The organism is Aliikangiella sp. G2MR2-5, assembly GCF_015687155.1.
GTDB lineage: Bacteria > Pseudomonadota > Gammaproteobacteria > Enterobacterales > Kangiellaceae > Aliikangiella.
In genome coordinates this window covers 173,015-230,685 of sequence record NZ_JADPQF010000007.1, presented here as the reverse complement: position 1 = coordinate 230,685, position 57,671 = coordinate 173,015, and the positions used below count along the sequence as shown (strand labels likewise).

The 57,671-nt window shown below is 41.2% G+C and carries 47 protein-coding genes (2 of these 47 running past the window's edge); 30 read left to right on the top strand and 17 right to left on the bottom strand.

Translation table 11 applies throughout. From position 1 onward, the window contains the following. The 3 genes from IYN84_RS19150 to IYN84_RS19140 form a co-directional block, all read right to left on the bottom strand. Positions 1–1,183 carry the 5' end (the start) of a DUF6701 domain-containing protein gene (locus IYN84_RS19150; protein WP_196140877.1) on the bottom strand. It extends 2,645 nt beyond the left edge of the window, so 1,183 of the gene's 3,828 nt are visible here — the first part of the coding sequence; the start codon lies at positions 1,181–1,183; its stop codon lies off the left edge, out of view. Between the two features lie 159 nt (positions 1,184–1,342). After that, a complete protein-coding gene (locus tag IYN84_RS19145; protein ID WP_196140876.1) occupies positions 1,343–2,179 on the bottom strand; it encodes an HDOD domain-containing protein in 837 nt (278 codons plus the stop codon). 15 nt (positions 2,180–2,194) lie between these two features. Then, positions 2,195–3,022, bottom strand: coding sequence for a folate-binding protein YgfZ (locus tag IYN84_RS19140; protein WP_196140875.1), 828 nt, complete (start codon positions 3,020–3,022; stop codon positions 2,195–2,197). A gap of 188 nt (positions 3,023–3,210) precedes the next feature. Between IYN84_RS19140 and IYN84_RS19135 the strand changes: the two genes are divergently transcribed. After that, the gene (locus tag IYN84_RS19135) at positions 3,211–3,471 is read left to right on the top strand and encodes a succinate dehydrogenase assembly factor 2 (RefSeq protein ID WP_196140874.1); all 261 of its coding nucleotides are present in this window, start codon (positions 3,211–3,213) and stop codon (positions 3,469–3,471) included. Between the two features lie 40 nt (positions 3,472–3,511). Next, complete coding sequence (locus IYN84_RS19130) at positions 3,512–3,952, top strand: hypothetical protein (RefSeq protein WP_196140873.1); 441 nt, start codon at positions 3,512–3,514, stop codon at positions 3,950–3,952. A 34-nt stretch (positions 3,953–3,986) separates the two neighbouring features. Here IYN84_RS19130 and nadB read toward each other — a convergent pair whose 3' ends face one another. Further along, the gene (gene nadB, locus IYN84_RS19125; RefSeq protein WP_196140872.1) at positions 3,987–5,591 is read right to left on the bottom strand and encodes an L-aspartate oxidase; all 1,605 of its coding nucleotides are present in this window, start codon (positions 5,589–5,591) and stop codon (positions 3,987–3,989) included. 464 nt (positions 5,592–6,055) lie between these two features. Here nadB and rpoE point away from each other — a divergent pair, with 464 nt between their 5' ends. The 3 genes from rpoE (at position 6,056) to IYN84_RS19110 (ending at position 8,240) form a co-directional block, all read left to right on the top strand. Then, on the top strand, positions 6,056–6,637 hold the full coding sequence (gene rpoE, locus IYN84_RS19120; protein WP_196140871.1) for an RNA polymerase sigma factor RpoE: 582 nt from the start codon (positions 6,056–6,058) through the stop codon (positions 6,635–6,637). Between the two features lie 311 nt (positions 6,638–6,948). Further along, on the top strand, positions 6,949–7,683 hold the full coding sequence (locus IYN84_RS19115; RefSeq protein WP_196140870.1) for a sigma-E factor negative regulatory protein: 735 nt from the start codon (positions 6,949–6,951) through the stop codon (positions 7,681–7,683). 68 nt (positions 7,684–7,751) lie between these two features. After that, a complete protein-coding gene (locus IYN84_RS19110) occupies positions 7,752–8,240 on the top strand; it encodes a SoxR reducing system RseC family protein (protein WP_196140869.1) in 489 nt (162 codons plus the stop codon). A gap of 53 nt (positions 8,241–8,293) precedes the next feature. Here IYN84_RS19110 and IYN84_RS19105 read toward each other — a convergent pair whose 3' ends face one another. Continuing rightward, positions 8,294–8,518, bottom strand: coding sequence for a hypothetical protein (locus IYN84_RS19105; protein WP_196140868.1), 225 nt, complete (start codon positions 8,516–8,518; stop codon positions 8,294–8,296). A 516-nt stretch (positions 8,519–9,034) separates the two neighbouring features. Between IYN84_RS19105 and IYN84_RS19100 the strand changes: the two genes are divergently transcribed. Both IYN84_RS19100 and IYN84_RS19095 read left to right on the top strand, forming a co-directional pair. Next, on the top strand, positions 9,035–10,687 hold the full coding sequence (locus tag IYN84_RS19100) for a lipopolysaccharide assembly protein LapB (RefSeq protein WP_196140867.1): 1,653 nt from the start codon (positions 9,035–9,037) through the stop codon (positions 10,685–10,687). 196 nt (positions 10,688–10,883) lie between these two features. Then, positions 10,884–12,791 carry a DUF885 family protein gene (locus tag IYN84_RS19095; protein WP_196140866.1) on the top strand — a complete coding sequence of 636 codons (1,908 nt, stop codon included), beginning with the start codon at positions 10,884–10,886 and terminating at the stop codon, positions 12,789–12,791. A gap of 57 nt (positions 12,792–12,848) precedes the next feature. On the opposite strand, the gene IYN84_RS19090 is transcribed toward IYN84_RS19095, so the two are convergent. Beyond that, positions 12,849–14,204, bottom strand: a complete 1,356-nt coding sequence (locus IYN84_RS19090; protein ID WP_196140865.1) for a GGDEF domain-containing protein — start codon at positions 14,202–14,204, stop codon at positions 12,849–12,851. A 137-nt stretch (positions 14,205–14,341) separates the two neighbouring features. Here IYN84_RS19090 and IYN84_RS21760 point away from each other — a divergent pair, with 137 nt between their 5' ends. Beyond that, positions 14,342–14,584, top strand: coding sequence for a hypothetical protein (locus IYN84_RS21760; RefSeq protein WP_371734999.1), 243 nt, complete (start codon positions 14,342–14,344; stop codon positions 14,582–14,584). Positions 14,585–14,658: 74 nt separating this feature from the next. Here the strand turns inward: IYN84_RS21760 and IYN84_RS19080 are convergent, their stop codons facing one another. The 3 genes from IYN84_RS19080 to IYN84_RS19070 all read right to left on the bottom strand — a co-directional run bounded on the left by IYN84_RS19080 (position 14,659) and on the right by IYN84_RS19070 (position 21,418). Continuing rightward, positions 14,659–16,743 (bottom strand): OPT family oligopeptide transporter, encoded by a 2,085-nt coding sequence (locus IYN84_RS19080; protein WP_196140864.1) that lies wholly within the window; start codon positions 16,741–16,743, stop codon positions 14,659–14,661. A gap of 188 nt (positions 16,744–16,931) precedes the next feature. Then, a complete protein-coding gene (locus IYN84_RS19075) occupies positions 16,932–19,088 on the bottom strand; it encodes a pilin (RefSeq protein WP_196140863.1) in 2,157 nt (718 codons plus the stop codon). Between the two features lie 212 nt (positions 19,089–19,300). Continuing rightward, complete coding sequence (locus tag IYN84_RS19070; RefSeq protein ID WP_196140862.1) at positions 19,301–21,418, bottom strand: VIT and VWA domain-containing protein; 2,118 nt, start codon at positions 21,416–21,418, stop codon at positions 19,301–19,303. A 270-nt stretch (positions 21,419–21,688) separates the two neighbouring features. Here IYN84_RS19070 and IYN84_RS19065 point away from each other — a divergent pair, with 270 nt between their 5' ends. Continuing rightward, on the top strand, positions 21,689–22,123 hold the full coding sequence (locus IYN84_RS19065) for a hypothetical protein (protein ID WP_196140861.1): 435 nt from the start codon (positions 21,689–21,691) through the stop codon (positions 22,121–22,123). A 31-nt stretch (positions 22,124–22,154) separates the two neighbouring features. Here IYN84_RS19065 and IYN84_RS19060 read toward each other — a convergent pair whose 3' ends face one another. Continuing rightward, positions 22,155–22,901, bottom strand: a complete 747-nt coding sequence (locus IYN84_RS19060) for a DUF3667 domain-containing protein (RefSeq protein WP_196140860.1) — start codon at positions 22,899–22,901, stop codon at positions 22,155–22,157. Positions 22,902–23,363: 462 nt separating this feature from the next. Here IYN84_RS19060 and IYN84_RS19055 point away from each other — a divergent pair, with 462 nt between their 5' ends. Beyond that, positions 23,364–25,115, top strand: coding sequence for a bifunctional diguanylate cyclase/phosphodiesterase (locus IYN84_RS19055; RefSeq protein WP_196140859.1), 1,752 nt, complete (start codon positions 23,364–23,366; stop codon positions 25,113–25,115). Positions 25,116–25,429: 314 nt separating this feature from the next. Further along, a complete protein-coding gene (locus IYN84_RS19050) occupies positions 25,430–25,696 on the top strand; it encodes a hypothetical protein (RefSeq protein WP_196140858.1) in 267 nt (88 codons plus the stop codon). A 374-nt stretch (positions 25,697–26,070) separates the two neighbouring features. Here the strand turns inward: IYN84_RS19050 and IYN84_RS19045 are convergent, their stop codons facing one another. Together IYN84_RS19045 and IYN84_RS19040 are read right to left on the bottom strand one after the other, a co-directional pair. Next, entirely contained in the window at positions 26,071–26,856 is a 786-nt protein-coding gene (locus IYN84_RS19045; protein WP_196140857.1) for a hypothetical protein, read from the bottom strand. Positions 26,857–26,871: 15 nt separating this feature from the next. Continuing rightward, the gene (locus IYN84_RS19040; protein WP_210330724.1) at positions 26,872–27,312 is read right to left on the bottom strand and encodes a DUF2846 domain-containing protein; all 441 of its coding nucleotides are present in this window, start codon (positions 27,310–27,312) and stop codon (positions 26,872–26,874) included. A gap of 190 nt (positions 27,313–27,502) precedes the next feature. Here IYN84_RS19040 and IYN84_RS19035 point away from each other — a divergent pair, with 190 nt between their 5' ends. Further along, positions 27,503–28,330 (top strand): SDR family oxidoreductase, encoded by an 828-nt coding sequence (locus tag IYN84_RS19035; protein ID WP_196140855.1) that lies wholly within the window; start codon positions 27,503–27,505, stop codon positions 28,328–28,330. Between the two features lie 58 nt (positions 28,331–28,388). On the opposite strand, the gene IYN84_RS19030 is transcribed toward IYN84_RS19035, so the two are convergent. Next, positions 28,389–28,847 carry a hypothetical protein gene (locus IYN84_RS19030; RefSeq protein ID WP_196140854.1) on the bottom strand — a complete coding sequence of 153 codons (459 nt, stop codon included), beginning with the start codon at positions 28,845–28,847 and terminating at the stop codon, positions 28,389–28,391. Between the two features lie 506 nt (positions 28,848–29,353). Here IYN84_RS19030 and IYN84_RS19025 point away from each other — a divergent pair. After that, complete coding sequence (locus tag IYN84_RS19025; protein WP_196140853.1) at positions 29,354–29,908, top strand: hypothetical protein; 555 nt, start codon at positions 29,354–29,356, stop codon at positions 29,906–29,908. A gap of 47 nt (positions 29,909–29,955) precedes the next feature. On the opposite strand, the gene IYN84_RS19020 is transcribed toward IYN84_RS19025, so the two are convergent. Continuing rightward, positions 29,956–31,962, bottom strand: a complete 2,007-nt coding sequence (locus tag IYN84_RS19020; RefSeq protein WP_210330722.1) for a tetratricopeptide repeat protein — start codon at positions 31,960–31,962, stop codon at positions 29,956–29,958. A 1,055-nt stretch (positions 31,963–33,017) separates the two neighbouring features. Between IYN84_RS19020 and IYN84_RS19015 the strand changes: the two genes are divergently transcribed. From IYN84_RS19015 to IYN84_RS18945, 15 genes are all read left to right on the top strand, one after another. Further along, entirely contained in the window at positions 33,018–37,892 is a 4,875-nt protein-coding gene (locus IYN84_RS19015) for a Calx-beta domain-containing protein (protein ID WP_196140851.1), read from the top strand. A gap of 128 nt (positions 37,893–38,020) precedes the next feature. Then, entirely contained in the window at positions 38,021–38,473 is a 453-nt protein-coding gene (locus IYN84_RS19010) for a hypothetical protein (RefSeq protein ID WP_196140850.1), read from the top strand. 490 nt (positions 38,474–38,963) lie between these two features. Beyond that, positions 38,964–39,458, top strand: a complete 495-nt coding sequence (locus tag IYN84_RS19005) for a hypothetical protein (protein ID WP_196140849.1) — start codon at positions 38,964–38,966, stop codon at positions 39,456–39,458. A 309-nt stretch (positions 39,459–39,767) separates the two neighbouring features. Beyond that, positions 39,768–40,370, top strand: a complete 603-nt coding sequence (locus IYN84_RS19000; protein ID WP_196140848.1) for a hypothetical protein — start codon at positions 39,768–39,770, stop codon at positions 40,368–40,370. Positions 40,371–40,373: 3 nt separating this feature from the next. Beyond that, a complete protein-coding gene (locus tag IYN84_RS18995; protein ID WP_196140847.1) occupies positions 40,374–41,261 on the top strand; it encodes a hypothetical protein in 888 nt (295 codons plus the stop codon). A 78-nt stretch (positions 41,262–41,339) separates the two neighbouring features. Next, positions 41,340–42,416: an alpha/beta hydrolase gene (locus IYN84_RS18990; RefSeq protein ID WP_196140846.1), complete on the top strand. Its 1,077-nt coding sequence runs from the start codon at positions 41,340–41,342 to the stop codon at positions 42,414–42,416. Between the two features lie 8 nt (positions 42,417–42,424). Then, entirely contained in the window at positions 42,425–43,474 is a 1,050-nt protein-coding gene (locus IYN84_RS18985) for a hypothetical protein (protein ID WP_196140845.1), read from the top strand. 332 nt (positions 43,475–43,806) lie between these two features. Next, the gene (locus IYN84_RS18980) at positions 43,807–45,567 is read left to right on the top strand and encodes a hypothetical protein (protein ID WP_210330720.1); all 1,761 of its coding nucleotides are present in this window, start codon (positions 43,807–43,809) and stop codon (positions 45,565–45,567) included. A 93-nt stretch (positions 45,568–45,660) separates the two neighbouring features. After that, complete coding sequence (locus tag IYN84_RS18975; protein WP_196140843.1) at positions 45,661–46,005, top strand: hypothetical protein; 345 nt, start codon at positions 45,661–45,663, stop codon at positions 46,003–46,005. Between the two features lie 9 nt (positions 46,006–46,014). Beyond that, entirely contained in the window at positions 46,015–47,085 is a 1,071-nt protein-coding gene (locus IYN84_RS18970; RefSeq protein WP_196140842.1) for a hypothetical protein, read from the top strand. A gap of 365 nt (positions 47,086–47,450) precedes the next feature. Beyond that, positions 47,451–47,834 carry an HIT family protein gene (locus IYN84_RS18965; protein ID WP_196140895.1) on the top strand — a complete coding sequence of 128 codons (384 nt, stop codon included), beginning with the start codon at positions 47,451–47,453 and terminating at the stop codon, positions 47,832–47,834. After that, a complete protein-coding gene (locus IYN84_RS18960; RefSeq protein WP_196140841.1) occupies positions 47,835–49,148 on the top strand; it encodes a DUF3883 domain-containing protein in 1,314 nt (437 codons plus the stop codon). A gap of 285 nt (positions 49,149–49,433) precedes the next feature. Continuing rightward, entirely contained in the window at positions 49,434–51,044 is a 1,611-nt protein-coding gene (locus tag IYN84_RS18955) for a P-loop ATPase, Sll1717 family (protein WP_210330708.1), read from the top strand. A 95-nt stretch (positions 51,045–51,139) separates the two neighbouring features. Next, positions 51,140–51,514, top strand: coding sequence for a molecular chaperone DnaJ (locus tag IYN84_RS21025; RefSeq protein WP_210330706.1), 375 nt, complete (start codon positions 51,140–51,142; stop codon positions 51,512–51,514). An 82-nt stretch (positions 51,515–51,596) separates the two neighbouring features. After that, entirely contained in the window at positions 51,597–52,568 is a 972-nt protein-coding gene (locus IYN84_RS18945) for a hypothetical protein (protein ID WP_196140840.1), read from the top strand. 106 nt (positions 52,569–52,674) lie between these two features. On the opposite strand, the gene IYN84_RS18940 is transcribed toward IYN84_RS18945, so the two are convergent. Continuing rightward, entirely contained in the window at positions 52,675–52,887 is a 213-nt protein-coding gene (locus tag IYN84_RS18940; RefSeq protein WP_196140839.1) for a hypothetical protein, read from the bottom strand. A 235-nt stretch (positions 52,888–53,122) separates the two neighbouring features. Here IYN84_RS18940 and IYN84_RS18935 point away from each other — a divergent pair, with 235 nt between their 5' ends. Both IYN84_RS18935 and IYN84_RS18930 read left to right on the top strand, forming a co-directional pair. Continuing rightward, the gene (locus IYN84_RS18935; RefSeq protein ID WP_196140838.1) at positions 53,123–54,049 is read left to right on the top strand and encodes a PD40 domain-containing protein; all 927 of its coding nucleotides are present in this window, start codon (positions 53,123–53,125) and stop codon (positions 54,047–54,049) included. Positions 54,050–54,183: 134 nt separating this feature from the next. Further along, the gene (locus IYN84_RS18930) at positions 54,184–55,779 is read left to right on the top strand and encodes an acyl-CoA thioester hydrolase/BAAT C-terminal domain-containing protein (RefSeq protein ID WP_196140837.1); all 1,596 of its coding nucleotides are present in this window, start codon (positions 54,184–54,186) and stop codon (positions 55,777–55,779) included. 254 nt (positions 55,780–56,033) lie between these two features. On the opposite strand, the gene IYN84_RS18925 is transcribed toward IYN84_RS18930, so the two are convergent. Together IYN84_RS18925 and IYN84_RS18920 are read right to left on the bottom strand one after the other, a co-directional pair. Beyond that, on the bottom strand, positions 56,034–56,756 hold the full coding sequence (locus IYN84_RS18925) for a 1-acylglycerol-3-phosphate O-acyltransferase (RefSeq protein WP_196140836.1): 723 nt from the start codon (positions 56,754–56,756) through the stop codon (positions 56,034–56,036). Positions 56,757–56,895: 139 nt separating this feature from the next. Further along, positions 56,896–57,671, bottom strand: the 3' portion of a protein-coding gene (locus tag IYN84_RS18920; protein ID WP_196140835.1) for a serine hydrolase domain-containing protein. The gene runs 547 nt beyond the window's last position; 776 of the gene's 1,323 nt are visible here — the last part of the coding sequence; the start codon falls outside the window, past its right edge — the gene reads right to left on this strand; its stop codon occupies positions 56,896–56,898.

Sequence of the window (57,671 nt, the reverse complement as noted above, 5' to 3'; positions counted from 1 at the left end):
TTGCACTGATACTGAGAATACTATCAAAAACAATGAGCTCATCAGTTAGTCCTTGCCAATCTTGTGCGGCATCGAAATCACCGCCAACAATATCCTGATCCTGTCCCAGAATAAGTCCGCCGCTAGCAATGTCCAGAAGGTTGTTTCCGTTATCATGAGTACGACAGCCCTGCAAAGTCTTGTCTATGTAGAGGCAAGTCGTGCTCTCCGACTGGTCTCTGGTCCAGACCAGATGGTGCCAGTTTCCATCAGTAAATCCGGATGTTAAAGGAAGTTGAGTATTGATATTAAAGGTTGCTTCTCTTAAAGTTGGCCAAAAAATGCTATCTGAATTAAAGTACATGGTCGCTTCATTGTGTTGAATATCCGACTGTGCAGCAGATAGCAGAGTTTGACTCCCGGTGTGCGTTGTCGAAACCCAGGCGGAAATTGAAAAGTCGCCCAATCCATTCATCCCACCGTTGTTCAGGCTAATGTAGTCGTTTATCCCATCTGCGCTAAAATCGGCGGCATTGCAAATAAGGCCTGAAACCGGAGTGGTGGAAAATGCGATACCATGATTGCTGCCAATATTGTCAAGTACTTCGCCGCTTGTGCCATTCCAGCTGGTTTCATCCAGACGCCACTCTGCATGAGCATTCGTTGGCATCGCGGCCTCGGTTACAATAACATCATCAATATGCCAGTAATCCCAGTCAAAGCCGCTTCCCTGAAGGAAACGGAAGCGGAGTTGAAGGTTTGAGTAAAGCCCTGAAACCGGAATTGCGTAGGTTGGATTATAGATTTCGCCCGGTGTTCCACTTCCGTAGAAAGTATCGATAAGGGTCCAGCTACCGGACTGATCCAGATATTCAAAAACCAGATCTTCACCTGAATCCGGATTTTCGCTGAATGAATCGTCACCGCGTCTTATCCATACTTGTATTTCTGCTAATGGAACTGCTGCATTAAAAGCGCTGCTGGTTAAGGTAACAGTATCCCAACGGAGCCTGACAGAGTTGCTGCCGCTATTGGCTGTTTCAGTGCCAATACTTGCATCGCCGGTGGAAACGCTAACACTCCATTGGGAAAGGCCTGACTCAAAATCGTCTTCAAAAAGTATGTCTCCTGGCGCTGCAGATGCCCATCTAAATGACAACATGGCGATAATAACCAGTATTAGATAGGTTGAAATACGAAGCATTCTTTTCCCAAAATATGAAATTTCTTTAGTGTATTGATAAAAATATAGTCAAAACAACAAGTTATTTCTATATTATTGTTATTTGGAATGGATATAAGTCGTCCCCCAAGTATTAATACACTAAGTGCCCGGGGGAGTTATTCAGAGTGCTTGGAAAACTTACGATAGAGCCTGTTTAGCTTCTTCCAGTTCTTCCGCAAGCTGGTCGACATGATGAACATCGACTTCATGAGAAAGCCCCAGCTTTTTAAAGGCAGGTACCGAAGAAGTATCCAGGTCAGCATAGGGATTATTATCTTCAGGATATGACTGTAATTTGGCTACGGTTACCACATCAACATAATCTGCTTCAGGGTGTTCATCGCGGGTAAAGTCGGTACAACCAAGAGGAACTGCTCTGAGTTCTTCCGGGAAATCCCAGGCTTTAAGAATTGCCCTGCCGACTTTTCCATGAAGCCGATTAATGATCTTATCCAACACCGCTTCATGTTCCAAAATTGCAGGGTTTTCCTCTGCTAAAGTGAGAATAGGCAGGATTCCTATTTCATGAACTAAACCTGCAAGGGTTGCCTGGTCCGGCTTAAGTCGAGTGAAGTTACTGGCCAAGACATGACAAATAGAAGCAACTTCAACAGAATGCTCCCACGATGCTCTTAGTCGTTGGTCCACTGCATCATGTGTAGCTTGAAACATTTGCTCCATTGCCAAACCGGTTGCAAGGTTTCTAACGAAGGTAATACCCATTCTGGTTATTGCGAGTTGCAGGTTGTCAACGATTACCGCACCGCGCATGAGTGGGCTATTGGCTACTTTAATAATTCGAGCTGCTAAAGCTGCGTCCTGGCCGATAACTTCTGCCAGTGCATTCGAAGTTACCTCCGGATCTTCAACCGCTTCTCTGATTTTCAGAGCGACTTCTGGAAGAGTTGGCAAAGTCAGACGGTCATTGGTAATGGCGTCGATTAGTTCTGCGAGGAATTCTTTTTCTAAGCTCATTATCTTCTTTATTTATTAATGTTCCGATAAAGTAAGTATAGGCGTATTTTCCTGTTGCAAGTGAAAAAAGTTGGCATTTTTTAAGTTATCTTTAATTAGAGCCAACGCCAGAGTTTTGCCTTGGGAATTACTCACATGGCAGATAAGCTCGCCTGCACGCGAAGCTTCTGCATCTAGCTTGGTTCCTGGATCTGCAATGAATGGTTTATCTGCACTTAACTTGACCAGGTGAGATTTCAGATTCCCTTTATATTGCATCCGTGCAATCACTTCCTGACCGGTATAGCAGCCTTTTTTAAAATCAACCGCTTCTAACGCTGGTAAGTCGAGATTATGTGGCAAAAACTGGCCAGAAGCGGAGAATGTCATCCAGGGGATTTTTCTGTCTGCAAGCAGGAATAGCCATTCATTTGTTGACTTCAGGGGACCTTCTAATGGCTGCCCCTGCTCAATTATCTTGATTGAAAATTGTTTTTCGAAGCCCCTAACTTTTCGATATTGGGGATCTTCTTCCGCCGGCTTGCCAGAGAGTCCAATTAACTGTTTTTGCTGAGAAATATCATCAATGGTTACTTTGTAGAAAACCGCATATCTCTTCAAAGTTCCTATTGTATTTTCGATATTGTCTTTCGGAAGAATTAACCAGAAATCTTCAGTATTTCTAGTAACCCAAAAAAGTGCCAGGCAGCGTCCTTGAGGATTGCAAAGCGCTGAGAGCTGAAGAGTGAATTGATCAGTGTTATCAGGACTCGTGGTCAGTTGTCCTTGCAGAAGCTTTCCTGCATCCTCACCGCGGACAGAAATTAGTCCAAATTCATCCAAAAGATAGTGTTGATTGTTCATTGTATTTTTCACCTGTTTGGGTGGTGACATAAATCTGATTGTTGCCAGCTATTTTACCTTAAGCGGAAAAGTAACCAAAACTTCTTATTCAATTAAAAGGTGCTGGCCTGAAAGTAATGATCGACTTTTCCTTTGCCTGCGGGGTTGATATGATCAGCGTATTGTTTACTTAAGGCTTATTTCTGGTTATGAGCGAACCTTCTTTAAAAAATAAGTTAGCCTGGCAGTGTCGCAGGGGAATGTTGGAGCTGGATGTTATTTTGATTCCTTTTCTGGAGCAGCATTTTGATTCTTTATCGGAAAATGAACAAAAGATCTTCTCTCTTTTACTGGAAGAGGCTGACCCTGATCTTTATACATGGCTGATGGGATATGGTGACTGCGAAAAAGAAGAAATTGCTTCTCTTATAAAGCATATCAAAAAGGTTATGCAGGTGGGACGCGATTGATTAGCTTGCACTTACCCTCAACGGTTCACTAAAAAGACTTATGAAAGTTGCCGCCAGATTTCCTATTAAGGAGTCTTTTGAATTAAAGTATTTCCTGTTGGCTTTTCATCTGGCGCTGCTAGTTGTTGCAGTAGTTGCGGAAATCCACTGGAGCTGGCGCTTTGCTGCTATTCTTTCAGTCTTTTTGTCATATTACTTCTCAAATAAGAATTATCTGAGAATAACCCGCGCTCCAGACGATCTGTGTTGGACTGGAGAGTCCTGGTTAATGCGAGGGTACTCGCAAAGTCAGGACTCGCGGTACCTAGATTTGATTGGTGATAGCTGGATTAGTGGGGTTGCTTCATTGCTTCATTTTGATGATGGAACGCATCGACACTACTGGTTTTTTAGTAAAGTATCTCTGGGGGCTCGGGCGTATAGTGAACTGGTTTACTATGCTCGCCAATACCTGAAAGAAAAGTCGATTGCTGAAAAATAGAGTGCTCTATCGCTTTTTCTAACTCACTATCATATTAATCCAGTTTGGAAATTATTGTGTCTTTCGCTAGTTCGTCAGTTTGTGGAAAATCCAGGGTATAGTGCAGCCCTCGACTTTCTTTGCGCCTTTGTGCACATTCAATAATTAACTCGGCAACGGTTAGCAGGTTTCTCAACTCCAGCAGGTTACTGGAGACTTTAAAGTTGGCATAGTAGTCCTTGACTTCCTGTTTTAATAGCTGGATTCTCCGCTGTGCTCTCTCCAGTCGTTTTGTTGTACGAACAATGCCCACATAGTTCCACATCAGGTGCCTAAGCTCATGCCAGTTATGAGAAACCACTACTTCTTCATCTGAGTTGGATACCTGGCTCTCATCCCAGTCTGGAAGACAAGCTTCTTCGGCCGGCTGATCCTTTAAAGAAATAATCTTGTTGGCTGCTGCACGAGCATATACAAGACATTCAAGTAGTGAGTTGCTGGCCATACGGTTCGCCCCATGTAGGCCGGTAAAAGCAACTTCTCCAATAGCATACAAGTTGCCAAGATCAGTGGCTGCATCTTTATTTACTACAACGCCACCGCAAGTATAATGCGCCGCTGGAACTACTGGGATGGGATCGCGCGTAATATCTATATCAAGCTTCAGAAGACGTTTATAAATAGTTGGGAAGTGTGACTTTATGAACTCAGGCTCTTTATGACTAATGTCGAGATATACACAGTCGATTCCCAACCGTTTGATTTCATGGTCAATTGCCCTGGCAACTATGTCTCGAGGTGCTAACTCTGCTCTTTCATCAAAGCGCGGCATAAATCGTTCACCGCTTGGAAGCTTGAGTATAGCTCCTTCTCCTCGAAGGGCTTCGGTAATCAGAAATGAGTGAGCCTTACTATGAAACAGACAAGTGGGGTGGAATTGATTGAACTCCATATTGGCAACTCTACAGCCACTACGCCAAGCCATGGCTATACCATCACCGCTGGAAACGTCAGGGTTGCTGGTATAAAGGTAAACTTTACTAGCGCCGCCGGTAGCCAGTATGACAAATCTTGCTTTAAAAACTTCTACTTCATCACTATTTCTATTTAGTGCATAGGCACCAAGACAGCGGTTATTCGGACCTATCAGCCCGAGCTTGTGTGATGTGATTAAATCAACTGCATTATAGTGCTCGAACAGATGAATATTTTCATTTTTAACAATGCACTCTGAAAGGGTGTTCTGAACTGCTTTTCCAGTAGCATCTGCAGAATGAATAATACGACGATGACTGTGTCCGCCTTCTTTGGTTAAATGATAACTCAGGCTACCATCTGTTTCCGTTTGTTGACTAAATGCAACGCCATGTTTAATTAGCCACTCTATTGCCTTTTTACTGTTCTCGACGGTAAAACGAACGCTTTCTTCGTTGCACAGGCCTGCACCTGCAATCAATGTATCATTTACATGTGATTCAACTGAATCATCGTTGTCCAAAACTGCCGCTATACCACCTTGAGCATAATAGGTGGCGCCCTCAGAAAGCTCACTTTTGCAGAGTATATTGATTGAAAAGTGCTCGGCCAATTGAAGGGCACAAGTCAGGCCGGCAGCGCCACTACCAATAATAAGTACATCAGATTGATGTTGAATGGTCATAAATAAGTTATCAACTTGTCATAGATCCGGGTATTTTGCGAAAATTACCTCACAAAATCCAATTATAATAAGTGATTTAGCAATAAAACTGATTTTTTACCTTTAATTTGGAACTTAATTTATTCGATAGCTGTCAACTCATGCAATAATCGCTCCCCAAACATGAGCCAATGGACTCAGATAGTGGTCGAAATTGTGAAAAAGATATTGGCAGCCAGCCTTTACTTCGCTTCTGGTCCAGTTCTTTGCTTTGGTATTTGTGAAAATCCGGTTCGCGTTGAGCTGCAGGGTGGTAAAATATCTTTTTATCTCCATTAATAGAGAAACTGGTTTCAGTTAAATGTATTTCCAGTTCTGTTAGAAGGCCAGGGTCATCATCAGGAGAGCCTTATTTTACGATTTGAGCTAAAATCTGGTGAAGAAAGCGACATTTAAATAACAAAAATTTAAATAAGAAGAATTGAATGAGTAATACGACAGACGCCCAGTTAGTGGAACGAGTTCAGCAGGGTGACAAGCGAGCATTTGACCTTTTGGTGTCAAAATACCAGAACAAGATATTCGTTATCATAGGCCGGTTTATTAGCGATCAGGCTGAGGTCTATGATGTAGCGCAAGATACATTTATAAAGGCTTACCGTGCACTCCCTAATTTTAGAGGAGATAGTCAGTTTTATACCTGGATCTATCGAATAGCAATAAATACTGCGAAAAATTATCTCACAGCTAAGGGCCGTAGACCGCCATCGACAGATATTGATTCTCAGGATGCTGAAAACTATGGCATAAGCTCTGCTTTAAAAGAAAATGCTTCTCCCGAAAAGCTTTTGATGCGGGATGAACTCAAAAGAGTCATTTTTGAAACTATTGATAACTTACCGGAAGACCTGAAAACTGCCATTACCCTTCGAGAAATGGAGGGAATGAGCTATGAGGAGATAGCTGAGTCTATGGGGTGTCCGGTAGGTACTGTTCGTTCCAGAATCTTTCGTGCGCGAGAAGCAATTGACGAAAATATCAAGCCATTAATGGATGAACAGGATTAATTTGAGAAAAATTCTATTTTTGTGAACTTTTTGTAAACAACTGTGTCAGAATGGCAGCGAATCTATTTGGTCGCAGTATAGAGCTGTTGAAATTGCTTGATTAAGCCAGTTTCAACCGGGTGGAAAAGCTTGTTTTCAGTTGAGTTTAGTGTTTATTAATCCTCAGGTAAATTGAGGATAACTGCCTCAGATGTCCTTGAGGTTTATTCGACAGGAAGCTTGCGTGGTTTTGGATTGAGTTTTTTAGTCAATATTGATTTATTCGTGTCAACTGAGCAATATCGGAAACCAGTAATAATAAGAGAGAGTATATGGTTGATAAAATACCTACCGCAGATAGGCAGTACTTGTCTGATCTTATGGATGATCAAGTATCTGAAGAAGCTATCGATAGCTTAATTTCAGATCAAGAGCAGGCAAAATCCTGGTTTCGTTACCATGCTGTACGTGCGGTGTTGACCAAACAAAATTCAGCGTACAGTTCGTATGAATTTACTCAGTCACTCTCAGCGAAACTCGCTGCTGAGCCTTCATATTCGCTAGATCAGCAGTCAGAGAAGGGTAACGTTGTTGACTTTGAACTCGCCGAGAAAGAGCCTGTCGGTGGAACCAATGTGATTCAGATTTCATCCTGGAGAAGATTTGGAGGTGGCTTTGCTGTTGCTGCTTCAATTGCTTTTGCCATGGTTTTCTCTGTCCAGTTAATGGATTCCGGTGTTGATGAAAATCTTTCTGGTCAAGCTACTTTTGCAACTGAAGATGGTACAAACAAAACATCCGTCAGTTCTCCGCTAGATTTCGAACTTTCACCGGCAGATAGTGCAGAACAAGCGAAACTGGATGATATTCAGAAGATGTTAGATCAAATGAGTAGACGTAACTTTAAGGTTAATGAACAGCTTGTTGGGGCTGATGACGTATTGGTAGGTTCTTACATTATCGAAACGAAAGAGCCTGTGAGCCGTTTCCAGCAAGAGTTACGTAATATGAAAAAGCCTTCTGAAATGACCGAAGATCCGCTATTAAAAGAAGAAGGCAAGCGTTAGTTAGAACACTTGCCAGATGTCTATTTAGCAGTATTTGTTCTTCCAAATGTATTTCTTTGTGGTACTGCATGTCGATGCTCACCGAAAAAGGTCTGGTAACACATATTGAAGCTGGAGAAGCCTGGGTAAATACCCGGGCAAAACTCGCCTGCGCTTCTTGCAAGGTAGAGTCGACTTGTGGCAATGGTATTCTCGAAAAGTATATTGGAGATAAGATCTTTGTTTCCAAAGTTGCTAACCACCTTGGAGCTCGAGTTGGTGATGAGGTAACGATTGCTCTTCCCAAAGCAGCTGTTACCAGAGCGTCTCTAGTTGTTTATATACTCCCTCTTTTTTCAATGTTAGCTTTTGCCTTAGTCGCGCAACTTTCTAATTGGTCAGAAAACTTCATTATTTTAACCGGACTTTTAGGGTTTGCCAGCGGACTGTTTCTGGTAAGACTTTATCATCTGAAAGTTAAATCAAGCGACGAGTTTGAACCTAAGATGATATCAAAAGCCGAAACTGACTTTGACAAGCGTCAGTTCGACTCAATCAGAATTAAACAGATCGACTAGATATACATAGCCCTGAAAATCGATTGTTCAGTCTCTACCTTAAAAGGGGTTGTTCAATGCGGGAGATGATTAGAGCGATCACAGCGGTAGCCATTGATAAAGCCTGCAATTGCACCTACTATCAAGCCAATTAAAAGCGCTATGCCATACATTGCGAGAATTTGCATAATGCTAAAGTTGATATTAAATATCAGCAAAGCGAGAATCGAAAAAAGTACTACCCCAGCAGTAATGCCTGCGATACATCCAAAACAGAGATGCCCGAGTATATTCTTCATGGTTATAAACCCCGCTAAAGTGATTTATTAACTCCCAAATAATCTAGTAATTCCCTATCTAAACAATTGGCATAGAACAAATGTCTAACTCTCAATCGTTACTGGTTTTCAGGTTACACATTAATTTTGAGATACGCGATGATCTGAGTCACATTGTGTGATTTTTGACCAGGTCGTCTTGAAGAAGTTCAAATGAAGAACTGCTAATTTTTTATCCGACTGATGAATGTTCGTGCTCGAGGCTGCTTTTTTAAAAGATATATAAAATAGTCTTCACGCAGTGTGACGACAGATAAATTTCGATGTTTTAAAAAAGTGTGAAAGATTACCACTACTTTTAATATTGAATTCAATGTTATAAAAAAGTTAGAGAGATTAACTAGTTAGCTAGTGGAATAGCTTGAACGGTCTCTCAAATTTGACTAATTGATGACCAAATTGCCAAGTATTTACTTGTTTTAGGGCTTTTTTGTCGTTACTGTGCGCGCCAAGACGCAGTTGGTGAAAGGAGAAGTTATGGAAGTTGTTAGCCAATTAGAAAAAGCGCGCGAACTTATCGAAGAGAATAAAGCGAAACAGGCACTGAAACTGTTAAAGCCGCTTTATTTGTCAGATAAGGATAATCCTGATGTGATGCTCGAAGTCGCTTCGGCTTTCGAATCACTGGAACAGTGGGATAAAGCTAAAGAAGTATACAAGCGTCTTGTCAAAAGAGCCCCTGAAAATAGCGAGCACTGGTTAAGACTTTCATACATTTTTTCTGAAGAGGACAAGACCGAAACTGCTTTGAGAGTCATCGATAAAGGTCTCGAGGCGAACAATAGTGACCCCGCCCTTATCATTCAAAAAGCCCACCTGTTGGTTGAGCTGAATCAGATAAAGCAAATGCATCAATTATTTGATGAGGCCAGCAAACAAAGACCCGAATGTCGAGTAGAATTTCTAATTGAGAGAGCGAGCATTTACGAAGGGGTAGCTCTGACTCCTAAAGCGGGAGCTGAGACTATTCAGGACAGTTTTGGAATGACATATGCTGTTCGTCCATTAAAGTTAACCATAGCGGACTTAACTGCTGCAATAAAATTATCCCCTTCCCAATGGCAGGTATACCTGAAACGAGCTCATACTTTTAAACAGTTACAAGAATTCGAAAGTGCCGAGAGCGACTTTGATCGAGCAATTTTACTCGTTGGCAAGTCGCAAAATATCCCATCAGATGAACGTAGTGAATTAGTTGCCTATATAGAAGAGCTCAAAAACGGTTGCCAAAATAATGGGCGCGGAGAAAGAGAAGCTTTTGCTAAAAATTTAAAAGATAGTTTAGCTAGTCCACTGGAAAGTCCGCTTGGCGCTATTTCTCAAGAAGAGCATATGGCTAACACTCTGGTGGAAGCTATGACTCAGCAGTTTGTTGCCGGAGAGTCTTTAGAGTCTATTATTAACGATATAGTTGACGATCCTGATGAAATGACAGCTTTGAGTATTGCTCAGGAAATTATAGCGAATGCGAGTGAGCCCAATGCCGACATTCAACCGGTTAATATCGAAGATTTTACCAGTTCTGCGCAAAAATATTGCCGTAATACTCAGTCTGAATTGCGTCGTTTTAATTATCGATGTCTGGGGGATTTTGAGCCGAGAGGATTGACTCAGAGGCTTGGTCAGAGAGTATTAATGAAACTTTTCTTATCAAAAAATGGACTTTCCTGCGGTGCTGCTTTTCAAATGAAACCATTAAAACCAAGTTTTGTAGCATGGTTATTTTCTCTTATTACTCGTAAATGGAAAAAATTAAATATTATTGAGCTGGAAAGCGAGTTGGAAAATGGACAGTTTGTTGTTACTAACAATAGCGGCGAAACAAACCCATTTGAAACTTCAGAGCAAATAGAAATGATGGCTCTTCCACTGACTGCTCCAATAACAGAAGTTATCGTCAAACATCATGCTCGTCTGGACAAGTTAAAAAAGGAAGGTTTTAGTTTTAAAAAGATGGACTCGATAGAAGATGTAAAAGCTGCTCAGGAAAGAATGCGAATTATCAAAAATGACTTTCGTCAGAAAATAGGTTTTGTAAGGGACAATGAGCTTCGACAATTACTTGGTAAACAATATGACCACCTTTCAGTGAAAGTAAATAAATACATAGCTAAACTATCGGCAATCTAAGTTTCGTCAGGCTAGAAATAAAAATCAATTTAAGAGTGCTTTTGAGCACTCTTTTTTTGGTTCACAGGTAATGTTTATATGGTGTACAATATGATTTTTTGCGCGAATTAAGACTGGACGAAGTCGTCACTTTTGGTAAAGTCTATCGTAATTAGAACAAAAGAAATTGATTATATTTTTAAGGGAACAATATTTAATGAAGTTAAAACTCTTACTGACGATTTTCTCAGCGACTGCACTGATATCTGCATGCGACTCTTCCAAAGACATAGATAAACAACAACCAGCTAGCGACTCCGCTGTCGTTTCAGAGTTGAAAAATGAAAGTACTCAGGAACAGCAGTTGGCCAATCTGTATGAAGATGCAGCAAAAGCGCTTTTTATCAAGCGCTCTCTGTCTGCCACCTTGTATGGGTTAGAGGAAAGTTTAGCGGGTGGTTATTATCAAAACAAAATGGAAGATTATTCTGCTGCAAATGAAGCCGAGTTAAGAGCAATACTTCTGGATATTTCCAATCAAATCAAGAATTTTCCCTCCGAGGGATTGTCCAGAGAGCAGGTAGAGAATAAACAGGTAATGACTAGTCTGGCGCGATATTTTGCTGGACACCCGGATTTCTCTATTGGATATATCGATGTTTGGATGGGACTTTCTCCTTATGTTGTTAATCAAATAAATGGACCGTTAATTGATATTCCAAGATATATTCAAAATGATCACAAAATTACCAGTGAGCAGGATGCCATTGATTATGTTGAGCGACTTGCAAAGTTCGATCAAATGATAGCGAGTGTTATGCAAAAATTTGATGCAGATGCGGCTAAAGGGTGGATTGCACCCAAGGTCGTTTTGAATGGAGCGGTAAGTTATCTGCAAGGCTTTACTCAGGCTGAAGTACAAGAACACATGTTGATTAAGGCTTTTGAAGAAAAATTGGAAAAGTTGCAAACGATTTCTGAAGACAAAAAGCAATCCTTGCTCAAACAGGCTGCCGCGAAAATGGAAGAGATTGTATATCCTGCTTACCAGGGGATGGCGGAAAAAGTTAAAAATATGGCGGACAAAGCCCCAGATGAATCCGGTGTATGGGCGCAACCTGACGGTGAAAAGTACTACCAGGACGCCATACTTCAACTGGGTGACAGTCGATTGAGTGCTGACGCAATTCATCAGATTGGGCTTGATGAAGTTAAACGTATCAGTATGGAAATGGATAGTATTTTGATAGAGCAGGGTTACAAAGAAGGAAGTGTCGGTGAGCGCATGGTTAAACTCAACGATGAGCCTCGTTTTCTGTATCCTGAAACTGATGAAGGTAAGAAAGCACTGTTAAAAGACTTGAACGGATATATTGAAGAGATAACAAAGAAAATGGCACCTGTTTTTAAAACAAAGCCACCCTATGAAGTTGAAGTAAGAGCATTTCCGGTAGAAATACAAGATGGTGCGCCTGGAGGTCAATATACCTCTCCCTCTGTGGATGGAACGAAGCCAGGCGTTTACTGGATTAACCTAAGAGATATGAAGGCAAATCCAAAGTTCAGTTTGAAGTCGTTAACTTACCATGAGGCCAACCCTGGTCATCATTGGCAGGTTGCCCTGAATCTTGCGCAAGCTGATTTGCCATTTTTGAGAAGAATTGCACCTTACAACGCTTACATTGAAGGTTGGGCGCTTTACTCTGAGCAAATTGCTTACGAGTTAGGTCTCTACCAAAATGATCCATTTGGTAATTTAGGAAGGCTACAGGCTGAGTTGTTTCGAGCGGTCAGACTGGTAGTCGATACTGGCCTTCATCATAAACGTTGGACTAGAGAGCAAGCGATTGAATATATGGCAAAAACGACTGGTTCTGCTGAGTCAGATGTAGTTGCGGAAATTGAGCGTTATATTGCTTGGCCGGGACAGGCGTTGGGTTATAAGCTTGGGATGCTTAAAATACTTTCATTAAGAGAAGCTGCAAAAAGTGCCTTGGGAGATGCATTTGACCTGGCTGAGTTCCACGATTTGGTTCTTCTCGGTGGAGCAGTCCCAATGACAGTACTCGAAGCCAAAGTTAATCGATGGATCGATAATAAAAAAGTAGCTCTGGTAAAAAAGTAGGAGCGTTATTTCGAATTCCAGCAAAGGGCCGCAAATGGTGCGGTCTTTGCTACCACTTTAGATGGTTTCAATCTGATTTTTTCCCAACTTTTTGGCTTTACGACTGGCTCTATCTACTGCAGCCAAAATATTTGTCACGTCCTTGCCATTTTCCGGAGCTATCGCAATACCAATAGAGGCCGTTACTTCAATCGATTTTTCATCAATTTGAAATGGTTGGCGTATGTCTTCTAATAGTTTTTCTGCGAGCGTTTTTAAAGAATCAATTGTTGGAGTGCCAGTAACCAATACAATAAATTCATCACCAGACACACGAGTTAGAAACTGGTTTTCACCCAATTGATTATCAATTATCTGGGCTGTGTTAATTAGTATTTGATCGCCAACTTCATAGCCTTGTTTGGCGTTTAAATCTCGAAAGTTATCCAGGTTAACATCAATTAATCCAAGACTCTGATGGCCACTCTCTATCTCCGGACTCTGTAGCAATTTTTCCAGCTCTTTGGCCAACCAGTGTCTATTGGCGATACCCGTTAAAATATCGAAGTTTTCTCTTTTTTCGATTTGCTTTTTAGCTATCAGTATTTCCTGCATATCCAGATAGATACCTATATAGTAGGTATTTCCTGTCGCTTCATCTCGTGTTTTGTTTATTTTCAACCAGCCGGAATATAGCTTGCCGGACTTTCGTCGATTCAGTATTTCACCTGACCAGTGGCCTTTTTCCTGAACTTCTTGCCACATATCCTGATAGAAATTTTCGCTTTGTGTACTTGAATGCAAAAGAGCGCCAGGCTCATTGCCAATGACTTCCTCTTTTGGAAAGCCACAGGAGTGTAAAAAAGATGGGTTCGCATAGAGAATTCTTCTTTGAGCGTTTGTAATGATTACTCCTTCATCGAGAGCATTAAAAATAGATTGATTCAGGTCGACTTTTAATTTCTGAAGCTTTCTCTCCATCTCACTAGATATCATTGATGAAAACAGCTCGAAAATTGATCTGACAGATTCAAGGTTTTCAATTCTGGATTTATATAACGCTACCAGTATACCTTGTACTTTTCCGTCACTGTTGGTTAAAGGAATCCCTATATAGCTCGCTATTTCCATCGCAACCAGTAGTAAATCATCAGGATACTGTTCCTGGATATTTCCGTTGTAGTAACAAACTTCATTCGCGGTAATATCTGCACACGGGGTATTTTCCAGCTCATAGGTAAAGTTTTCGGCTACATGGTCTCCTTCGATATAAGCTATCGAATGGGCTTGGGTGAGCCCTCTGTCGACACTTGCTACGAATAGATGATCCGACCTAATCACTCGGGCAACCGAAAGCAAGAAGGAGGAGATAAAGTCTTCTCCATCCCGTGATGACAAACTGGTTAGGATTTCCGTGACCTGTTTTTCTAGCATTGACTATCCTTTATCGCTGGCAGAGGTTCAATATGGTGAGTCTTACTATAGGCAATTATGGTCGACGAAATGGGAATTCACAAGAAAGCAGACAATTGCTGGTGTTGTGGTCTAGAAGCTGTTGAGTTGGTCGAACAATAACTCAAACACTATCAATAACTTTGATGACTTCAGGAACGACATTAGTGACTGTCTTTTGTCTGTTGTTTTTTGCAGGAGACCCCCTCTATGAGTTTTCCCTGTGTTTGTTAATTGGGATAATTGTTGGAACCATCTCATCAATTTTTATTTCAGCAACTTTACCTGGATTGCTCGGAATGAAAGCAGATTATTTTTATAAAAAAGCAGAGGAAATAGAAGCGTTAGCTGAAAGGCCTTAGGCTGTAACTTTAAACTTGTGAAAGCGGAACTTGGGGTTCCGCTTTTGTTGATATGAAAATGATTCTAAAAATATTTATGCGTCAGTTTTTAAAGTCTTTCTTGCTAAATAAATGATAACTGCCGTCATGCCGACTAGACCTGAAGCACCTGCAATAGTAGAGGAAAGCGGAGCTACAGGAAGCTGAATTACAAAAGCGGCGATGACTGCGATAATAACACCCATCAATGCTTCGCCGGTGATTAAGCCGGATGCAAGTAGCAGCCCTTTACTTTCCCTGGCTTGCTTAACTGTTTCATCTTTACTTTCAGAAGCTTTTCCAACTTTATGCGCTAATATACCGCCGATTAAGATCGGAACAGAAAGTCCTAATGGGAGATAAACTCCAACTGCAACAGCTAATACCGGAAATCGAAAACTAGAGCCGCGTTTTTTTTGAATTTCATCCATGATGATTAAAATTACAGCCAGCACAAATCCAACGAATATATAGTTCCATTTTATACCCGCACCAAAAATACCGGTTGCCAGATCTTTCATCAGGCCAGCTTGCGGTGCGGACAGATAATTCGACGATTCGACAACCGGGCTGGGGCGACCGATGCCATAGCCTGCATCAAGAACTTGCAGCACTAACGGGATTACCAGAGCTGCACCAACGACTCCAATAATTTGAAACGCCTGTTGGCGCCACGGAGTTGCTCCCACGATATGACCACACTTTAAATCTTGCATATTATCTCCAGCGATTGCTGCGGCGGAGCAAATTAATCCGGCAAGAAATATAACTGCAATAGGCCCAAGTGTTGCTGCAATTCCTTCGTTCCCCATAAACTGCAACAAAATTAACGCAGAGGTAATTACTGTCGCAATAGTTACGCCAGATATCGGGTTATTCGAACTTCCTACGAGTCCAGCCATATATCCTGCAACGGAGGCAAAGATGAAGCCAAAGATGAGCATTAAGGTGGTCATTAGCGATGCGATTAGCATTTTGTCCGGATAGTCGCCAAGTGCAGTATAAAAAATATAGAAGACTGGGCCTAATGAGAAAATGACAACCATTAAAACAATATTAAATGGAGTATCAAACTCAGTGCGTAAAATACTATTGCCATTTTTACTGTGTCGATAGGCTTCCAGGCTCGCTTTTACTCCGGCAATCAGCGGTTTAAACAGACTTATTAAAGACCAGACTCCCCCTACCATCATGGCGCCAACACCAATGCGACGGCAGTTTTGCCAGGATTCGCCGGCAAGAGCTTCCCATTGCTCTGAAGTGATTTCGCTCCAGGAAAGTTGAGGATCGATTCCTACTGCATTCATTATACTCTCTGAATTTAAAAGCCAGTTAACAGGCACACCTATCAAGGTGCCGATGGCACCACCGATAAAAACCAGCATTGCAATGTTCAATCCTACGATATAACCAACGCCTAATAGTGCCGGACTTAGAGTGATATCGCCGGTAAACAGATATTTGCCGGTAAGCCATGATTTGGTTGTTGCTACACCACCAGCAAGCCAACCTAGCCCTGATTCGAGCAGCTTAAAAAGAGCGCCGATACCGCTCGCTTTAAGAAGAGTTTTTATATTTTGGCTGGAGATAGCATCCGCTTTTTTATCCTTCTGATGCTCCGGCTGATCCGCATCTCTTTCCACTCCGCCGCTTTTTAATACTTCAGCAGTAGCGACTCCTTCGGGAAACTTAAGTCGTGCTTCGACGATTAGTGCTCTTCTTAATGGAATAGTAAAGGCGACCCCCATAATACCGCCCATTACAGCAATACCCACGAGTGGCCAGTAGTCATATTCCGACCAGGCGCCCATGATCACGAGGGCTGGAATGGTAAAAATAATTCCTGCGACTAAAGATTCACCGGCAGATGCTGCAGTTTGTACCATATTGTTTTCCAATATGTTTGAGCGTCTGAACAAGCGTAAAACCCCCATTGAAACGGCTGCAGCAGGAATCGAAGCTGATACTGTCAGCCCTACAAGCAGACCAATATAAGCATTGGCCGCAGCTAGTAGGCCGGACAATATCAAGCCCAGTATTAGAGCTTTGATGGTCATTTCGCTGATAGACCGTTCGGGACTGACTACAGGAATATCAATTTCCGTCGACTGGGTCTGAGGAGTATTTTCTGTTGCACTCATGTTTTTCTTATGTCCGTCAGTAGTAAATTATATACAAAGCTACAACTTACCTGTTGCAGCAAAATGACTCAAGTGATTCGTCATTGAAAAGACAAAGGCCGGTGACAAATCGTTACCGGCCCTTTAATTTTTATTTTTGATATTGAAATACTCACTACTTCAGTATGTTCAATATTTGTGTTTATTGGCTATCTGCATTCAGCTGGCAGATATTTGGGCTCTATGTCGATACCTGAACAGCTCCACTCAATCCCTGACGCGGTAGTTTCTGGAGCCAATTTGATCACTGAGCCCCGGATAGCCTCTTTTGCTTTCGGACCTCCGATTCCGACACTAATTTCACCTCGGGTCACTTCAATATAGTCAATGTAGTCAGAAGCATAATCCGTAGCGCTTCCAATCTGATTGCTTCCGTTATTGATTTCATCCAAGGTAACTCCGCTGACTGCAAGCTCGGATACCAGATTCTTTAAAGCAGAAGCCTCATGAATCACCATAGATGTTTGAGAGCGAACGGTATAGTCATTATAGGCAGGTAATGCTACTGCTGATAAAATCCCAACCATAGCAATTGACTCATACCCACCTGCAAAAAATACATCCAGCATACTCTGTTCAAAGTTGAGTTCGATAGCCACAAACTTTTCGGCCAGATCAACGCTAAAGCCCATGCTACCTTTATCTGAAAAGTTGAGCTCACCTGCATGAGGTAATGAGAATATATCCGCATTTGAACCACTAATGTCCGATAGCGCATTCAAAAGTTGTAAATAGAGATAATAAGATTTTCTGGACATTCCCTCTTTGCTAGTGGTAATCCCGAGAAAGGCGCTTTTAAGTGAATGCCCTTGGCTATTTTCGAGCCACTGATTAACATTAACTTTATCTTTGCGACTGGCTCTTTCTATCAGTGGTTGAGGAATTCCGGAAAGAATCAGAAAATTATCTTCTTCAATCCAGAAGTAATGGTTTTTGATGTTTTTCATTAGACTGGCCATCAGTGGTGGTGTATCCAATGTTTTAAAAGCTTCATCATCGAATGAGAAAAAACGTGACTCTGCATGGTGGATTGTGATTCCGTTGACATTCCGGCTTGTATACCGGATTGCGTCTTTTTCCTGACCTTTTTGCAGAAGTTTTTTAAAGCTCTCTTTATTCTGTAGACGAACAGCAATAAAGTCACTAACAGAATCTGACAGGTAGACAACTTCGGGACCGACAATACTAAGAATTTGCTCTACTTCAAAACCGGTTTCATTTTTGAAAGTTTGCTTAAAATGGTCATATTCTTGCGAGCGCCCTTTCATCATTGAAACAGTCGCCTCAATTCGCTTGTACTGAACTTCACTTGGCAAAGAGAAAACGCCAAGGGTACTAATATCACCGCGTGCGCTAAAGTTATAGTCGTTGGCAACACTTGGCAGATAGGCTCTGAAACCTACAGACGGCATATCAATTAAAATTTTGAATCGAGTTTTTCCCTGGCTCGCTCCGTACCCCAATGCAACGGCGTTAAGCTTGTCCACTCCTGACATTTGCAGACCTGCCTTTGCTTCTGGTGGAAGAACTCCTTCAAGTTTAGGTAAAATAGCTTTTACATCGACAAATGCAAAAAATCCTTTTCCACTTTCATCAATCTGTTTTTCTGCCGCATACATCGGATGGTCTTTAGTTTGCGGCAGGGAAGTAACTATTGACTCTAACTGAGATAAATCGAGCTGATTGCTTATCGCCATGATGAATTTACCATTTGTTTCATCAAAGTGGTAAGCGGCATTGATTGCCATCGGTGAAATAGATAGCGTACCTATGCCAGATGCATTCATTTCCTGCACTTGCTCAATCATTGGCTCACTGCTAAATAGTTCCTTCAGGAGCTTGGAAAACTCTGCCTGGCTTTCGATGTTTATTCGCGTTGCCATAAGAGATGTAGGAGCCATAGGATTTTTTTCATTCAGTACGACTGCAATTTCAAAAGGGCCACTATTGTGTTTGACCAGCAATTCTGCCAGAGGCTTTTCTGTCGACTCCAGCTGTGCGAGCAAGTTTTCGTAAAAACCACTTTGTACTTGTTTTATTAAATTAACGTGTGCCTCATTACCTTGCGCATACTTGAAGCCATTATCTACATTGTCGAAAAAATGCCAAAGCGTTGGTTGTCTGAAGTAACCGACTGTATTTTCGGGTAATGATTTTCTAAGCCAGGCTTGATGGGCAAAGTTTGCCATTTTTAATGCGGGTGGTTCGGGAGGATTTTTTTCATTGTCCGCTGGATTATTATTTTGAGAGCAAGCCGTTATTAGCAGACTTGATAATATCAGGTATCTTAAAAATTGACGCAGCATTCCCTTTGTTTCTCCGTAACTATTTTGATTTTGATGCCGGCTTTGAAACCTATTTTGAACGGTACGTTTGACCATTTCGCAAAATTTAACCGGCAATTTCTGAGGGAGTTATAATAGCTCAAAGCTCAAGGAGAAAGAAATTAAAATGAAGTGCAATTAGCTAGATTAAAAGCCAGAACTAATGTTCTGGCCTGGCTTACCTTGGATTATCTCTACTTTTTCTTTTCTCTGGTAAAAAGTACGAGTAAAGATAGAAATCCTATTCCCCAGCCAAAACTACCACCTCCACCACCAAATGATGGGCGACTGTGTTGAAAAGCAGGTTGAGATTTGTCAGCTCTGTTATTTTTTACAGGTTGAGTCGAGCGTACTTGTCTCGCATTTTGTTCTCTTTCAACTCGGACTTTGTTGATTCGGTCAATATTGTAACTTTGAAATTGTTCTTCCCTAAGTACCAGCATAGAGGTGTAGTCGGTGACCAATCCATATTCAAGAGCGATTTCCTTAATCGCATTTTTGTGATCTTGGTCTTCAAAGTCTGACATTCTTTCATCCAGATCTTTAATTTTTGCAAAAGCCCATAGTCTTTCAAGTTCCGGGTTTTGAACGGTCTGTCCTGGAAATTCGATATTGGTAGAATAACTCTTTGGTTGACCGGAAAGCTTCGCTTTCAATTCAACTTTTGCCGGGCCACTTTTCCAATAGTGACCCATTATCACCAACTGCTGTCCTCGATACAGGTTACCGATATATTCAGGTGTGAAATCGGAAACCTTGACGCCGTCTACATTGACTTCAACGTCATGATAAGCTTTATGTGTAAGGCGTTGACTGGCAAGCATTACTCGACCAATAATGTCGTCCGCATTAGACACACTTAGCGCGAAACCTCCGGAACGCCGCGCCAGAGGCTCGAGTAAAGGCGTATTTGCACTGTTGCCCATTATAAACGTGAAAAGACGTACATCATGTTTTTCCAATAGCTTGAAGAAAGCTTCTTTCTTTGTATTCCCTATATTAGCTACGCCATCTGTGACCAGTACAATAGCTGTAGGCCTGTCGCTATTGAGTGAACTAAGCCCTTGTTCGATGCCGGCATAAAGATTTGTTCCTTTGTCTGGAGAAACCTGACTAAGTTTTGACAGGTAGTGAGATATGTTTTCTCGAGAGGCATTTTCATATCCACTGGTAAGTTCCTGAGCATTATCATTGAACAGGATAATACGAAATCTGTCTTCTGCACGCATTTTTTGAAGAGAGCGACTCACTCCTTCCGAGAGTGAAGAAAATTTGCCTGTCATCGAGCCAGATATGTCGAGTACAAACACCCAGTCACTACCGCGAGTAATTTTCTCCAGATCATCGCCGGGAGTGAAGGTCATCATGAATGTCCCTTTTTTTGAAGGATCTGGACGATAGGTAAGCAGATCGATCGAACCCGGCAATCCAGCTTTTAATTTCCAGTAAACAACCAGATCTTGATCTAGTCGAAAGGCTTCGGGGGCAGTCGCCTGCGATGAAAGGTTGGACTCCGCGAGCACATCAATCTGATTTTTGTTCAGTTGGTCGATGTTGGCTTCGGCATATGTCGTTGCCAGTTCATCGGAGACTTTGTCATTGTTTGCTTGTGATTTCGCTGAATTATTACCACTTTTTCTAATACTGACTTTCCACTCATTAGCATTTAACTGAGTAATCTGAGCTTGCGGATGATTCGGCAGTCGTACCGCTTCAACCGGATAGCCCGAACGTAGAAGAAAGCTAAGGCTAAAGGCCTTGGTCACACGAGTATTGGTATCCCAAAAAGCCAGGGCCTCTTCATCAACACCTCCATCTTCCAACTGGTAAATCCAGCGTCCTACGCCGAGATCAATCTCTGCTGGTTGATAGTAGCGAAGTTGGATTTTTGTATCCTGGTTAGCTCTAACGGGATAAACAGAGGTTTCAAAAGTTTTGTACTCTTTTTGCTCGGTTAATCCCGCATGATTACCGTTGGCTTTTTCCTGCTCATAAATCTGCCGAGCTTTCTCTTTTTCTACCACTTCACCAGTTACTTGTTTATCGTCTATCCAGACAGAAAACTCTCCCACTGCGCCATTTTCAGGAACCGGAAAGCTGTAGATTGCCTCTTGATCGGCACCTTTGTCATTGTGAAATATTTGAGTGACTTCAGTCATCGCGTAGCCGTTTTCGACCACAACATTCACATGGTGCTCTTTTAATTCGAGAGAACTGGATGAGTCTTTGGGAGTGAGTAATCCTGCGGCCTGGCTCGCCATTGAAATGATAAAGGTACTAAATATTATTAAAAATCGATTGAATGACTTCATTTGTCTGCTCCTTAGATTATTAAAAGCTCCAGGTGCAGTTTTCGACAAATCTCGTAATATCGATACCTATTTGAAACAAGTCGTGTATGTTAATACTTTGGGTTGTCTTGATAATACTTTGCTAGCTTTAATACTGTAGCGTGATAGCAAAAATAGCGCTTGAAGCGCTGCTTTAAAAGACTATCTCTATTTGAGTTCCGACTTTTACTTTTTAACAAAACCAGCTAAAACTATAGTGGTAGTTTACAAAATGACTGGACAGGTACAAAGATGGGTAATTCAAAGGGCGTGCTGTTGATTGCAACCTACGGAATTGATATTTTTTATGGAATGGAAAAAGAGTTAGAGCGGCTGGGATGCGAAACAACTATCGTTACACAAGTTGAACTGGCGTTATCTGCTATCAATGAGAAAGCATTCGATGCAATCATTATTAATATGGAACCCGATGGAAGCGGTGGCATAGAAGGAGCCCAGATTCTTGAGAAAATATCAAAATCGAGGTTACAGGCAAACGCTATATGTCTTGGGATAAGCGTGCAGTCTGCGGCTAAATTACTGGCTTCTGCAACTAAAGCCTTGGAGGCGCTTTCTATTTTAGTTGGGTGGCTTAATGTGCCTCTTGCCCCCGAAAAAGCATGCAAATTAATGCTGGATATGGTCGCCAGTCCTGATAAGTTTTCTGTATCGGCGAGGCTAAAGTAAGGACTTTTGATGAAGCTTTTGTCTGCTTTTCCTATTGTTTGAGGCTAATCATTAAAGGTTCATACTGAAAAAGATAAGCAAAGAAAATCACTACTGTCATTACCAGCATAGTACAAACAAAATAGGCTATATAGGTTAGAACTGCTTTTAATACTGTTAGCGGCCATGACTCTTTAAACAGTGTTTTACAAACCCAGATAAGATAGATGGCACCTATTGCCAACCGGCTGAATTCGAAGTGTAGTGGTATCAGCTTACTTATTGGGGCGATTAATGTTGTAAGCAGTAAATAACCACACCAGGCATAGCAAAGTACGACAAAAGATTCCGCCCAGTTTAATTTTTGCTTGTGGTAAATCCATTTGAAAGGAAAACTGGTTAGCGCAAGAAAAACAAATACCAGATAGTTTATGATGGCTACAACGGCTTTTCCGTATTTTTCAGAACTACCACTAAATCCAATACTTATGTCGAGTAATGAAAAAACAATCAGATAGGCTGTTGCGAAATAGAATAATGCTTTAATCGGATGAGTATAGATAATTCTTTTACCTTCCAGATATTCTTTTATCATTCTACCTGGAGAGGTCAACAAAGCCTTGGCTAAAGTGACAAAACGAAAATCAAGCTCACTGGTTTTTTCAAATACCGAATTGAGTATGGGTTTTATTGCTATGGGTTGATTAGCTTTCTGCCCGCATTCTGAGCAATAAGAGCCATAAAGTTCGGCTCTGCAATTTCCACACAGATCTTGTTCGTTATTAACTTTGTTTTCCATTTCAATGCTTCTTCTGCTGACGCTTATTCATTTTGTCTCAGTAAGGCCGAAGTATTTAAGTAACTTGATAACTCTACGATTTTACCCTGTTTTACGGTTGTAACCTTGTCTGATAGTAATCGAATTTGTCTGACAGGTAAAATAGCCGATTCGACCAGATTCACAAAGGAATGTTTGCTAATACTTGGTATGCCACAACCTTCTCTTTCTGGAGGGGGTATCCCCTCAATATATTTGGAGATAGGAGAATCGAGTTTACCTGCCAACAGTATAAGGTTAGAGATTATTCTCCCTCCGGATACTTTTTAAGGCGAGAAATTCTAGGTTTGATTGAAATATATCTAAAAAATTCAGTAGTTTCTTCATTTTCAACTAAGCTTTAGATAGGCAGCATAATTATAGATATTCGAATATAGCCTGCTCACTTTTCCTTGTTTGCCAGGGACTTCTGAGGTCGGACAGTTGAAACTTAAAGACAATCTAACACTGATACACTTTCCAATTTTGGCGAGCCTTGCGCTAATACATGCCGCAGGGGTCTATATTTACCTTTCCTATGCGCCCGAAATTAGTGAGGCTCTTGATGCTAACAACTCTCTATCAGCCAATGCTGAATGGGTAATCGTGGCCTTATCTGCTGGAGTTAGCTTTTTAATGATGAGTCTGTTGGTGATTCTGGTCAGAGCACGGATTCAGGCGAAGCTGATTGTAAAGCTTGATTATCTCAATCACTTTATCCGAGATATCGGTAAAGCAGAACCAATGCCGATTAACGGCATCATTCCCGAAACTGATGAGATTGACAGACTGGTTGAATCAGTATTAGTGATGAGAAACAACTACGCTATTCAGAAAAAGTCACTCGAAAAGCTGGCTTACTACGACAAGCTCACCGGGCTACCAAACCGTGATTATTTAGTCAAAGAGCTAAACCGGGTTATTCAAATAGCCAGGCGTAAAAAAGAAGTCATTGCGGTGCTGCATCTTGACCTTGATGAGTTTGAAAAGATAAACAGCCATATCGGTCGAGATGCGGGTGACACTCTACTGACATTGGTTGGTGAGCGCCTGGAAAAAGTGGTAAGAGGGAGTGATCTGGTTCAGCGAAAAGGTCATGAAAAAGTAGATCAAAAGATGCTGGTCGCGAGAACCACTGGCGCTGAATTCTCTTTGTTACTGGTTGATATAGAACAGCCGGAAAATGCACTGAAAGTGGCAAGAAGGCTACTTGATGCGTTGTCGGTTGCCTTCGTCGTTGAGGAGCATCGAATTTTGCTTGATGCCTGTATTGGTATATCTGTTTTCCCGAGTGATGGAAAAGATGCAGAAATACTCTTGAAAAATGCAGATTTCGCGGTTAATGAAGCTTCCCGACGAGGCAAGAGCGAGATAGCGTATTTTGAAAAGGAAATGAATACTCATGCACTCGATAAGTTTCAAATGGAAAAGGAATTACGTCGAGCTCTGGATCACAATGAGCTAAGTGTGCAGTTTCAGCCAAGAGTCAGTTTATCCGATGGGGATGTTGTGGCGTTTGAAGCGCTTGTAAGATGGCAGAAGCCCGGCAGTCAGTTAATTCCTGCTGCGGAATTTATGCCGGTTGCCGAAGAAACCAATTTAATTTGTGAAATAGGTAACTGGGTTTTTGACCGTGTTTGTCGTCAGGTGCAGTTGTGGCGTGAGAAAGGATACAACTACTTACGAGCGTCAATTAATTTATCAGAGGCACAGCTCTACAACTCGGAAACGATAGATTTGCTTAAGAGCTATATGTCGCTTTACGATATTCCCGGAAGTAGTCTGGAAGTTGAAGTTACCGAAAGGGCCATACTGAAAGATATTGATAAGGCGATTGAAGTACTGAGGCAGTACTGCACTCTGGATATAACCGTCTCCCTGGACGATTTTGGTAGTGACTATTCTTCAATTACACTGCTACAAAACTTACCCCTCGACGTATTGAAAATTGATCGCCGATTTATCTGCGATGAACTCAATAATCAAAATGGTCAGAAGCTATTGAAATCCATCATTACCATTGCTAATAATTTTGGACTCTACACCGTAGCTTGTGGCGTTGAAAAACAGGAACAGGTTAATTTCTTTAAAGACGCAGAATGTAACTTTATTCAGGGTCATTATTTCGCCCACCCCGTTGATGCCGATAAAGTGACCAGTTTTCTTGAAAGCTGGATGGCCGAGCTAACAGAGTAGCGATAAAAGCAAACGCTTTGTTAGCGAGCTCCTTCCGCATTACCAGACGAGCTAGCAGAGAATATCCGTGAGCCTCTTTAAATAGACTTATCAGGTTGTTCCTTGTAGTTCGGTCACTTGTAGTCCGGTCCTTTGTAGTCCCTCGTAGAAAATGAATAGATTCCTCTTTTTTTATTCCAAAAAACAATAAATCTCTGATTGCTTAAAATCTCCAAGTGCGATATTTTGGTTTTGCACCTTTAGCTGTTCTTTTTTTGTTCAGGTGCACAACTAGCATTTTGGCCAAATTAGGCTCGTAGATCAGAGGTTGTCAGATGTCATCATCAGCTAAAAAAGAAGCAATAATTACCTTCACCAGCTTGGGTGCAACTGTTGGAATGATGATTTCCTGTCTTCTGGTTGTCTCTGACTTCATCAATACTGATCATCAAACTGGATTATTAGTAGCCCTCTGTTTTTCTCTTATATTAATTTTTGCCAACATAGGTCGAGCTATTGGCAAAAAGTACTGGTCGATTTTCGAGTTAGAAGGAACGACAGACTTGAATGTAAAGTCAGCAGCACACGTATTTACTGCCTGATAGTAGTTTTTCAGTTTCAGTTCGTTTTCAGACTCTGCCTGTTGATTCATAGGAGCATGGTTGGTGACTCCTTGCCCGTTCTTTTTAACTAGCTACTTCTTTCAAACGTTGTCTTTAGAACATTGATCTCTGGTTAGCAAAGTAGATACCACAAGAAGAAAACCATTGTATTGATTTCTGAATTAAGGGGTAAAATCTATTTCAGAGTTAAAAAAGACCGCAGCATCGAGCCTCTTTGTTGTGTAAGTAATCAATATATCCCAATTAGAAAAGGAGAGCCTGGTGAGCTTGGCCTGAGGGTTATCTGGTGCGGCAAATTTGTTCGGCCTGAGATGGATTAGTAAACGACAATCTATTATTGAGGATGGGAAACATCAGCGAAAAAAGCTTGGACGAGATTTGGGCGCGGGCGGGGTAAGTAGGGAAGCAGCCATTAAGTCGGCAATTTCTCCCAAACCGATATTGACCTCTAGCGCGATATTTTTCCCATCATCAGCGAGCCAGTGACTGACAGGAAGTTTGGGACTGCGATAGTTGTATAGATAGCGCTTACTTTTCACCATTTTATTGTCACTTTCGAACTCCATGCTTAATGAAGCAAGTAGTGATATTGAGAGTTGGCTTTGTGAATATTGTAAAAATCTGAAGCCTTCAATTCTGTAATGAATAAGGGTGTCGTTCGACAGTGTCTCAGGTGCATCCTGAAGAATGTTCCAGTCCAGACTCGCGCGCTGAAGCAATTGATGAGAAAGTGCTTCTTCGAGTTTATTTCCACCGAGTCTGGAGCGGATAGCTTCTTCCATTTTTACTTTTTCCTCTTTGCTTAAGGCTATTATGCTGCCTTCTATTCCGCCAGCAATAGTTCCTGCTCCACTACCGACAAGTGCGCCAACCGGTGAACAAATGATAAACAGAGGACCACATTGCAAGCCTGCGACAAAACCTGCTCCAGCCCCTGCTGCTGCACCGTCTCCCATACTTCCGCCAATTGACTCAGGGCCTTTAACATCTGGTTGGATATTATCTGGACTTTGGGAAATAAAATGGGCGCTGGTCCCTTTGGGCATTGGCGGCATTAACGGTAGATGTTTGGATGTGCAAGCGCTTAGAATTATCGGGACGAATAAATATATCAAGGAGTACTTTAGCTTAAAATTCATTCGGCACCTCTCAATTCACTGACTTTGTTTCAAGTCACCGAGCTCTGACAACGCTAGTGACTCCTGAACAGTTTCAAATGCCGGAATATCAGTGTAGCGCCAACAAACACGCAATATTTCTTCGTTTTCTCCACAAGCGGCAACAATGCGGGTTTGTTCAAATTTAGGGTTATATCTGATATAAGTCACCTTGCCTTGAGTCAACTGGACATCCAAAGGAGGGGGAGGTAATCCGTCATCCCATCGGCTCATCGCGGAAATCTGATATGAGCCGGGAAGGCTGTTGTAAACTACAAAGCCATTATGTCTAATCAACCCTATTGGTTGACCATCAACAAATAAATTCATGTGCTTTCCGAACCCGGCCAGATAGATGACGAGTGTGGCCCTGGCGTCTGGCACTTTAATCAATTCAGAATTGAAAACTGGGCCGGATGCAGCACAAGAGCTTAGCACAATCAATCCAGATAAAATTCGGAGTGTGTAGAACAATTTGTTCACAAAACTGCTGGAATACATTTGTAGAATATTATGCGGTGGAGTTATTTTAGTATAGTACACAAGCTCGCCTTATTTTAACGGCTGTCTACCGGGATTATTATCCGGTATAGTCGACTCTTATTTTTTACTAACTAAGCTGTGGATAATGGAAAAAGGCTCAATTTTAATTACCGGTTGCTCAAGCGGTATTGGTTTTCATGCTGCCATTTTTTTACAAGAAAGGGGATATCAGGTATTTGCTTGCGTACGCCAGGCTGCAGATATAGAGCGGCTGAAATCACTTGGCGTCAATGTGCTGCTAATGGATCTGAATAACACCGACAGTATCGATGCTGCTATTGATACCTTGTTGGTGCATACTGGTGGAAAACTCGATTTTCTTTTCAATAATGGGGCCTACGGACAACCTGGAGCAGTCGAAGATATACCGACCGAAGTATTAAGAACACAGTTTGAAACCAATGTATTTGGTTGGCATCATCTGACTCGCAGAGTACTTAAGGTAATGAGAGAACAGGGACATGGGAGGATTGTTCAAAATAGTTCTGTGTTAGGGTTTGTCTGCATGCCTTATCGTGGCGCCTATAATGCATCCAAATTTGCAATTGAAGGTCTCACCGATACGATGCGACTGGAATTAACAGGGAGCAATATTTATGTTTCCCTGATTGAACCCGGTCCCATCGAATCCCGGTTTCGCGCGAACGCTCTGTTGGCTTTTAAAGCAAATATTGACTGGCAAAACAGTATTCATCATGCAAAGTATGTTGAAGAAATTCGTCGATTGGAAAAAGAAGGACCGTCAACTACCTTTACGCTCGGACCTGAAGCAGTCACCAAAGCATTATTGCATGCCATGGAAAGTAAGGTGCCTAAAGCTCGTTACAGGGTAACCACTCCCACCAAAATTTTCAGTTTTCTCAAACGTATACTGTCCTCGAAAATGCTTGATCGATTGCTGGCGAAAGCTTGAGCCCTGAGATTCCTTTCCTTGTACAAAAGAAGAGGAATCAGGAGTCGTTGGAGCTGACCTATCGTTTAATAACTTCCTTTTCTTCGATGTTGCTCAAAGTATTAAGAGATTTTCTGTACCCGCTGATCGCATGTTGCTCAATCAAAATGTTGACCGAATCCAGTAATCGTGACATCTCCATTTCCAGGTGCGGTTGACCTGTATTAGGACCGGTAGCCAGGTTCCAGTGTTGTAGAATCTCGTTATAGGCACCGATTTGATTTTCGTAGAGATAAAAACATCCGGGACCGCCATCCCATGGTATCGCTCCGCCATCACCATAATCATTCCATCTTACTGCCTGACAAGTTGCTTCGTCGCTAAATGGGCCGGCACGTCCAAAAGAAGGACTGCCGTTGGAATAACTGACAGTGGTGTAATACCAGCCAGGTGATGACACCGGGCCGACTGCGTTGGCTGATTGACTGGCGAGCAGTCCGGCGAGCACGATTGTTAGTGTTGCTAGCGTTATTTTCATTTAGATTCTCCCAATATGTATCTGTCGTTAAGCGATAACCCGTGGCTGTGATTCCTGTTTCTCCTGAGTTGCAAAACTACGGATGGCTAATAAAAACGATGCGACCTTGCAAAGGATTCCCTTTACTGAAACATCAATATGGCGATTGTTTTTTATGGGCACTAAGTCCCGGTAATGCGCGCTTGTATCTTTCAGTTCGTATCTATTGTTATTCGGAAAGAAAGAAAAAACGATTAAATAACCGGGTCAATAGTGGTCAAAATATTGGAAGGCGGGATAATGCCAGTTCGTTGAAAAGGTTGCTATCTTATTGAAAAATAAGGTATAAAAAGTATTTTTACCAGAATTTACCAGCGAGTTTCTTAACAATCCTCAAGGTTAGTTCCACAATATCTGCCTACATTGCTTTAAGTCGCTGGCGGCATAACTGATACACTGAAACATTCTGAAACCCGGAAAATGTGTTGTGCCGATAAGAGTGACAATGTTTTTAGGAGTCGTTTATTATGAATTTAGTCATTCAGAGAGCTTTCGCCCGATTGAACAAAGTGAGCCTGGTATTGCTCACAACGGGCATTACTTTAGCTATTTGCGGTCAAGTGCAGGCTCATAAATTTTTGAGTGAAATCCTTACTGAGCAAAACTTGGGGAGCAACGCTTATTTTGTGCACATCGCTAATTATCAATTAACTGAAGAAGAAATATTAAATATCAATAACAATAACCAGAGAGTTGATTACTATCTTGATCGGACCTCAAAACTGGTGGCGGTAAAGCAGAAAGAAGAAGATACCTGTGAAAACTCTGGATTTAAAACTTGCGGCCAGTTTGATCATTTTAGCCAGGCTAGAAGTGCCGCAATTATCACCTGCCATCAGCTGTACGAGCAAAATCCGTCACTTTACCCTGCGACTCTTGTGCCCTTGTACTTATCGCCTACAACTTTTGTTGAGCTGGATACAGCCACCAACGATCACCATATTAACTACAACCTTGTGCAAGGACTTAGCTTTGATTGCGGTTATATTACCTGGGTACTCAAGTATGAGCAGGACTCCTAGCTCGGCAACAAATGGCACTTTTGTGAACTTATCAAGATGAAACAATCCTAGTTGGTTTCACTACCGAGAGATAAAGATTTTACACTTTGCATCACCGAGTCGAGACAGTTGTTAAGGGTGGTGCGAGCTTCAGCCGGTAGGCTGGCATCTGACAATATAAAGTGACAGGTGCCAGCAACATTTCGCCAACGAGGATTTTTAGGAATCTTTTCCAAACTTAGATATTTGTCCAATGAACGTGTTCTCAAAGAGCCATTGTCTATCGAGACTGTCCAGATTTTGCTTTTCTCTGCAAGTTCAACCCGGTTGGTACCGGTATGGCTTTCCCAGATAGAAACTGCTTCCACCATGGTATTGACAAGTGCTTGTCGCAAACGATATTTTTGAATATCAAGAGTATCGTGATTGACAATCTCTTCTGGTGTTTCTGAATTTAAAGGCTTCTGAGTTATTGTCGGCGGCTCATTTTCATTTTTTAGTAGATGGTCGTTTGTTGAACTGATATCCAGTTTTCTTAAATCTTGTTGTTGGAACTTATCATCCAACAGAATTAACTGCTGCTGGTGGTATTTGATACTTTGCAATAGTGATTGCTTTTCCTTATGTTTCTTAAACCAGTAAAATACGATGAAGCTAATACTAAGTATCAACATAATGGTTACCGTTAAGGCTTCATTCGTTAGCCTTTGTATTTCTGTCTGATTGTTGGCGTTTTCTATTTGCTCCAGAGCGAGTTGATGTTCCACTTGCTGCTTTTCAATGGTGACTTGAATTGATTTTATTTCTGAATCATATTTTTGAGAAAGAAAAGCCTCTCTTTTTTCCGCATGCTTTTCCAGAAAATGAAAGGCTGCTTTAAGATCTTTGACGCGATAGGCGTCGCTGAGTATACGATAGATCTTTTCTTGTAAAGACAGGTCATCATTTTCTTCGGCTGCAATCAATGCGCTATTTGCGTGTGATATTGCCTGATCATTTTCTCCTGTTTTTAAGTAATATAGTGCCCAGTTAAGGTTGAGTTCTGAACGTAGATCAAAATTACTTTCTGGTTGAAGCAACATCGCTTTTTCCAAAAAACTTTTTGCGGAATTCAGCTGGTTATCTTCCAGCTGAATACGCGCAATGTTTACCAGTACTCTTACTTGTTCACCTACAGAATTTTTGAGCTCTATATTATCAACTGCTTTTTTTTGGTAGAAGTTCTCTTTCTGTTTGTCATCCATTTGACTGTAACTAATGGCGAGATCTTCATAGACATGAGTAATATTGTCGAAAACCCGACGGTCAAAATTATCGAGGCGGGTGTACTCCAGAAAATTATCTAGTGCCTGTTCATAATAAACTATTGCCTGTTGAGTATTTTCCAGCTTTGAATAGATCAAACCAATATTATTGAGTGTTGTACCTACTGCGTAGGCATCACCATTTTTAAGCTTTATTTTAAGGCTTTGCTGGTAATGTTGCAGTGACTGACGAAAATTGCCTAATTGCGACTCAACCAGTCCAACATCGTTATAGCTCTTAGCCAACATTATCGAGTCGTTCTCATGCTCTGCAATTTCCAGCGCTTGGTAAAGATGAAAACGAGCGGGTTCAAGTTCTTTATTAAAGTACAATTTTTGCCCCATACGACGATGCCACTGGTATTTGATATGTGGTGACTGGTTAAAATTTTGATCCTGTCGAATGAGTGATAAGTATTCGGATTCTTTTGGCGCTTCTCCCAGAGAGTGATAGATATCGACGAGTGATAAGTAAATATATAACCTGTCAGTATCTCTGTTTTGGCTCTCCGCCGACTCTTCTAATTTTTCAAGCTGTCTGGAGCACTCTGCCAACGCGACCTGGTAGTTCCCCATTTTTATCGAATTTTGACAGGCCTGATGAGGAGCTATTGACTGTTTTTGCTGTATTGATCTTTGTAGAGCTGGGCTTTCGGAACTTTGAGAGACGTTTATATTTGTCTGTGAACGCTCGATATCAGCAGCCTGTGAGATGCTCGCTGATAGGAAAAAAAGTAGAAATAGGTATAAATGCTTTATTTTTATCGTCATATTGGCGCTACTTACTTCTCGACATTTCTCCTGAAACGTCACGAATTTATTATTGTTCTTAGCTGCAGGGAGCGATTTTGCTATCACACATAATCACTCGCTTTCTAACAGGAGCTGATGGCATTATGCCATAGATTGTTCATGGGATTGAATTTGTGTGATACCGTTTGACTGGAAACTCCAGCCGGTTAGCACTTTTGTCTGCTCTGGCTGTATTCGTTGTGCCGGGCTAACTAATCCTGTTTACAGTGCCGACTGATTCCTGTTTCGAGTTAGTCAATGTGATAGTTAATCTGCAAGTCGCAATCATCATGTCTGTTGCAGGTCATTAAGGGCTGATTATTGGGCAAGAGGGGGATTTTGTCGTCACTATTTATCGTCAATATTTGTCGTCACTGCATTTAATCAAGAATCCTTAATACTTCATCACCCTTTGTCTATTGTGGTCTGGCCTTATGCGCTATGTTCAGCTCAGGATATTGATTATCTATTATTGAATCCAGTGTTATAAAAACCTTTGTTGTTCATGGGAGAAAGCCTGTACTGGAAACGTGGGTATAAGATCAACAATTTCCAAAATTACAGGCTGTAAACCTACAGTTTTTAAATTAGCAGGTTTTCCTACCGCAGGATGAAACAACGGCTCGTCAAAAATAAATGAGTAGTGCTTTTTACTTCTTCTGTAAAAAAATTGAATTTATTTTTTTTACGAAGAAACATAAATGGTTTTGAATAATTTTGTTACGCCGAAAAAAATAAATCGTTTTCTCGAAACAGATACTCGGATTTTTTGCCTGATGTTTGTTTTTTAGGCATCAAGGATTACTCAATATCATCTTGTACATAAAATATAATTTTTTTAACTGTAAACTTAAATTGTTATTGTGTTCGATTGGCAATAATACCAAACGAACTGTGAAAATTTCACACCGATTAAGGCTTCTCAAATGCTAGCATTCCACAGTGCCTATGTAGTGACATGCAATTTAACGGCACAGAAATATTCAAAATAAAAATTTAAAACCGGACCTTTTTTAATAAGGGAAATAGAATCAATGAAAAACTTTATCATCTCTACTGCGGTTGCGATGCTGGGAGGGACTTCTCTCGTTGCAGTTGCCAGTAGTACACCAAAAATTGAAAAGCAGGTTGCAACATCTGCTAGTGTGAAGGTGTCGAAAGCCCTCAGGGATCTTAAGCCTTTGCAAGAGATTACTCCGCAACGCAAAGTAAAAATGTTGAATAGTGGAGAGCCTGTTCCTGGAGTAGACCTAATCAAGGAAGTGCCTAACCGCTTTCCTTTTGAAACCAAAAAGCTGAAAAATGCAGGACAAACCGCAGTAGCCGATCCTGTGTTGCAAACTAAAATTGCCAGCGGTAAATTAATTGAAAGCAGAGCACCTACCATGGGCGCCAGCTTTGACGGTATGACAAATCCACAAGGTTATGTGCCACCAGATACCAATGGTAGTGTTGGACCGAATCATTACGTTCAAACAGTTAATGTTTCTATCGCAATATGGGATAAAACAGGTAACCAATTATTGGCTCCTGTTGCAATTAACCAACTTTGGGCTGATTTCGGTGGAATCTGTGAAACTAATAATAACGGTGACCCAATCGTAATCTATGATCGCAGAGCTGATCGCTGGATGATCAGTCAGTTCGCGCTAAGTAGTGGCGATAACCACCAGTGTATCGCAGTTTCTCAAACAGCAGATCCTACCGGTGCTTACTTCTTATATGATTTCCCTTATGGCGAGCTAATGAACGACTATCCTCACTTCGGGATTTTCGGTGATGCTTACTACATGGGTGTAAATCAGTTCAGTGATAGCGGCTGGGCCGGAGGCGGTGTTGCTGCTTATGAAAGAGATAAGATGCTTATCGGTGCCGAAGCACAGCAAGTTATCATCAGTGGTCAAGGTTTCTCTCCTGAAGTTTTCACGCCGATGCCTTTGGATGTTGATGGCTTAATGCAGCCACCGGCAGACATGAACCAGTTATTCGTGTGGGCTAATGCTGAAGGTCAAAGTCGTTTACACGTTTGGGAAATGGATCTTGACTGGAGCAATCCGGGAGCAACTACTTTTACTGAAGTAACGGCGTTAGACGTCGCTGCATACAGCTCGCCAAGTAACGCTGTTCAGCCGAATGGTGAAGAACTTGATTCTCTTGGTACTCGTTCAATGTTCAGAACCTCATACCGTAACATTGATGGACAGGGCAAGATTTTGTTTACTCACAATGTTGCAGGCCCTAATGGCCAACCAGCACCTCGCTGGTACGTACTCGACGTTGACCATAATGATGGTCACGCGGTTTCTGTAGAGCAACAAGGAACTTTCTCGCCTGACTCTGACTTAGCGCCAAGCTCGGCTGCTCGTTGGATGGTAAGTGGTGCTATGGATGCTAACGGTAACGTTGCAATCGGCTATACTGTAACAGATTCAAACATCTTCCCTTCTATTCACGCGGCAACTCGTTTAGCAAATGATCCTGCTGGTGAAATGACTGATGAGTTTGTTCTTGTTGAAGGTGGCGGTTCTCAGGCGCAGGTCAATCGTGGTCGCTGGGCTGACTATGCCAGCATGAGTGTTGATCCTGTTGATGATTGTACTTTCTGGTATACCAATGAATATTACAAAGCTGAAAACAACAACAGCTTGACCTGGTCGACCTACATTGCAAGCTTCAAAGTTCCTTCATGTACCACGGGTCCTTCAGGACAAATTTCTGGTGTTGTAACTGATTCTGAATCAGGTGATCCAATCGCCAATGCAACCGTTGCTGCCGGCAATATTTCTGCGGTTACTGATGCTCAAGGTAATTACACTTTGACTCTTCCAGTTGGTGTCTATGATCTGGTTGCTTCTCGCTACGGTTGGAATTCACAGCAACAAGGTGACTTCAATGTTGAAGCAGATGATGAATTAACTTCTAACTTCTCATTGACTGCAGCTGATCAAGTTGAAGTTGCTGGTGTTGTCACTGATTCTCCTGCTGGTCGAGCGGTATATGCAAAGGTTTCTGCAGTTGTTCCTGGTGGAACTGTTGTAACTTATACCAATCCTGAAACTGGTGCGTATAGCCTTCCTTTGTTCGAGGGTACTACTGTAAATATTACAGCACGTTCTGAAGTATTTGACGGCTACATTGCTGAGTCGCAAGATGTTCTTCCTTTGGATGATCCAATGGCAATGACGGTTAACTTTGATCTGGATGTTGAAAGTTCTTGTGTTACTCCTGGCTATCAATTTGTTGATGCGTCTTTTGCTGAAAGATTCGAAGGCGATACTTTCCCTCCTACAGGTTGGACTGTTGATGACAACGCAGGAGACGGAGTCGTTTGGCAAAGTGCACTTGCCGGTCGTGGAAACATTACTGGTACAGAGGGTGATGCTGCATTGATTGACAGTGATGCTGCTGGCTCTAGTGCAAATGCTGATTCTTCATTGATGACACCAGTTATTAATGTTAGTGATATTTCATCAACGACTTTACGATTTGTTGGTCACTACCGTACCTATACCGGTGCAGATCAGGTTGACCTGGATATCAATGTTGATGGTGCAGGATGGGTCAATGTTCTTTCATTCGCTACTGGTACGCAGAACTATGAAGTTGATCTTGCTACGCAGCTTGAAGGAGCAACTAGCTTCCAGTTGAGATGGCATTACTATAATGCAAACTGGGAATGGTATGCGTCAATTGATGATGTGACTTTTGGTGATACCAGCTGTATTCCAGCAGAAGGTAGTGTTGCTTCTGGTTACGTTATCGACGGTAACACCGGACTTCCTGTGAACAATGCTTCGGTAATGGTTCAGGGGAATGAGGTTTTCCAGGCGACTACTACACCAAATGACGACATGCTTAACGATGGTTTCATTCACTTCTTTTTACCGACTGGCGCCTATGCTTCAGTTGAAAAGTATGCGTATGAAACAGTTGAACTACAAAGCGCGCCTGTTCTTGCAAGTTCTATCGCATTAAATGCGCCTCAGTTTGAAGTGAGTGAAGAAACGATTGCAGAGTCGGTTAAGCAAGGTAACAGCACAAATACTTCTGTTGATGTTTCTAATACCGGAATAGCAGAAGGTAGCTTTGAAGCAAGACTGATCAAAAAAGGTACCAGAGCGGCAGAAAGTGGACCAATGCATCAGCCAACTCGTCATATGGGTCCAAAAGATATGGACAATCTGGATGCGAAAAAGATTCGTTACTTCCCAGAGCGTATTGTAAAGCGTGATAAAGATGTTCCTGCGTCAAGCTACTTCATGACTGACATTACTTATGGTTGGGGAATCTCTAGAAATCCTGCTAATAACGAGTTCTATATCGGAGATCTCGCCTTGGCTGATGCGCCTGCAGATGTTCTATGGCGATACGATGCAAATGGTTCATTAACTGGTGAATCTATTCCACTGGATTTCGTAAACTCATGGTTTGCTGATTCAACTTTCGACCAGTTGACTGGTATGCTTTGGCAGCTAAATTCTGGCGCCAATGAATGTATTCACGAAATTGATGTTGCTAATAATGTGATTACCGGTAATACCATTTGTCCTGATACAGGTACTGCTCAGCGTGGTCTGGCACACGATCCTCTAACGGATACTTTCTACATTGGTTCGTGGAATGATGGACTGATTCACCAGTTTACTCGTGATGGTGAAATCTTACGTTCTATTAACACCGGACTACCAATTGCTGGCTTGGCTTTCAATCCATCAACAGGTCACTTGTTTGCTAGCTTGAACAACGCTGGTGATAACTTTGACGTGATGGTGCTTGATGCAAATAGTGATGAGCTTGATCAAATCGAAGGTATTAATGTTCTCCTCGACCTCGATGGTGATGAAAACGCAACCGATGAAATCAATAGCCAGGCTGGTCTGGATATCGATTGCGATGGCACACTTTGGTTGGTTGACCAAGACCGACAATTAGTCGCGGGCTTTGCTTCAGGTGAGACTGGCGCTTGTGATATTGAAGCTGAGTGGGGCGATGTAACTGGAAGTGGAACTGTTGCTGCTGGTGACTCTGCTGAAGTTGAATTAACCCTTAACGGCGATGTTGAGCCAGGCGAATATGAAGGTACTCTGGTTGTGACTAACAATTCTCCATACGGCTTCCAAACTGCAGATGTTTCATTAGAAGTAGTTGCTGTCGTTGTTGGCGAGTTCACGATTTCTGATGTTTCTGTTGATGAAGGCGGAATGGCTGAAATTACTGTTGAAAGAATCAATGGTAGTGAAAATTCAGTATCGGTTGATTATGCTACTGAAAATGGCACAGCCATGGCCGGTGACAACTACACTGCAGCAAGCGGAACATTAACCTGGGAAGATGGAGACAGTGATAGCAAAACTATTTCTGTACAGACTGCAAGCTTAACTAATGAGCAAGGTGATTTAACCTTTAGCGTTAATCTTTCCAATGCAACTGGTGGTGCTGCAATTGCTGACTCTACAGCGACAGTCACTATTACAAATCTAAACGATGATTTGTTCCCAGGTACTTTTGAAATCAGCAACATTGTTGTTGACGAAAAAGGTACTGCTGAATTAACAGTTAGTCGTGTTGACGGTGACGATCAGGCGGTAAGCGTTGATTTTGCAACAGCAAATGGTAGCGCAGTATCTGACAAGCATTACACCGAAACTAACGGTACATTATCGTGGGATGACGGTGATTCGGAAGATAAAACGATTACTGTTGCTATTGGTAGCTTAACCAATGCAGAAGGTGACTTGTCATTTGAAGTTAACCTGTCTAACGCAACTGGTGGTGCAACCATTAGTGTTTCTACTGCAACAGTAACCATCAACAACCTTAATGATGATCCAAAAGGTGGTGGTTCTTTCGGAATCCTATTGTTAGTTCTATCTGCATTCGGATTCATGGCACGTAGAAAGTCAGTTTAAGTTAAGTTTTGTTAACTTAATCTAGTAGGGAGCCTTATGGCTCCCTTTTTTGTTCCGAATAAATTGTTTACATCAGTCAGCCAAAAATAGTGATAAACTGACTGAAAAATCCTGGGGGAAAACTGAAAATGAAATATCTGGTTTTAGTGCTTTTAGCTGGATTATTTTCCTGTAGCTCAGATGCAGTTAAAGATGAGTCACACAAAGAAAGTGAGAACACAAGCTTGAATTCAGAAAGTAGTCAATCACAAAGTGATAAAAATGAATCGGATAAGGCCAAAGAAAAAGATGCTGCGGCCAGTACGACAGCTAATACGCGGGTTAATACTGTAGAAGCAGCTACATCGAAAAAGCTGACTGACATTCCGCCGGTTGATCTGGATGAGAAAAAGGAAATACATATCGTTCCAAATAGAGAGTTTCCGCAAGAGCTGATGACCGGCAATAAAGACAAGAAGAAAGAGAATGACAAAGACAAAGAGAATCAGCAGGTGGGTGAGACGCTTAACAGCGATGGTAAAAAAGAGGAAATCGAAGATACCAAAGCTGATGAAGATAGCGAGGATGATGGCAATGACTAGCGGTCATTGCCCGCTTTATCCAGAGTAGCAGTCTGGTTGAAGTCGGGGCCTAATTGTTGTCCAGAGAAGTATTATCCACAGTAATATTGGCCGTATTACAAGGACTGTGATTCAATAAAATGGCCGTATTTTTGATTAAAATGGCCGTATTTACTTCGAAAGTGGCCGTATTCATTCTATAAAGTGGCCGTATTTCATGGAATCATGAGCGTGTCATGTTGTTTGGAGTCGATATGCTTGTCCTCTTTCGCGGAGCGTTGTTTCAATTATCAGGTTGATATATCTGAAAAATTCAAACTCTGGAAAGAACACGCTGAGGCGGCAGAAGAGCAGATAATGAATTCTTTGGTCCTCGAGAAAGCAGAGGTATCTAGCTCTTAACCAAATATTCTGTTGCAGATTATTACAAATGTGTCATTGATAATCAGTGCCTGACTGATAGAGTGAAGTCCTGCTATTTCAACTGGATCTTTCATAAGTCGTGTTTCCAATGAAAAACATCAATATTCTACTCGTTATTTTAGTGCTCGCGATTGGAGCTTTTTTCGGTTATCGCCATTTTCAGGGAAGCTCACCAACTACTGCCAATAGTACCAAAGTTATCTGGCAGCTTGATGCCTCTGCGGATAAAGAGGGTGAAAAAAGAAGAGCTTCTATCACTCAGGTCGAGCTGCTCAATGAAACCTGTAACAAGTTGCAGTTTAAGGTGAACTACCAAAGCAGCGGCCAGACTGATGGCTATTTACGTTTTAACGTGGGAGCGAAACCTTCCAACATGGCGTTTCGTGGTGACCATTCTGTCACTTTGCAAAAGGGCAAGGGTTCGAGTCTGTATGAAGTCTGGATGACTAATGAAGAGCCAATGGCGCAAACGGACAGTGTCTATGTGTCAATTGAAGAAATTGTCGATAATCGCTACAAAGATACCGAGCACTTTGTCAATATTGCTTATCAAAAAAGCTGGGAGCATAGCTGTTCTAACTAGCGAGTCTGTTGTCTATCAAAAGTTAATAATTAACAGCGCAATAAACTGAAAAGGAGGCTTATAAGCCTCCTTTTTGCATTGTGTCAGATGGCTGACCTTCAGCAAAATATTGACCTTTAAATAATCTCAATTTGTTATTGTTGATGGTTTCGTCATTAAGAATGAAGTAGCTTTAGTCAATGTCGTAGAACAATGTAGTAGAAAAATGTAGAGTTTAAAGTTGTCATACACGGCAGTTTGCACGGGATAAGTTGGTCGTTTATCCGGATTCAGAGGATTATAAATATAATAAAAGGGAACTAGAGTCGGATGACAAAGAAATTCAAATTTCTCAGTGTTGGATTGTTGGCGGTCCTTGTGCCGTTCCTGGCTGCAAGTGAAAAGTCTTTCAAGAGCATTGTCGATGACTGGTTCGATACATGCTCGGTCATTGTCGAAATGGAAGATCTGGAAGACGATGGCAATAGGGCGTTTTATCCTGTAGACCTCTACGTTCAGGGGCAACCACCGGAAACAGCCGATCTGGTGATTGCTTCAGATAAAGCCATATTTACCCAGCTGGCTTACCGACATTCTCTTTCAAGCAGCAATCGCTCGTTACATCCAGTTGCTCCACAGACTAGTGTCAGTCCACCTAACAAAAATATCAGTGTCTCGCTAAAACCTTTTCGGGAAAATCTGCTTTACTCATTTCGAGCCTACGTTGATAAGAAACTAATTGATGATTCAACTCAGGCAGGTGCATTCGTTAAATTTCAGGAATCGATCGAGGGAAAAGCTTGTCGTGTCGAGAAAGATACCTGGTACAACCTGTTTGTTGGCAGCAGCTCAATGGCGCGATTCCTGTTTATGTTGTCATTGGTTTTTGTGCTTTCAATTTTGGTCGCTTTGATAAAAGCAAGGTCGGAGTAGCTTATGAAATACTTATTGGGTTGGTCATTTTTCTATTTTGCTATTCTGGCAAGCTGTGTCGGCGCAGCTGACAGTACAGCCGATCCGATCATCTTTAAAGTCAACACATTGAGACTGGATGTGGATAACAACACCACGGCTCCATTACCGGATGCTGAGCTTGCTGAAATCAAACCAATCGGCAGGGGAAGTGCAACCGATCTTGAGTGCGAAGGAATATCCAACGAAATGGGTGAAATTATCTGCGTGGTTAATCAATGTAACAAAACAAGCCCTTTGTCGAATACCTACCATATTGCTATTCATGCACCGAATGAATTTGGCGAAATGACACCGGCCAAAGTGAAAGTCTTTCAATGCGACGTCATACCAACGCCGGCCTCTGCTATGTTTATCGAAAAGACTTTGATCGCCAGGAAATTTATTCAGGATGCTCAATATGTATTTGCGGGAAATACTAAGGATGTACTAAGCGGGCAGGCGGCCGTTTCGGTAGAGCAATATACTGACAAAATGTCTTCTTTGCTTAATAAGCCAGCAGGCACATATAGCGCGATTAAGATTCGAAGAATCTTCCAGGACAATTCATTTACTGCTGTTAAGTCCAATGAATCCAGCAAAGCCAATGACTATTCAGCTCTGGCGATTGCACACGCTAATGTCTGGCTAAATGAATGGGCCAAACAAAACGGCATCGATGACATAGAGACTAATGAACTCGATAAAATGAATACGCTGGATAAAAACATTAATAAACTTCTGGAACAAAGTAATAGTAACAAGTCATTGTTAGTGCATCAGGAGCAATTGAAATTTCTGAAAGAGTCAATCGAAAAAGGTCAGTTGGCTAACGAACAGTTTGAAGTACTTGAAAGTATCAGCATCAGGTAGTGCTTTCATTGGTTGTCGTATTTTAGGCCCATGATACCAAGGTAAATTTTATATCGTTATTGAATTCACGGAGGAGCTATGTCGAGTAAACCACTAGTTGTACTTATACATGGTATGGGAGTCCATACCGCGCCAAAACCTGCGGCTAATGAAAGAGGTTCATTTGGAAAGGAGTGCATCGATACCTTTAATAAAGCATTCCAAATGTATTCGTCACTCAAATCTCACAAGATCGAAGATAAAGTCAATTTTATTGAAATTCACTACGACCATATCTTTGATAAGATTCGTAAAGAAATGGCAGAAAATGGACAAAAGATTAGTGACCTTTTACAAGGCGCAGGTGCAATTGCCAATGTACCCGGCCTGGTAACAAAGGTCGTCCAGTTTGAAGCTTCTCTGAATGACGATGACTTTTTCTACACTCATTGGTTGGATGTTATTCTGTACAAACTTTATTTTGGCGAGTTTGTGCGCGTGCATGTAGCGGAAAAACTCGGAGAGATTATCAGTAAAAACAGCACCCAAAAAATACATATACTGGCACATTCGCTGGGTACAGCAGTCATTCACGATACTTTATCTAAGTTGTACAATGAAGGCTACGCCGATAATGACGATATCCCTGATCTTTCTCCGATAACCCATAAGTTATCTTCTCTTTGGCAAATTGCCAATGTTAGCAGACTGGCTAATTCGGTATTACCTGTCGCTGATCCCTATAAGTCGCTGGTTAAGCCCGGCAGTCAGGGCGTGACTGAAACCATGATGAACATCCATCACAAGTTAGATCCCTTTACCTTGCCAAAAAGTTTTTCTCGTACAGATAACGGGAAGTGGGTGCCGTCGAATGTTTTTAAAAGTAAATACCTCGATATCGAAACTTCAGTGATTACTCAATTAAATACTCACTCGATAACACAGTACCTGCATGATCCCGCTGTACATCTTTACCTTTTTAGAGCTTTGGGTATCAAGGTACCGCCTAAAGCGCAGAGGGATAAGGCTATAGCCGATTATAAAAATCTGGTGATTGATAAAGCCGAAGAGAAACTCAAGAAAAAGCTTAACACTTTGGTAAAAACCAACGCGGCTACTTTAAAAGATTATGTTGATGCTGCCAAAAGATTAATGCAATTTATCGAGTCAATGTGAGGCATACAATGAAATTAACCAAAATAGTTTTATCAATATTACTTCTGGCCTCAGCCCTTTTTATCACTGTTAGCGCAGAGGAAGAATGTAGTAACTTTGATCCTGAACCTCAGCATTTTAAAAAGCTTTATCAGGAAAGTAAGGAACTGGGGAAAGCCATTTGTGATTCTCTGGGCAAAACGATGGATCAGGAATCACTTGTTGGTCAGTACGTCGGATTTGCCAACAAGCTTGAACAAACAGTCGAGGCTAATTTTAAAACGACAGGTTACTACAATGCTCTCAAAGTGCAGGTAGCCTATTTTAGGAATTTAGCTGCTCTTGGTGTCGATAAAGGAACCTTGCCAGCTTTCTCTGTTAGAGAAAGCACCACCGATCTGGATGATACAAACCTTTATTTTCACTTTGTCTCCTGGGATACCGAAGGCCATGTAGATAGCGCTTCACCTGAGTGTCAGCAAGCACCGACTTGTGGAGAACTGCTGAATGCACTAGCCATTGCAATCAATCAGTATAAAGAGCCCTATGCTCGTTTGTCGGCTGAGGCTGCGACCAAAAAGATTACTATTCTCAGAAAATCCTGGGACACCTACTTTGAAGAAGCTCGCTCTCAGACTTTGTGGGACGCGATAGTAACTACCAAGATGGAAGAGGACCATCTCACTCAGGACAGATTAGTGGGACCAATGCAAAGGCAGTGGTTTGCAGCTCATCCCTCCATTGTTGTTGAGAATGTCAGAGATGCGCTGGATGGCTCCAAGACTCAACAGGGTTTAGCGGTAGAATGGTTTGGCGTTAACTGGTGGAATAAGGAAGCCAGTCCGATCGGTGTGCCTTTTGGCATTTCTCTGGCGAGTATCTATTCTTCCAGACCCGAAGTCGATGATGCCGGTCATGGAATTATGATGACATTCAACAATGCTTTGTCTATCGGTTGGGCAGACCACGGAGGAGATGATGGATATTATGTATCGATCGATTTTCTCAGCCTGCTTACAGAGAAAAAAGAGCGTTGGAATGATTACAAGAAAAGAATCAAAGAATTTAAATTCAAGTAGTTCGATTTAAGCGGTCTCTCTCTATACCAGAGAGAGACTCATGTGTTTTTTTCTGACCAGCACCCTGAATATTTATCCCAGGTTTTACCTTACAAGATTAATCCCAATCTTCACTCAAACTTTCCATCAATGCTTTCCTTAAAATATCCCGGTTATCTTCTTTTACTTCAGTTGTTTACATATTTTAGTAACCCTGTTAGGTTAAGTTCACTGCAAAGTTAATTTTAATTAATCTCATTTTGATATTATGAATGGTTTGCGATTTTAATCTGGGGTAGTTTTAGCTGATTCGCAGGGATAGCAGCTCTCTGCCTGTTATCGGGATCAGGAAAATGGCAACAATAAGAATAACGAAAAAAACAATCATGGAAAAAACAATCTTGAAAAAAACAATCAATACAGTGGTACATAGTACCGCCGCCGGATGTATTGCGCTGGCGATATCTGCCTGTTGTTTTACCAAAAAAAATGAAGTCTCCTTTCAGCCTGTCCGTTACACCAACTTTCACCCCGCCAATAAACTTTCGCCAGAGTATCCGGATCATTTCCTTGGTTGCCGCGTCGAAGTCGGCGGTGAACAATCTGCTGACAAGGCCAGAGTGGATAGGATCATCAACAAGCTTAAACAAAGCCGGCAGGATGTGGTGCTCTATTTCCACGGAGGCTTGAGCGGTCAGGATTATATGATCGACACACTCGGCAAAAAACTGATGCAGAGTATGTTTGAACAGGCGTCGGTCAAGCAAAAGCTCTATCCTATCTTCCTTGGTTACGATGCTCATCCCAAAGATACACTCCCGGATATTCTCTCCGGTAAATTACCCGATATTAAAGTTGACAATCCCGAGCAGGCGGGATGGGATTATTTTAAAGCACAGAACAAGGCGCTAATGGAATCTGCTGTTTATCAGGCGCTACAAGAAGCATTTCGCGAAGAGTTCGGTTACAACGCACTCATATCCAAGAGCATCGAGTCACGTGAACTCGACTGGCAATCAGGCGCAGTCAATATGATCTTTGAGTCGCTCAACATGAGCGAACGCAAGTCGCGTGGTGACTACGAGCTAACTGATAATGAACGAGAATTGCTGGAAGATATTCTGGCGGCAGAGGAGCTACCCGATTCATTTATTGAAGCCGATGCCAATAAAATTGCGTCAACCAGTGTCGACAGACTGGGACAGGCCTTACAAGCGGTAACTAGTGAAGCTTCAACGGAAAAGGAAGCCTTTAAATCCCTGAATAACAAGCTCCAGGTGGAGCTTTCCAAACTAAGAATTCTGCGCATTCTTGCTCGTTTTGCCCTACGTGTAGACCATGGCTTTTTTGCTACCATTCAGGAAGAGGTTCTGGATGAAGTGGGTTTAGGCAAAGTCGGTAAAGCCCACTGGGATGTGGTTAAGCTACACGCTAAACAGTGTTTTGACGAGAAGCGACTGGGGCGTTATTTAATCGATGAGTTAATCAAACTTAAACAAAGCCGTGACATTAATATCAATACCCTGTCTCATTCTGCTGGCTCAATTCCAACGGTTGAGTTAATCAAGTACCTGGGTGAAGGTGAATCGTCAGGTGAAAACAGGAAGGGAATTTTATCCAAAGTGGTCATGCTGGTACCGGCAGTCAATCAGGCGGTGTTCAGCAAATTTGTAATTCCGAATGAACAGGCGTTTGATGAGTTAAAAATCTATTCGCTGGATAAAAGATCCGAACGCAGTGACAAAGTGGTTCACGATCTGCTTTATTCGTCATCACTGCTTTACGCGGTTTCTTCTTTAGGCGAGCGCAGTCCGTCGCTGGATAATATGATGTTGATCGATCAGCATATGCGGCCGAATGCTTTTCCTTATGATAAGAAAACCTATCGCTGTATTGCCGGGGAGAAACCCAAAGCCTTGTGGCAGTGGGTCAAGCCGGGACAAGCAAATTCGCTGTTTGTAACTTATCCGTTTGCGGGGGAACCGAAGCCGCCGGAAGGGGCGGCCAGTCATGAGGGCACCAAGTATCCCTGGTTGTCGGGGGATTTAAGTCGGAAGTATTTAAAGGATTTTGGTGTTAAAGGGGCTGAAGGTTTGAAGTTTGAGGAGCTTTAAATTAAGGAGTCTGAATTTAAAGTGTCGAGCAAGTAGTTTTGTTGCCGAGGTCAGTATATTAATCAATAAATGTATTAGCTGGAGATAAAACAGATGGAAAAAATAATAAAATATTTTGATTTATATTCTAACAATAGAAGTAATAATGCAGAGTTTACCAGTAGTGAAACTGGTGGGAGAATTCACTGGTCCTTACAGTATTTCGCGCTCGTATTAGGAATCTACTTTGAACCTGTGTTGTCGAAGTATCATGAAACCAAGATTTTCGAGTTTTCAATTAGTGCTCCAGTTTTTTTTCTTTCTGCACTCGTAGGTATCGCAATTTTTCCGAGTGTTTACAAGACTTCATTCGATACTGAAAAGCCTACATTTGTAGCGCTTTGCGTAATTTTTGTAACCGGTCTTGGATGGCAAAGTACGCTTAACAACTTATTGTAAGGATCGTAAATGGAAAGGTTATTAAGTGTGTCTCTGGAAGATGGCTTTAACAGTTTTGTCTCTTTTTTATTTGAGGTATCAGAAAACGCAATTCAGGGTATACATGCTGAGTATGACAAAGTCTTTCAGGACTATTCTTCAAGAAGGCTTCGGCTTAATTTTTCTGGTGATCGCCATTTATCCGTAATCCGAAATGAATTTCCGGGTGAATCAGGTAGCAATAGACGTTTCTGGAGACGTCATTGCGAAAAAATGGGGTATCCAGGAGAGTTCTCAGGAATCATTATCAGAGTTATTTTTGACAATAAAGATGTCCTGAATCGAGTTATCACCAAGCTTCCCAACGCATTCAACAGACACACGGTAAGATATGAGTATCGAGATAAAGCTGAGCTGTTTAACAACATCAAAATAGATAATTCGGACTTTGTAGGAAATGCTGTAAATCCGCGTAATGGTAGTGCTGGTGGTTTTTTAGCGGATCACAATAGTGGCGATACTTATGTTGTCAGTTGTGCTCATGTTCTTGGCAAAGTTGGGGATGACGTTTATTTTCAAACGAATAAAATTGGCGATGTTAAGTTTCGAGAATTTCCTGATGCATTAAATTCGCATGAGAAGTGTAACGCAGCAAATCAATGCGACGCTTCTGATATCGATTTGGCGGTTGCAAAGTTATCATCAGTCGATGCTTCTTTTCACTCAAGAATTAATATTATTCATACGAGCCGAGATATTCAGGATATTAGCCCGAGAGAGAACGTATATTTTATTGGGAGTCGTTCCGGTTATACCGAAGCCAAAATAGGTTCAGCCTGCTTAATGCAGGAATTTCATTTGGGACAGAAGAGATACTGTTTTAAAAACCTTTTCGAAATTATTCCGAGAAATCATACTTACCTGAATAAAAAGTTGGCAGAGCCAGGTGATTCTGGTTCCTGGGTTATTTCTGAAATTAACGGCACTACTTCTTGGGATGGTTTGCTTATCGGTGGGCTTCAAGGTCATGCTTACTGTTGTTTCGCTGAAAAAATTTTTGAGACGTTAAATAGAAATAACTATGGGCGGTTGTCGCTTTAATATCTGCGCTTGTCCGATAGTTTAGAGAGAGTATGTTTCATTTTATTCTGCTTAAAATTTAAGCCTATGAAGTTTTGGGGTATTTCTATATTTATCAATTAGTTACATATTTATATAACTCTGTTAGGTTAAGTGGTCTTTATAACTAAAATCTATTTAATCTCGTATCGATATAATTGATGGCTTGAGTTTATTAAATGAGTTAGGTTATTTGCGGTTCTCAGGTATCTGGGGATTGCTGATTCGTTTGATTTGAGAGAGTTTGGGCCTGCTGGAGATGCAGGTAATAGCGATTTATTTTGATGGGCCGTATGGGAGAAGGGATTGCTGGCCTGTATTTTTTGGGGTAATGGAAGTTGTCAGAAGTGGAAGCAACAGTTGGTTGCGATTTTTGTCAGTTAGTTCCGAGTCGAGTTCTCGATGAATCGGAGTGTTTTGTTGTTATTCGTGATGCTTTTCCTGTGACGGAAGGTCATACGCTTTTTATTTCCAAATGTTGTGTGGTGGACTGGTTTGCCTTGTCTGATGATGAACGGGTTGAATTAAATCAACTAATCGTTAACCATAAGCGAGAACTTCAAAATACCTTTCCCGAAATTACTGGTTTTAATATTGGTATGAATTGTGGGGAGTCTGCTGGGCAGACGGTGATGCACTTTCATGCGCATTTGATTCCTCGGCGGGAGAATGATTCGTCGAGCCCACGCGGTGGAGTGCGTGGTGTGATACCCCAGAAGCAGGGGTATTAGATGAGTCTTCAATATTACGAGCAACTCTTTCAATCGTTGAATATGAACAAAGCGGGCGGTCATAAAAGCCCGTATAAAGTTGCTATGCTGCTTTCGGTTTTCGATGGCATTGAAGCAGAGCAAATTAAAGACAATAAAATCTATTTTAATGAATGGCTAAGAGATCAGTTTAAACACTATTTAGATAAGCTAGGTACTGAGCAAGATAAAAATAATCCCCATCTTCCTTTTTTCCATCTTAAAACGAGTGGCTTCTGGTTTCATAAAACTAAGCCGGGAAAGAAAGACGAGTTTGCTGCAATCAGCCGAGTTAGTGGCATCAATGATATTCATAAGTACATTGAGTATGCGTATCTAACTGATGAACTCTTTGAGTTACTGAGCTACGACATCGTTCGAAAATATTTAAAAGAAGCGCTTTGCTCAAATTTAGATTTTAATACTGCAACTCGGGAGAAATTACTCGATGTTGGTAATGGGTGGGATTGGTTTGAGTGCGAAGCAGCTGTTAAGTCTTATTTTGAAATGCTCTTGCTCGAACTTAAAGGAGAGAAATTTGTTAAAACGCACTATATTCGAAAACTCGCCGAGCAATTGGCTAAACGTAGCGAAAAATCAGTTGAGTATAAGTATCAGAATATTAGCGCAATCCTAATTGAACTAGGAATGTCTTACATTTCAGGCTACAAGCCCGCCTTTAACTACCAAAAGCAATTACAAAATACTGTATTAGCCTATATTGCTGCCAATCCTGAATCTTTGAAACAAGACTATCGGTTATCCAGTGATGCTCAAATCCGTAGCTATTCGACTAACACTAATGTTTTAGATACCAATATTCCTGAACGAATAGTATTGCCAAAAGTACCCAATCGCCGTTTTCTGGCTCGCCAAATTAACTTTGTTCAAAAGGAAGCTAATAATAGAAGGTTGGGTGAGTTTGGTGAAGAGTTTGTGCTGGGATTTGAAAAGCAAAGGTTATCAACCTTAGGTCGAGATGACTTAGCGAAAGAAGTGGTTTGGTCAAGTAAAGAAGAAGGTGATGGACTTGGATACGATATTCGCTCTTTCTCTGTAGATGAGGAAGGGAAAGAAGACGAGCTTTTTGTGGAAGTGAAAACCACAAATAGTGGTAAATATCAGCCGTTTTTTATTAGTGATAATGAGTTGGCATTCTCTAATTTAGAGCGAGAGAGGTATTCGCTTTATAGGGTTTATGATTATAAGTCTTCGCCGAGGTTGTTTATTTTACCGGGGGCTGTGGGCGAGCATGTGAATTTATATGCTAGGAGTTATAGGGCTAGTTTTTATTGAGCACACTTTTGCTATAAAGCGCGTTTAAATTGTTTTTTTGACTTTTAAGTATTTGTATCAATACCCTCTTGTTGTATTTGATATATAGAACAAAAATATCAGAGCGTCAATTTTATTAATCGATAATAAATTGGCTTTGATTTGAGTATTTAAACAAGTCCTATTTTTAATATAAATTATTTTCAAGTAAATTTTGATTGACACATGAATTTCCGTAGAAGGATTTGAAATAGGCGAGGATTTCTAATTGTGAGTGATGAAATAAAGATTAAATGAGGCTTAAGGTTGGGCGACCTGGATGCGGAAACAGATAGAGAACTCTTAAAAGATTGTTTTATAGATAATGGTGAACTTTCATTGCTAATGAATGTTAAAGCTCCAGAAAGTATTGTTGTTGGAAGGACTGGGGCTGGAAAGTCTGCAATGTTAATACAAATAGAAGAAAAGGCTGAGCATCATAAAATGCTTGACCCAAACAATATCTCAATAAGATTCTTAGAATACTCAGACATCATTCAGTTCTTTGATTCAATTGGTGTTAATCTAGACCTGTTTTATAAGTTGTTATGGCGACATATTATAACTGTTGAGTTTTTGAAAATGAGGTACTCGCTTTCAAGTGAGAAAGACAGTCAGGGATTATTGTCTCGATTACAAGAGTTTGTAGATAGAGATCCTGTAAAAAAAGAGGCTCTGACATACTTTAAAGAGTGGGGAGAAAAATTTTGGCTGGATACAGAAGAGCAATTGATAGAAGTTGTTAAAAAAATGAGCGATGAGCTTAAGTCTAGTGTCAGTTCCGAGCTAATAGGTGTAAGTCTTAACCTCGATGGAGCAAAGTCTCTAAGTGAAGAGAGGAAAACTGAAATTGTCAGCAAAGCAAATAGGGTCGTTAATCAGTTGCAGATTCGGAAATTGGCTAAGATCCTTGATTTACTAGAAGAAAAAGTCTTTGTTGATGAGCAAAAAAAATATTTCTTATTAATCGATAGGTTGGACGAAAATTGGGCAGATACAAATACTCGTTATAGATTTATTAAGGCGCTTATTGAAGAAATTAAAACATTCAGAAAGATTAATAATATCAAAATTATAATAGCTTTGAGAAAAGATTTGTTAGATATTGTCTTTGATAAAACCAGAGATTCTGGGTTTCAAGAAGACAAGAATGAGTCATATTTTTTACCTTTGATTTGGACTAGGAGAGATCTATTTAATCTAATCCAAAAACGAGTGAGCGTGGTTTACAAGCGACAATATACAAAAAAAGATGTTAGGTTTGATGATATATTTCCTTCTCCCAGAAAAGGAGGGGGGATAACTGCAATTAATTATTTGTTAGACAGAACTTTGTGTAGACCTAGGGACGCCCTACAGTTTGCAAATGAATGCTTTATCGCTGCTCTAGGCTCTCCTCGAATTAGCTGGAAAGCAATTTCTCAGGCAGAATCGAATTACTCAAATAAGCGATTAAGATCTCTGTTTGAAGAATGGGGCAGTATTTTTCCCGGATTAACAGAGACAGTCGAGGTTTTGAGAGGTAAGCCAGCTGTATTCACAAGAAACGCCATTGCAGAGTCGTTAAACGACGTAGTTAGTAAGTTGATTGACTATCCAAATGATCCTTGCGGCAAGGCCGTTATAGATTATTGTAAATCAAATAACTCTACTGATACTGACGTAACTTTCTCTATTATTTCGTGTCTATATCGAGTTGGAGCGATAGGTGTGAAAGTGAGCACTAAGGAACCATTTAAATGGGCAGATTATAGCCAGTCTATTTTATCTAAAAGCCAGATATTAAGGATTAATCAAATTAAGATTCATAAGATGCTACGAAAGACATTGGGAGTAAGGGAAAAAGATCTTTTTGATAAGTTACTTGAAGCAAAATAGATGCAGCGTTGAATAGCTATTTTGAAGAAATAATTTGATACTTTGGTTTAAATGTTTATCTTCTATCAAACGGCGTGAAAGAACAAGGATGTAATATGCAAGATATTAAATCAAACCTCTATGAATGTAAGCATTGCGATGGGCTTGGAACCTGCAAAAATGCTGATGATGATAAATCTTGTCAAGTCTGTATAAAGAGTAATGAGATCAAAGGCACGGACTTAAGAGGTCTTACATGTGGTACCTGTGGCGGTATCGGTCTTGCAGAACCGCTAACAGAGAGAATCAATAAACGTACAGCACCGTTACTTGCCTTAGGTATGGTTGTCGCGTTGATAATACTCATCTTTATCTCAGCGATCTTTAGGTCTGAATATTTTTCGGAAATATTAGCTTTTAGTAGCGCAATAATAGGCACCGTTTGTGGTTATTATTTTTCTGGTGCCAATAAAGTGGCAATAACAAAATAGGCTCTAGAAGATAAGATTAAATCTAACTATAGTCAAAAGACTTAGCTTCGTGAATTGCAATAGAACTTTATAATATAAATATATGAATAATGAACAAAAAGTTAGTGGTAGTTTGATGCATAAAGATATTGAAGTATTACGCAATGAACTAATAAAAAGGGAGAAAACTGCAAGAAGAAAGTCAATGATTGCACTGTTTGCAATTGTTTTTCTTGTGATTACAGCCATAATGTTGGTGATATTTGCTTCAAGAGTTACTAGCGGAGATATTAATGTTAAATCTGAAATAAGTGAATTAAATAGACAGAAAAATAGAATAGAAAGCATTATTGAAGACTATACGAGAGCGTCAAATGCTCTTAGCGATATAAATATGTTCATGATGACCATTCTGAATAGTCTTCAGGAGCCTTCTGAAGTTATTATTCCTTCAAGTAAGCAAACAGATCCTAGAAAGTTAAGGCAATTTCTTGATGAAAATCCTACTGCTAAAAGAAAATATGTGAAAGCGTATGATTCTTTTATTGGTAGTGCTGAAGGAGATATTGCTAGACATGTCGATGAAGTTCTAAAGAACTTTCCTCCTAACTGGGGAGTCGTGAAATTTAGGTACAAAAAATCATTCTTTCGAGATCTTTCTTCTGCTTTGAATTATTGGGTGTTGATCAAAGAAGATATTGAAGCTAATGAAAAACGTATTGAGTCGAATTTTTCGAGACTAAAGGAATATAATGAAATTCTGAAAGCGATTTTAAAAAGAAAATTGGATTATTATTCGAGTCAAAGTGGCATGATTTCCACAAATCTGATTAGAGTTGGTGTAACGTTAGTTCTCTTGTTTTTTAGTCACTTTTTCCTCTCTATCTATAGATATAATACGAGATTGGAATCTCACTATGGGGCAATAATTGATTCTCTCATTTTGGCTAAGGATGTTAAGAGCCTGGAGTGTTTGGTCTCTGTTCTTCAGCCTTCTCGAGTCGACTTTGGGCAAGTGCCTTTCGCAAGTGTCGACTCTATCACCTCTTCAATGGGGATTAGTAAAAGAAGTTAGAAGAGAAAAGAAAAGAAAGAAAAGGGGTCATGTCAATTTTATAATAAATACCTCGGTAGCTTGGGTTATAACCCAACAATTGAAGCTATTGGGCGGCCAGCGTAAGTTACTTACGATTAAGCTCGGCAACTTCAGCGTCTAACTCCTTAATCTTTTCCAACATCTTAGCGTGAGCAACTTTAGCTAATTCTTTAACCTGTGTTTCGCTAAAACTCTCTGTTTCAATCGGTTCAAGGTAATCTATTATGGCGTAGCCATTATCCCAACGATTGAGCGAGAAATTATTAATGTTACTTAAAACGATTGGAAGCAGTGGCACTTTCGCTTGCAAAGCAATATAAAAATTGGTGTCAGAGTTAATTGATTCGCTTAGAAAAATGGGTGCCCCCTTATCTTTTATTTACAGGATATCCTTTTAGTTTATTAGTACTTCTCTTACTGTGTAATGCCCTTTGATACGGCCTATCAAGCTAAATATTTTTCAACATTATCAATATTTAGATTTGTCGAAAAGGCTGCTATGCTTGAGTTCAATTTTTTAATTTGGTTTCAAAATGAAAACATTAGCTCGTTTAAATTTGAACTTGCGAAATTTGGCTTTGCTTCTGGCTGCATTTCCTTGCTATGCCGATGGGTATTTGAAGATGAGTCTTCCAGGAAATAGCCCTGAACTATTTGCACCAGGAATCGTATCGACTCAAGAAGCTGAGCATGGCTCGATTGCCGTGGCACCCGATGGAAAATCAATCTACTGGTCTAGAAGACTGGAAGAGCTTGATAGGCAATGGGTTATTATGACATCGAAATTAATCGAAAACCGATGGACACCCCCTGAAATTGCAAGCTTTTCATTCAAAGGCTATAGCAGTAGCGACCCAAGTTTTTCTAGTGACGGAAATTATTTATTTTTTCACTCTGACTATCCGGTTGAAACAGACAAAAATCGATTACCCAATATATGGTATGTAAAAAAAGACGCCAGCGGCTGGCTTTCTCCAAAGCCAGTATCTGACGCGGTAAATAACTATTTTGCAGCTAATCCAGCGATGTCATTGAATCAGCAGCTCTATTTCACTTCAATCAGAGATGACACAAAAGGAAAGTTTGATATTTACTATTCCGATGTTGTTGATGGACAATTTCTATCTCCTGTTAATCTGGGTAGTTCTATAAACTCAAAGTTTGTAGAAGCGCGGGCGACAATATCTCCAGACGATTCATATTTAATTTTTTGGTCTATCGGTCGAAGTGATAGTTTAGGAAGTGGAGATCTTTATATCAGTTTTCGAGACAACCATGGAGGGTGGAAAAAGGCGGTTAATATGGGCCCAGCTGTCAATTCGAAATTTAATGATAGCTTTCCTTCTATATCAGCCGACGGTAAGTATCTTTTCTTTATGAGTAATAGAAACGGAAATGATGACATTTATTGGTTGGCTCTAAGCGAATTAATTGACACTTATTTTACGGACGAACCTTAGGGATATAGGGGGGCAAATTGAACCTACCCCAATTTAACGCATTTATATTTCGGTTTGGCCGTTTTTGATTCCAACTTCTCCTCAAATTGTGTTACAAGACGGGAGGCGTTTAAATTAGCAATCAGGGGAAATCAATGCGACGTCATGTCTTAAGCTTATTGAATATTGTACTCATTTACATTGGTCTAGCGGTTTTCTGTCCAGATGGCGCAACTCAGGCGTTTCAATTTCTGGATCCGCAACTAAAAAAAGGAGACTTTTCTGTCGGTTACAAGCGGGCGACAATAAACGATTTCTCAGCGACTGCCGCGCCTCGTTTTGATTATCAAGGAAACCAGATTGAACAAAAGCACTATCGCACCGTTCCAGTGAGTTATTGGTACCCGTCAAAAGACGGAACAGGAAGTGAACAAACCTTGCGCAATTACGTATACTCTTACGCTCCAGGAAAAGGAACTGACGAAATCACCGACATTGACCGGCAAAAAGCGATCGAAAACTTTAACGGCTATCCGCTTCAGCAAGGAGCAAAAGAAGAAGACCTGGCGAATCTATTGAGCTCTCCAGTGGTCGCAAAAAAAAATGCTCAACCCATTAATCAACGGTTTCCCTTAATTGTGATACCCGGTGGTTTTTACGCTAACTTCTTTGTCGCGCCAACCGCTGAGTTTCTGGCAAGTCACGGATACGTCGTTGCTTATATCAATGATTCGGCGAGCACCGGCATTGCAGGATATGCAAACGAAAAGGACCTTTTGTGGCGGTTGGCGGATTTAAAACTAGCCATTAACTACCTCGCGCAAAAGCCTTTTGTGCAATGGAATAACATCGGCGTATGGGGGTATCATTCAGGTGGAAGTGTTGGGGCCTTGTTACAAATGCAGTCCGATAATGTGCGTGGCGTCGTTAGCGTAGAAGGAAGCGAAGGCTGGACCAGAGAAAGCACCGGTTATCCTTTGTTGTCGAAGAATTCTTTGTATGATCCTGCAAGAGCAAGAGTACCTTATTTAAGATTCCAGAGTTTGAAAGCTGAACCCGACTGGTATATTTCAACACCGGATAAAACCACCTGGGCGTTCTATGAGCAGGCAAAATATGCAGACGTGTATCGGATAATTCTGGCCGATTCTGAACATGACGATATGGGAGATGGCGTTAGAAACAAGGTGGCGCCCGGAAAAGCATCCGCGCACAATGTTGAACAACGTTTGTTGCTTAACTACGGGCTCGCGTTCTTTAAATCTACTTTGTCTCAGGATCGACATGCTTTGAAAGCAATCCGGGAACAGCCTCAGTTTTTTGGATTTGAACAGGACTTTGCCAAGCTTGAGTTCAAAGCCGCTTTGCCCAGACCTCCGGCAAAGCACGACTTGAGAAGGGAGTTTGAAGTGGGAGGAATTGATGCTTTGCGTAATATGGTAATTGAGAATCTTAAAGGTGAAAACCCGTCGATTAATACAAAACTCCTCGGTGATCTGGCACAGGATTTTGTTTGGGCGGAAAAGCAAGAAGAGAAGGGGTTGCAGATTGTTAAAGTCGCAACCGAATTATTCCCCGACGACTATTGGGGGCCTTATCTGGCAGGGGTTATTTATAATCGAATTAAAGACTATAAAAATAAACGCCATTTTTATACGCTGGCTAAGCAGCGACTGTTAGACGACAAAACATTCGATCAGGCACAAAAAGAAACTCGCCTTGATCGTATCAATAAAGCGCTAGAGCTATAGCAACTTATAGTTGAAATCAAATCAAGATAACAAAATGAAAATCAACGGAGTCAACGAATTTGATATTTACGTGAATATCGTGATAATTGCTCGGGATCAAAAGGACCAGCGGGTCAAAGGATTCTGAGCGTTTGATATTTTATAATCAGTCGGGGTAGAACAAAGCAAAAAGAGGCCATGTCAATTTTATAATAAACACCTCGGTAGCTTGGGTTATATCCCAACAATTGAAGCTATTGGGCGGCCAGCGTAAGTTACTTACGATTAAGCTCCGCAACCTCAGCGTCTAACGCCTTAATCTTTTCCAACATCCTGGCGTGAGCAATCTTAGCTAATTCTTTAACCTGTGTTTCGCTAAAACTCTCTGTTTCAATAGGTTCAAGGTAATCTATTATGGCGTAGCCATTATCCCAACGATTGAGCGAGAAATTATTAATGTTACTTAAAACGATTGGAAGCAGTGGCACTTTCGCTTGCAAAGCAATATGAAATGCCCCCATTTTAAAAGGCAATAAACCTCGGCCTTTGCTTCTCGTTCCTTCCGGAAACATCCAGATAGACAAGTTTCTTTGCTTCATATGCGTTAACAAATCAATCATCGTCTGTTTAGCGCGCGACTTATTGCTACGATCAATGAAAATATTGCCGCTAAGCCAATACAACTGCCCGAATAACGGGATCCATTTAAGACTTTTCTTGCCAACACTAACCACCCCGGGGGTTACCCCGCCTGAAATCGTGATCACATCATAATTACTTTGATGATTAGCAATAATGACTTTAGGGGAGTCTGTTAAATGCTTGGGGACTCTATTGATAATTTTGATGCCCACTAACCGCGCTAGCTTTGACAGGAGCTGAGCGACAAGATAGGTATTGTTTCGGTGAAATGGTCGGACCAGTGAAGTTAGCATGCCGATAATACAAATAACAATAAAGACAGGGAAAACAAATATAACTCTTAACAATCCAAGCATAGAACTTCAGCCAACAACCGCAGGAATAGGTGAGCATTATGAGAAAAGTCGTCTCAAATGTATATAGGGAGCGGAGATTTTGTTTTACGGGTTCAATAGCAATCAAGGGCTGTGCTTACCCCACAGCCCTTTTTAGTTTTTAATGACGGTCGACAGTGTTAGTCACAAGCCTGTTGTCTTCTTCTGAATTCAATCGCTGCTTAACTACCAATCCCGCCAAACGATAAGCCAGCATCTGAATCTCCCCCCGGCTTTTTTCACCATTACCGTTGGTAAGAATCGCAATCGAAATATTATATTCAGGCACCAGCATCAAAAATGCATTCGCGCCTACAGAGACACCGCCATGGTGAATCACATCCACTTTGTTTTCCTTGTCGATAATATGACCTGTTTTATAGTGACGCCAACCCAGCGCGTAGTTATGAGTCGATTCACTGCCGTCAAACATGGGTTGAACTTCAACCATCTGATTAAAACTATTCGGTTTTAACAGTTCTCCATTTAACAGGGCGGCGCCCAGCTTAACCAAATCCGTGGGAGTGGAAACCAGGCCTCCTCCCGCCACTTTATTCGACAGGTTCTGTTCGGGTGTAATGCCATACAAACCATCATCGGAGTTATAAAAATCGGCAAGATTATCCGTATTTTTTAAGAGATGTTCAGCCTGGGTCCGGGTAAGTCCCAGTGGCTCGGTAACCAGCTCAGTGATTAAATCCTCAAAAGGTTTATCAGCGGCAGCCTGCATTACGGCACTTAACAGAGTATAGCCGTGGGTTGAATAAGAAAATCCCTGACCCGGGTTAAACAGGAGTGCATCCTCCTTAAACTGAACCAGCGCTTCATTTGCATCGGCGTAAGCAACATTGGACAGACCATCGGTTGGTGGAAATCGGGTAATGTCGAATGCATAGT

Excerpts from the sequence above, each read along its gene's own strand:
- IYN84_RS19145 (WP_196140876.1), bottom strand. The coding sequence starts at position 2,179 with ATGAGCTTAGAAAAAGAATTCCTCGCAGAACTAATCGACGCCATTACC.
- IYN84_RS19080 (WP_196140864.1), bottom strand. The coding sequence starts at position 16,743 with ATGAGTGCAACAGAAAATACTCCTCAGACCCAGTCGACGGAAATTGAT.
- IYN84_RS18945 (WP_196140840.1), top strand. The coding sequence starts at position 51,597 with ATGAATAATGAACAAAAAGTTAGTGGTAGTTTGATGCATAAAGATATT.
- IYN84_RS19000 (WP_196140848.1), top strand. The coding sequence starts at position 39,768 with ATGACAAAGAAATTCAAATTTCTCAGTGTTGGATTGTTGGCGGTCCTT.
- IYN84_RS18935 (WP_196140838.1), top strand. The coding sequence starts at position 53,123 with ATGAAAACATTAGCTCGTTTAAATTTGAACTTGCGAAATTTGGCTTTG.
- IYN84_RS19030 (WP_196140854.1), bottom strand. The coding sequence starts at position 28,847 with ATGAAAATAACGCTAGCAACACTAACAATCGTGCTCGCCGGACTGCTC.
- IYN84_RS19025 (WP_196140853.1), top strand. The coding sequence starts at position 29,354 with ATGAATTTAGTCATTCAGAGAGCTTTCGCCCGATTGAACAAAGTGAGC.
- IYN84_RS21025 (WP_210330706.1), top strand. The coding sequence starts at position 51,140 with ATGCAAGATATTAAATCAAACCTCTATGAATGTAAGCATTGCGATGGG.
- IYN84_RS19020 (WP_210330722.1), bottom strand. The coding sequence starts at position 31,962 with ATGACGATAAAAATAAAGCATTTATACCTATTTCTACTTTTTTTCCTA.
- IYN84_RS19130 (WP_196140873.1), top strand. The coding sequence starts at position 3,512 with ATGAAAGTTGCCGCCAGATTTCCTATTAAGGAGTCTTTTGAATTAAAG.
- IYN84_RS19065 (WP_196140861.1), top strand. The coding sequence starts at position 21,689 with ATGGGTAATTCAAAGGGCGTGCTGTTGATTGCAACCTACGGAATTGAT.
- IYN84_RS19140 (WP_196140875.1), bottom strand. The coding sequence starts at position 3,022 with ATGAACAATCAACACTATCTTTTGGATGAATTTGGACTAATTTCTGTC.
- IYN84_RS19070 (WP_196140862.1), bottom strand. The coding sequence starts at position 21,418 with ATGAAGTCATTCAATCGATTTTTAATAATATTTAGTACCTTTATCATT.
- IYN84_RS18990 (WP_196140846.1), top strand. The coding sequence starts at position 41,340 with ATGTCGAGTAAACCACTAGTTGTACTTATACATGGTATGGGAGTCCAT.
- IYN84_RS19090 (WP_196140865.1), bottom strand. The coding sequence starts at position 14,204 with ATGCTAGAAAAACAGGTCACGGAAATCCTAACCAGTTTGTCATCACGG.
- IYN84_RS19105 (WP_196140868.1), bottom strand. The coding sequence starts at position 8,518 with ATGAAGAATATACTCGGGCATCTCTGTTTTGGATGTATCGCAGGCATT.
- IYN84_RS19135 (WP_196140874.1), top strand. The coding sequence starts at position 3,211 with ATGAGCGAACCTTCTTTAAAAAATAAGTTAGCCTGGCAGTGTCGCAGG.
- IYN84_RS19100 (WP_196140867.1), top strand. The coding sequence starts at position 9,035 with ATGGAAGTTGTTAGCCAATTAGAAAAAGCGCGCGAACTTATCGAAGAG.
- IYN84_RS18925 (WP_196140836.1), bottom strand. The coding sequence starts at position 56,756 with ATGCTTGGATTGTTAAGAGTTATATTTGTTTTCCCTGTCTTTATTGTT.
- IYN84_RS18960 (WP_196140841.1), top strand. The coding sequence starts at position 47,835 with ATGAGTCTTCAATATTACGAGCAACTCTTTCAATCGTTGAATATGAAC.
- IYN84_RS19010 (WP_196140850.1), top strand. The coding sequence starts at position 38,021 with ATGAAATATCTGGTTTTAGTGCTTTTAGCTGGATTATTTTCCTGTAGC.
- IYN84_RS18970 (WP_196140842.1), top strand. The coding sequence starts at position 46,015 with ATGGAAAGGTTATTAAGTGTGTCTCTGGAAGATGGCTTTAACAGTTTT.
- IYN84_RS18985 (WP_196140845.1), top strand. The coding sequence starts at position 42,425 with ATGAAATTAACCAAAATAGTTTTATCAATATTACTTCTGGCCTCAGCC.
- IYN84_RS19015 (WP_196140851.1), top strand. The coding sequence starts at position 33,018 with ATGAAAAACTTTATCATCTCTACTGCGGTTGCGATGCTGGGAGGGACT.
- IYN84_RS19095 (WP_196140866.1), top strand. The coding sequence starts at position 10,884 with ATGAAGTTAAAACTCTTACTGACGATTTTCTCAGCGACTGCACTGATA.
- nadB (WP_196140872.1), bottom strand. The coding sequence starts at position 5,591 with ATGACCATTCAACATCAATCTGATGTACTTATTATTGGTAGTGGCGCT.
- IYN84_RS18995 (WP_196140847.1), top strand. The coding sequence starts at position 40,374 with ATGAAATACTTATTGGGTTGGTCATTTTTCTATTTTGCTATTCTGGCA.
- IYN84_RS19075 (WP_196140863.1), bottom strand. The coding sequence starts at position 19,088 with ATGCTGCGTCAATTTTTAAGATACCTGATATTATCAAGTCTGCTAATA.
- IYN84_RS19045 (WP_196140857.1), bottom strand. The coding sequence starts at position 26,856 with ATGAATTTTAAGCTAAAGTACTCCTTGATATATTTATTCGTCCCGATA.
- rpoE (WP_196140871.1), top strand. The coding sequence starts at position 6,056 with ATGAGTAATACGACAGACGCCCAGTTAGTGGAACGAGTTCAGCAGGGT.
- IYN84_RS18975 (WP_196140843.1), top strand. The coding sequence starts at position 45,661 with ATGGAAAAAATAATAAAATATTTTGATTTATATTCTAACAATAGAAGT.
- IYN84_RS19110 (WP_196140869.1), top strand. The coding sequence starts at position 7,752 with ATGTCGATGCTCACCGAAAAAGGTCTGGTAACACATATTGAAGCTGGA.
- IYN84_RS19035 (WP_196140855.1), top strand. The coding sequence starts at position 27,503 with ATGGAAAAAGGCTCAATTTTAATTACCGGTTGCTCAAGCGGTATTGGT.
- IYN84_RS18980 (WP_210330720.1), top strand. The coding sequence starts at position 43,807 with ATGGCAACAATAAGAATAACGAAAAAAACAATCATGGAAAAAACAATC.
- IYN84_RS18930 (WP_196140837.1), top strand. The coding sequence starts at position 54,184 with ATGCGACGTCATGTCTTAAGCTTATTGAATATTGTACTCATTTACATT.
- IYN84_RS19050 (WP_196140858.1), top strand. The coding sequence starts at position 25,430 with ATGTCATCATCAGCTAAAAAAGAAGCAATAATTACCTTCACCAGCTTG.
- IYN84_RS19115 (WP_196140870.1), top strand. The coding sequence starts at position 6,949 with ATGGTTGATAAAATACCTACCGCAGATAGGCAGTACTTGTCTGATCTT.
- IYN84_RS19060 (WP_196140860.1), bottom strand. The coding sequence starts at position 22,901 with ATGGAAAACAAAGTTAATAACGAACAAGATCTGTGTGGAAATTGCAGA.
- IYN84_RS19005 (WP_196140849.1), top strand. The coding sequence starts at position 38,964 with ATGAAAAACATCAATATTCTACTCGTTATTTTAGTGCTCGCGATTGGA.